Annotated in this window: 58 protein-coding genes (2 of these 58 only partly in view); 29 read left to right on the top strand and 29 right to left on the bottom strand. The window is 68.5% G+C overall.

The annotated features are described in order from the left end of the window. Window positions 1-208 carry the final stretch of a YihY/virulence factor BrkB family protein gene (locus AOM45_RS30575; RefSeq protein ID WP_030466528.1) on the top strand. Its footprint begins 713 nt before the window's first position, so only the last 208 of its 921 coding nucleotides appear in the window; the start codon falls outside the window, past its left edge; the stop codon is at window positions 206-208. On the opposite strand, the gene AOM45_RS30580 is transcribed toward AOM45_RS30575, so the two are convergent. The 3 genes from AOM45_RS30580 to AOM45_RS30590 form a co-directional block, all read right to left on the bottom strand. After that, on the bottom strand, window positions 179-571 hold the full coding sequence (locus AOM45_RS30580; RefSeq protein ID WP_030466529.1) for a hypothetical protein: 393 nt from the start codon (window positions 569-571) through the stop codon (window positions 179-181). The genes AOM45_RS30575 and AOM45_RS30580 overlap by 30 nt on opposite strands. Window positions 572-598: 27 nt before the next feature. Continuing rightward, complete coding sequence (locus AOM45_RS30585) at window positions 599-835, bottom strand: hypothetical protein (protein ID WP_030466530.1); 237 nt, start codon at window positions 833-835, stop codon at window positions 599-601. Window positions 836-1105: 270 nt separating this feature from the next. Further along, a complete protein-coding gene (locus tag AOM45_RS30590) occupies window positions 1106-2404 on the bottom strand; it encodes a helix-turn-helix domain-containing protein (RefSeq protein ID WP_162185624.1) in 1299 nt (432 codons plus the stop codon). Between the two features lie 87 nt (window positions 2405-2491). On the opposite strand from AOM45_RS30590, the gene AOM45_RS30595 reads away from it, so the two are divergent. Then, a complete protein-coding gene (locus AOM45_RS30595; protein ID WP_030466532.1) occupies window positions 2492-3244 on the top strand; it encodes an EI24 domain-containing protein in 753 nt (250 codons plus the stop codon). Here AOM45_RS30595 and AOM45_RS30600 read toward each other — a convergent pair. Both AOM45_RS30600 and AOM45_RS30605 read right to left on the bottom strand, forming a co-directional pair. Further along, window positions 3241-5196: a beta-propeller domain-containing protein gene (locus AOM45_RS30600; protein ID WP_035909632.1), complete on the bottom strand. Its 1956-nt coding sequence runs from the start codon at window positions 5194-5196 to the stop codon at window positions 3241-3243. The two genes, AOM45_RS30595 and AOM45_RS30600, sit on opposite strands and share 4 nt — an antisense overlap. Before the next feature lie 72 nt (window positions 5197-5268). Beyond that, entirely contained in the window at window positions 5269-6081 is an 813-nt protein-coding gene (locus tag AOM45_RS30605; protein WP_030466534.1) for a S1 family peptidase, read from the bottom strand. Window positions 6082-6249: 168 nt separating this feature from the next. Here AOM45_RS30605 and AOM45_RS30610 point away from each other — a divergent pair, with 168 nt between their 5' ends. The 8 genes from AOM45_RS30610 to AOM45_RS30660 all read left to right on the top strand — a co-directional run bounded on the left by AOM45_RS30610 (window position 6250) and on the right by AOM45_RS30660 (window position 15446). Then, window positions 6250-6624 (top strand): FKBP-type peptidyl-prolyl cis-trans isomerase, encoded by a 375-nt coding sequence (locus AOM45_RS30610; RefSeq protein WP_030466535.1) that lies wholly within the window; start codon window positions 6250-6252, stop codon window positions 6622-6624. 142 nt (window positions 6625-6766) lie between these two features. After that, window positions 6767-7294 (top strand): YbaB/EbfC family nucleoid-associated protein, encoded by a 528-nt coding sequence (locus tag AOM45_RS30615; protein WP_030466536.1) that lies wholly within the window; start codon window positions 6767-6769, stop codon window positions 7292-7294. Between the two features lie 37 nt (window positions 7295-7331). Then, window positions 7332-7637 carry a type VII secretion target gene (locus AOM45_RS30620; protein ID WP_030466537.1) on the top strand — a complete coding sequence of 102 codons (306 nt, stop codon included), beginning with the start codon at window positions 7332-7334 and terminating at the stop codon, window positions 7635-7637. After that, a complete protein-coding gene (locus AOM45_RS53585) occupies window positions 7637-12271 on the top strand; it encodes a DUF8616 domain-containing protein (protein WP_156093697.1) in 4635 nt (1544 codons plus the stop codon). Before AOM45_RS30620 ends, AOM45_RS53585 begins: the two co-directional genes overlap by 1 nt. 7 nt (window positions 12272-12278) lie before the next feature. Next, window positions 12279-13139, top strand: a complete 861-nt coding sequence (locus AOM45_RS30645) for an immunity 49 family protein (protein WP_030466539.1) — start codon at window positions 12279-12281, stop codon at window positions 13137-13139. Further along, entirely contained in the window at window positions 13118-13576 is a 459-nt protein-coding gene (locus AOM45_RS51200; RefSeq protein WP_030466540.1) for a DUF8616 domain-containing protein, read from the top strand. Before AOM45_RS30645 ends, AOM45_RS51200 begins: the two co-directional genes overlap by 22 nt. A gap of 19 nt (window positions 13577-13595) precedes the next feature. Next, window positions 13596-14519 (top strand): immunity 49 family protein, encoded by a 924-nt coding sequence (locus tag AOM45_RS30655; RefSeq protein WP_162185625.1) that lies wholly within the window; start codon window positions 13596-13598, stop codon window positions 14517-14519. A gap of 39 nt (window positions 14520-14558) precedes the next feature. Next, the gene (locus AOM45_RS30660) at window positions 14559-15446 is read left to right on the top strand and encodes a hypothetical protein (protein ID WP_030466542.1); all 888 of its coding nucleotides are present in this window, start codon (window positions 14559-14561) and stop codon (window positions 15444-15446) included. Here the strand turns inward: AOM45_RS30660 and AOM45_RS30665 are convergent. Beyond that, window positions 15443-15967, bottom strand: coding sequence for a hypothetical protein (locus tag AOM45_RS30665; protein ID WP_030466543.1), 525 nt, complete (start codon window positions 15965-15967; stop codon window positions 15443-15445). The genes AOM45_RS30660 and AOM45_RS30665 overlap by 4 nt on opposite strands. 17 nt (window positions 15968-15984) lie before the next feature. Between AOM45_RS30665 and AOM45_RS30670 the strand changes: the two genes are divergently transcribed. Next, window positions 15985-16566 carry an HdeD family acid-resistance protein gene (locus AOM45_RS30670; RefSeq protein ID WP_201780093.1) on the top strand — a complete coding sequence of 194 codons (582 nt, stop codon included), beginning with the start codon at window positions 15985-15987 and terminating at the stop codon, window positions 16564-16566. Here AOM45_RS30670 and AOM45_RS30675 read toward each other — a convergent pair. Further along, window positions 16508-17677, bottom strand: a complete 1170-nt coding sequence (locus AOM45_RS30675) for a glycosyltransferase 87 family protein (protein ID WP_051782997.1) — start codon at window positions 17675-17677, stop codon at window positions 16508-16510. The genes AOM45_RS30670 and AOM45_RS30675 overlap by 59 nt on opposite strands. Before the next feature lie 156 nt (window positions 17678-17833). Between AOM45_RS30675 and AOM45_RS30680 the strand changes: the two genes are divergently transcribed. From AOM45_RS30680 to AOM45_RS30695, 4 genes are all read left to right on the top strand, one after another. Next, the gene (locus AOM45_RS30680) at window positions 17834-18418 is read left to right on the top strand and encodes a hypothetical protein (RefSeq protein WP_030466546.1); all 585 of its coding nucleotides are present in this window, start codon (window positions 17834-17836) and stop codon (window positions 18416-18418) included. A 28-nt stretch (window positions 18419-18446) separates the two neighbouring features. After that, entirely contained in the window at window positions 18447-19103 is a 657-nt protein-coding gene (locus AOM45_RS30685) for an RES family NAD+ phosphorylase (RefSeq protein ID WP_030466547.1), read from the top strand. Between the two features lie 65 nt (window positions 19104-19168). After that, the gene (locus AOM45_RS30690; RefSeq protein ID WP_030466548.1) at window positions 19169-20533 is read left to right on the top strand and encodes an FAD-dependent oxidoreductase; all 1365 of its coding nucleotides are present in this window, start codon (window positions 19169-19171) and stop codon (window positions 20531-20533) included. Window positions 20534-20551: 18 nt separating this feature from the next. Continuing rightward, window positions 20552-21592 carry a DUF6236 family protein gene (locus tag AOM45_RS30695; RefSeq protein WP_030466549.1) on the top strand — a complete coding sequence of 347 codons (1041 nt, stop codon included), beginning with the start codon at window positions 20552-20554 and terminating at the stop codon, window positions 21590-21592. On the opposite strand, the gene AOM45_RS30700 is transcribed toward AOM45_RS30695, so the two are convergent. Beyond that, entirely contained in the window at window positions 21577-23442 is a 1866-nt protein-coding gene (locus AOM45_RS30700) for a S9 family peptidase (protein WP_030466550.1), read from the bottom strand. The genes AOM45_RS30695 and AOM45_RS30700 overlap by 16 nt on opposite strands. Before the next feature lie 89 nt (window positions 23443-23531). On the opposite strand from AOM45_RS30700, the gene AOM45_RS30705 reads away from it, so the two are divergent. Then, complete coding sequence (locus tag AOM45_RS30705) at window positions 23532-24740, top strand: metal-dependent hydrolase family protein (RefSeq protein WP_030466551.1); 1209 nt, start codon at window positions 23532-23534, stop codon at window positions 24738-24740. Between the two features lie 69 nt (window positions 24741-24809). Here the strand turns inward: AOM45_RS30705 and AOM45_RS30710 are convergent, their stop codons facing one another. Further along, a complete protein-coding gene (locus AOM45_RS30710) occupies window positions 24810-25808 on the bottom strand; it encodes a TerC family protein (protein ID WP_030466552.1) in 999 nt (332 codons plus the stop codon). 358 nt (window positions 25809-26166) lie between these two features. On the opposite strand from AOM45_RS30710, the gene AOM45_RS30715 reads away from it, so the two are divergent. Together AOM45_RS30715 and AOM45_RS30720 are read left to right on the top strand one after the other, a co-directional pair. Then, window positions 26167-28998, top strand: coding sequence for an alpha/beta fold hydrolase (locus tag AOM45_RS30715; RefSeq protein WP_030466553.1), 2832 nt, complete (start codon window positions 26167-26169; stop codon window positions 28996-28998). A 428-nt stretch (window positions 28999-29426) separates the two neighbouring features. Next, window positions 29427-30353 (top strand): ABC transporter permease, encoded by a 927-nt coding sequence (locus AOM45_RS30720; protein WP_030466554.1) that lies wholly within the window; start codon window positions 29427-29429, stop codon window positions 30351-30353. Here the strand turns inward: AOM45_RS30720 and AOM45_RS30725 are convergent. After that, window positions 30350-30742 (bottom strand): VOC family protein, encoded by a 393-nt coding sequence (locus AOM45_RS30725; RefSeq protein ID WP_030466555.1) that lies wholly within the window; start codon window positions 30740-30742, stop codon window positions 30350-30352. The two genes, AOM45_RS30720 and AOM45_RS30725, sit on opposite strands and share 4 nt — an antisense overlap. A 55-nt stretch (window positions 30743-30797) precedes the next feature. Between AOM45_RS30725 and AOM45_RS30730 the strand changes: the two genes are divergently transcribed. Then, window positions 30798-31178: a VOC family protein gene (locus tag AOM45_RS30730; protein ID WP_030466556.1), complete on the top strand. Its 381-nt coding sequence runs from the start codon at window positions 30798-30800 to the stop codon at window positions 31176-31178. On the opposite strand, the gene AOM45_RS30735 is transcribed toward AOM45_RS30730, so the two are convergent. The 4 genes from AOM45_RS30735 to AOM45_RS30750 all read right to left on the bottom strand — a co-directional run bounded on the left by AOM45_RS30735 (window position 31175) and on the right by AOM45_RS30750 (window position 35679). Continuing rightward, the gene (locus AOM45_RS30735; RefSeq protein WP_030466557.1) at window positions 31175-31522 is read right to left on the bottom strand and encodes an MmcQ/YjbR family DNA-binding protein; all 348 of its coding nucleotides are present in this window, start codon (window positions 31520-31522) and stop codon (window positions 31175-31177) included. The genes AOM45_RS30730 and AOM45_RS30735 overlap by 4 nt on opposite strands. A gap of 7 nt (window positions 31523-31529) precedes the next feature. After that, window positions 31530-31961 carry a MarR family winged helix-turn-helix transcriptional regulator gene (locus AOM45_RS30740; protein WP_308202665.1) on the bottom strand — a complete coding sequence of 144 codons (432 nt, stop codon included), beginning with the start codon at window positions 31959-31961 and terminating at the stop codon, window positions 31530-31532. A 396-nt stretch (window positions 31962-32357) separates the two neighbouring features. Continuing rightward, window positions 32358-34520, bottom strand: coding sequence for an excinuclease ABC subunit UvrB (uvrB, locus tag AOM45_RS30745; protein WP_030466559.1), 2163 nt, complete (start codon window positions 34518-34520; stop codon window positions 32358-32360). A 55-nt stretch (window positions 34521-34575) separates the two neighbouring features. Beyond that, the gene (locus AOM45_RS30750; RefSeq protein WP_030466560.1) at window positions 34576-35679 is read right to left on the bottom strand and encodes a DUF5685 family protein; all 1104 of its coding nucleotides are present in this window, start codon (window positions 35677-35679) and stop codon (window positions 34576-34578) included. Between the two features lie 50 nt (window positions 35680-35729). Between AOM45_RS30750 and AOM45_RS30755 the strand changes: the two genes are divergently transcribed. Continuing rightward, window positions 35730-36239 carry a ribonuclease FAU-1 family protein gene (locus AOM45_RS30755; protein WP_030466561.1) on the top strand — a complete coding sequence of 170 codons (510 nt, stop codon included), beginning with the start codon at window positions 35730-35732 and terminating at the stop codon, window positions 36237-36239. Window positions 36240-36327: 88 nt separating this feature from the next. Beyond that, on the top strand, window positions 36328-36846 hold the full coding sequence (locus AOM45_RS30760; protein WP_030466562.1) for a ribonuclease FAU-1 family protein: 519 nt from the start codon (window positions 36328-36330) through the stop codon (window positions 36844-36846). Here the strand turns inward: AOM45_RS30760 and coaE are convergent. The 3 genes from coaE to rpsA form a co-directional block, all read right to left on the bottom strand. Next, window positions 36822-37970, bottom strand: coding sequence for a dephospho-CoA kinase (gene coaE / locus AOM45_RS30765; protein WP_030466563.1), 1149 nt, complete (start codon window positions 37968-37970; stop codon window positions 36822-36824). The two genes, AOM45_RS30760 and coaE, sit on opposite strands and share 25 nt — an antisense overlap. Window positions 37971-37980: 10 nt before the next feature. Continuing rightward, window positions 37981-38598 carry a hypothetical protein gene (locus AOM45_RS30770; RefSeq protein WP_030466564.1) on the bottom strand — a complete coding sequence of 206 codons (618 nt, stop codon included), beginning with the start codon at window positions 38596-38598 and terminating at the stop codon, window positions 37981-37983. Between the two features lie 525 nt (window positions 38599-39123). Next, on the bottom strand, window positions 39124-40614 hold the full coding sequence (rpsA, locus tag AOM45_RS30775) for a 30S ribosomal protein S1 (RefSeq protein ID WP_030466565.1): 1491 nt from the start codon (window positions 40612-40614) through the stop codon (window positions 39124-39126). Between the two features lie 179 nt (window positions 40615-40793). Here rpsA and AOM45_RS30780 point away from each other — a divergent pair, with 179 nt between their 5' ends. The 5 genes from AOM45_RS30780 (at window position 40794) to AOM45_RS30800 (ending at window position 45761) form a co-directional block, all read left to right on the top strand. Then, window positions 40794-41627, top strand: a complete 834-nt coding sequence (locus AOM45_RS30780; RefSeq protein WP_030466566.1) for a class I SAM-dependent methyltransferase — start codon at window positions 40794-40796, stop codon at window positions 41625-41627. 11 nt (window positions 41628-41638) lie between these two features. After that, on the top strand, window positions 41639-42559 hold the full coding sequence (locus AOM45_RS30785) for a GNAT family N-acetyltransferase (protein WP_030466567.1): 921 nt from the start codon (window positions 41639-41641) through the stop codon (window positions 42557-42559). A gap of 78 nt (window positions 42560-42637) precedes the next feature. Further along, window positions 42638-43267, top strand: coding sequence for an ATP-binding cassette domain-containing protein (locus AOM45_RS30790; RefSeq protein ID WP_030466568.1), 630 nt, complete (start codon window positions 42638-42640; stop codon window positions 43265-43267). After that, window positions 43264-45189, top strand: coding sequence for a YhgE/Pip domain-containing protein (locus AOM45_RS30795; RefSeq protein WP_030466569.1), 1926 nt, complete (start codon window positions 43264-43266; stop codon window positions 45187-45189). The genes AOM45_RS30790 and AOM45_RS30795 overlap by 4 nt, the downstream gene beginning before the upstream one ends. Further along, the gene (locus AOM45_RS30800) at window positions 45186-45761 is read left to right on the top strand and encodes a TetR/AcrR family transcriptional regulator (protein ID WP_030466570.1); all 576 of its coding nucleotides are present in this window, start codon (window positions 45186-45188) and stop codon (window positions 45759-45761) included. The genes AOM45_RS30795 and AOM45_RS30800 overlap by 4 nt, the downstream gene beginning before the upstream one ends. On the opposite strand, the gene AOM45_RS30805 is transcribed toward AOM45_RS30800, so the two are convergent. Both AOM45_RS30805 and AOM45_RS30810 read right to left on the bottom strand, forming a co-directional pair. Further along, the gene (locus AOM45_RS30805) at window positions 45724-46407 is read right to left on the bottom strand and encodes a DUF4328 domain-containing protein (protein ID WP_051782999.1); all 684 of its coding nucleotides are present in this window, start codon (window positions 46405-46407) and stop codon (window positions 45724-45726) included. The genes AOM45_RS30800 and AOM45_RS30805 overlap by 38 nt on opposite strands. Continuing rightward, window positions 46404-46985, bottom strand: coding sequence for a DUF4328 domain-containing protein (locus AOM45_RS30810; RefSeq protein ID WP_162185626.1), 582 nt, complete (start codon window positions 46983-46985; stop codon window positions 46404-46406). Before AOM45_RS30810 ends, AOM45_RS30805 begins: the two co-directional genes overlap by 4 nt. A 123-nt stretch (window positions 46986-47108) precedes the next feature. Between AOM45_RS30810 and AOM45_RS30815 the strand changes: the two genes are divergently transcribed. Then, on the top strand, window positions 47109-47552 hold the full coding sequence (locus AOM45_RS30815; RefSeq protein WP_156093699.1) for a hypothetical protein: 444 nt from the start codon (window positions 47109-47111) through the stop codon (window positions 47550-47552). Window positions 47553-47555: 3 nt separating this feature from the next. On the opposite strand, the gene AOM45_RS30820 is transcribed toward AOM45_RS30815, so the two are convergent. The 10 genes from AOM45_RS30820 to AOM45_RS30865 form a co-directional block, all read right to left on the bottom strand. Further along, window positions 47556-48068, bottom strand: coding sequence for a Rossmann-fold NAD(P)-binding domain-containing protein (locus AOM45_RS30820; RefSeq protein ID WP_051783000.1), 513 nt, complete (start codon window positions 48066-48068; stop codon window positions 47556-47558). Further along, a complete protein-coding gene (locus tag AOM45_RS30825) occupies window positions 48065-48637 on the bottom strand; it encodes a P-loop NTPase family protein (RefSeq protein WP_030466575.1) in 573 nt (190 codons plus the stop codon). The genes AOM45_RS30820 and AOM45_RS30825 overlap by 4 nt, the downstream gene beginning before the upstream one ends. Window positions 48638-48795: 158 nt before the next feature. Next, a complete protein-coding gene (locus tag AOM45_RS30830; protein ID WP_030466576.1) occupies window positions 48796-48999 on the bottom strand; it encodes a cold-shock protein in 204 nt (67 codons plus the stop codon). Between the two features lie 136 nt (window positions 49000-49135). Continuing rightward, complete coding sequence (locus AOM45_RS30835) at window positions 49136-49651, bottom strand: hypothetical protein (protein WP_030466577.1); 516 nt, start codon at window positions 49649-49651, stop codon at window positions 49136-49138. 37 nt (window positions 49652-49688) lie between these two features. Then, a complete protein-coding gene (locus tag AOM45_RS30840) occupies window positions 49689-50735 on the bottom strand; it encodes a Gfo/Idh/MocA family protein (protein ID WP_035909638.1) in 1047 nt (348 codons plus the stop codon). A 5-nt stretch (window positions 50736-50740) separates the two neighbouring features. Beyond that, window positions 50741-51211 (bottom strand): hypothetical protein, encoded by a 471-nt coding sequence (locus AOM45_RS30845; protein ID WP_030466579.1) that lies wholly within the window; start codon window positions 51209-51211, stop codon window positions 50741-50743. After that, window positions 51208-52035, bottom strand: coding sequence for a carbohydrate ABC transporter permease (locus AOM45_RS30850; protein WP_156093700.1), 828 nt, complete (start codon window positions 52033-52035; stop codon window positions 51208-51210). The genes AOM45_RS30845 and AOM45_RS30850 overlap by 4 nt, the downstream gene beginning before the upstream one ends. Further along, on the bottom strand, window positions 52032-52847 hold the full coding sequence (locus AOM45_RS30855; protein WP_063756991.1) for a carbohydrate ABC transporter permease: 816 nt from the start codon (window positions 52845-52847) through the stop codon (window positions 52032-52034). Before AOM45_RS30855 ends, AOM45_RS30850 begins: the two co-directional genes overlap by 4 nt. Beyond that, complete coding sequence (locus AOM45_RS30860; RefSeq protein WP_035909640.1) at window positions 52847-54109, bottom strand: ABC transporter substrate-binding protein; 1263 nt, start codon at window positions 54107-54109, stop codon at window positions 52847-52849. Before AOM45_RS30860 ends, AOM45_RS30855 begins: the two co-directional genes overlap by 1 nt. Before the next feature lie 12 nt (window positions 54110-54121). After that, window positions 54122-55387 carry a Gfo/Idh/MocA family protein gene (locus tag AOM45_RS30865; protein ID WP_030466583.1) on the bottom strand — a complete coding sequence of 422 codons (1266 nt, stop codon included), beginning with the start codon at window positions 55385-55387 and terminating at the stop codon, window positions 54122-54124. Window positions 55388-55500: 113 nt separating this feature from the next. Here AOM45_RS30865 and AOM45_RS30870 point away from each other — a divergent pair, with 113 nt between their 5' ends. Beyond that, on the top strand, window positions 55501-56412 hold the full coding sequence (locus tag AOM45_RS30870) for a nucleoside hydrolase (protein WP_030466584.1): 912 nt from the start codon (window positions 55501-55503) through the stop codon (window positions 56410-56412). A gap of 58 nt (window positions 56413-56470) precedes the next feature. Next, window positions 56471-56647, top strand: partial view of a hypothetical protein gene (locus tag AOM45_RS30875; protein WP_030466585.1) — the 5' portion only. It continues 243 nt past the right edge of the window; only the first 177 of its 420 coding nucleotides appear in the window; the start codon lies at window positions 56471-56473; its stop codon lies off the right edge, out of view.

Consider the following 56647-nt stretch of genomic DNA (forward strand, 5'->3'; position numbering starts at 1 on the left):
CGGCTTCGCGATCTACGTGGCGAACTTCGCGTCCTACAACAAGACCTACGGCTCGCTCGGCGGCGTGATCGTCTTCCTGGTGTGGCTGTGGATCTCCAACATCGCCGTGCTGCTCGGCGCGGAGTTCGACGCGGAACTGGAGCGCGGCAGGCAGCTGGCGCAGGGCGAGAGGGACCCCTCACCCGAGCCGCGTGATCTCCCGGGGTAGCTCGGCCCTGGTCGCCGTCCACACACCGTCCGGCCCCGGCTCGATGCGCTCGCTCGCGTCACCGGGCACGAGCACCCACAGCTGGTCCTGCTCGGACAACCACACCACGCCGATGCCGTCGGCCCGCGAGCTCGCGGCGTACTCGTACGACTTGCGGAAGACGTCGGCGCCGTCGCGGTCGGTCACCCGCACCTCGCTCGCGCTCGCGGCGTGCGCCACGAACTTCCCGCTCGGCGACGACTTGGGCGCGCCGGGCCGGGCGAACCGGTCCTCACGATCGCTGCCGCAGCCGGTGAGGACGAGGAGAAGAGCGGCCAGCGCCGTCAGGATCCTCAGGCCGATGCGCAAATTGCCGTGCGTCATGCCGCCAACGGTAGCCAGTGCGCGGCGTCACCAGTCTCCGGACAGCTCTTCACCGCGCGGTGCGGGAACGCGGAACAGGCAGCCGACGCACGGCATGCCGGACGGCTGGGCGAGCAACTCGGCCTCGCCGCGGTGGATGAGCTCACCGCAGTAGGCGGTCAGAGCAACGGGCGTGCTGTCGTCGTCGGGCACGGGCACGAGGTGGCACGTGCGTTGTGTCTCTCCGACGACACCCGCACGCTTGCGGACCAGCAAGACAGGCATGCGCGCTCCCGTTCGTTGAGTGCTCATGCCTTCACCTCAGCGTCGTCCACCACACACACGACGGCGTGCGGGGTGGCGTAGAACTTGAGCCGGTACGGGCCCGAGTTCCGCTCTGCCACTGCCGCGCAGAACCTTTCGGCAGTGACCTCGTCCGATCGCGGCGTTCGTTCGGCCAGGTCGATCACACCTAGATCGTGCGGGCCGCGACGGGAAATGGGGAGGGTCTCATACGATTTACGGGTCCCGTATGCGGAACTCGCATACGGCGGCTCAGCGCAGGTGGGTGACCTCGGCCGCGAGCTCGGCGATCGCCGGTGTCCGCGCCCACGGGTCGAGCTTGTCCAGCTCGTTCACGATCAGCTGGGAGCCGGTCGCACGCGCCAGCTCCAGCGCCGCGAAGCCCCAGTCGACGGCCTGATCGACATCACCGCTGGCAGCGTACGCATAGGCGAGTTTTGCCGTGTGCACTCCCTGCTCCCACTGGCAGACGGCGCCCCACCGCGGCATGAGGTCGTTGTAGGCGTCGATGGCACGACTGTGGTCGGCGAGGTCGACCATGCTCGCGGCGCGCTGCATCTGCACGTGCAGCTCGGTGAAGCAGTACCCGATGGAGTACTCGTCGGACTGCGTCCGTTCCACGCCCTGCACCAGCGACTGGGCCAGGTCGAACCGCGGCATGCACGCGTCCAGACCTGCGCGCGCAAGGCCACGTGCTTCCTGACGCAACGCCATCGCGCGCACGATCGGACTCACGCCGGTCTCGCGTTGGGCGGCACGCGCCAGGCCGATGACGCGGTCGTCGTCGCCGTCGACCTCCGCGAGCTGGCTCATCCGCACGTAGCAGTACGCGACGACGTCCCTGTCGTCCGCGGCCTGGCCCTGCTCCAGCGCGCGCGACGTCCACACGCCGGCGTTGCGCAGGTCGCCGATCTCCTCGTACAGCCAGCCGTAGAACTCCGCGTACATCGCACCCGTGCCGAGCAACCGCCGACGAACGTCGCCTCGCGCGTTGCGGCGCAACGTGTCGATGAAGTCGTACATGTTGCGAACGGCAGGTATCAGCGCACCGGTGCCACGCCAGTTGTGCGCGTCGTTGACGATGCGCCGCAGCACGAGCAGCTGGCTCACGGCGTTGTCGGTCAGCACGCCGGTGCCGTTCGCCGTGCCGAAGACGGCGGAGGCGCACAACGCCATCAGCGCCTTGCCCTCCATGCCCAGGACCAGGTCTTTCGGCATGTTCTCGAGCCCGTGCACCGGCACCGTCCGGTCGCTGAGCCCGAGCAGGTGCGCGGGGATGCCGAGCAGCCGCTGCAGCGTCCGGAGCACGCGCATGTCGTAGGCGATGTTGCTGCCCGACTCCAGACGGGAGATCGCCGACTGGGAGAAGCCGGCCAGCGTGCCGAGCTCGTCCTGGCGCAGACCGTGCGCTTTGCGCGCGAGGGCGACCACGGCACCGGGTGACTCCGCGGCGACCGCGTCCCGCACCTCCTTCGACTCCCAGATGGCGGGCGGCAGCACCGGCAGCGGCCCGTCCGGGACGACGACGGCGTTCCTAGCTGGGTTGCTCAACCTCAACGCCTCCCGCACTCAGGCTCGCATCATGCCCGTCCCGGCGAAAATGCGCTCCCCCTCATCTCAACTGGGTATCCTGCGCGCGTGATCAAGGACTTCGGTGCCGGTGTCTCCCTCCTGCTGCGCGGGTTCAAGCTGGTCTTCAGCTCGCCCAAGCGCGTGCTCATCGGGGCGTTGCCCGCGGTCATCACCACCGTGCTCATGATCACCGGCTGGACGCTGCTGTTCCTCCACATCGACTCGATCGCCGGGTGGCTGACCGGTTTCGCGGACTCCTGGAACGACACCACGCAGCGCGTCATCGAGGTCGCCGTCGGAATTTCGGTGATCGCGGTCGTCCTCGGCCTGAGCGTGCTGCTGTTCACCGCGATCACGATCATGATCGGCGGCCCGTTCTACGAGTACATCGCCGAGGAGGTCGAGGACGAGCTCGGCGGCGTGCCCGAGGCGGAGCAGGTCGGCTGGTGGCGCGGGTTCCTGGTGGGCCTGCGCAGCACGATCCTGCTGGTCGGGATGTCGATCCTGTTCGCGGTCCCGCTGTTCCTCTGCGGGTTCATCCCGGTCGTCGGGCAGACCGTCGTGCCGGTGCTCGCGGTGTGCGTCAACGGGTACCTGCTCGGCATCGAGCTGACCGGCATCCCGTTCACCCGCCGCGGCAGGACGTTCAAGCAGCGCAGGCAGATCCTCGCGACGCGGCGGGCGATGGTGCTCGGGTTCGCGGTGCCCGCCTACCTGCTGTGCCTGATCCCGCTGGCCGCGATGGTCGTGATCCCGGCGGCGATGGCAGGCGGAACGGTGCTCTCGAACCGCCTGCTCACCGGTGACCGCGCCGCCTAGAACGGCAGCCAGGCCTGCTGCGCCAGGCCGTTGCGGGCGTTGATCTGCACTCCCGCGTTGGAGACGGACCACAGCTGGTCGCCGATCACGATGGTGCGCCTCGCGCCGCCGTAGGAGTTCTGGCTCTGCGGTTCGACGATCTTGCCGGTCTCGCGGAGCTGGTTGCCGTCGACGCGCAACACCAGCGAGGACACCTCGTAGTTCGTCTTGTACGTCGACACAGGGATCACCAGCGTGCCGTCCTGCGGCCAGTAGAGGAACGCATGCGGGTCGAACTGGGCCTCAGAGTTCGAGTTCGGCAGGTGGTACTGCGCGAGTCGTTGTGGTGACGCGGGATTGCTCACGTCGAACAACGACACCTGCGTGCCCGTGGTGCGGCCCTGCTCCGTCGCCTCCTGACCGACACCGATCAGCCGTCCGTCACCCGCGGGGTGCAGGTAGGCGGAGTATCCGGTGATCTTCAGCTCGCCCGTCACCTTGGGCTGCTTCGGATCGCTGAGGTCCAGCGTGTACAGCGGGTCGGTCTGGCGGAACGTGACGACGTAGCCCGTCTTGCCGATGAAGCGGACGCTGTAGATCCGCTCGCCCTTGCCGAGGCCACCGACCTCGCCGACTTTCGCCAGCTTGTTGCCGTCCCTGCGCAAGGTCGTGACGAAGCTTTGCGACGGCGGCTGTTGTTGTTGCTGCGGAACGACGTCCGTTGGCATGCGCCAGCAACAGCGCGTCTCGGTGCCCGTGGTCGTGGCGACGCGGAGGACACCCTCGTGCTCGGACAACGAGTACTGGTTCAGCAGCGTGCCGTTGACGTCACCGGACGCGACGTGCTTGGGCGGTCCCGCCTGGCTGATGTCGAACTGGTGGATCGCCGTGGTGATCGGGCGCTGAACCGGTGGCCTGCCGGGAAGTTCGGGCAGGAGGCGGTGGTCGTCGGCGATGTAGAGGTTGTTCCCCGTGCCGTAGACGGTGTCGCCGTCGGCCACGATCGAGACCGGCTGGCCGGTGCCGAGCTGACCGGAGAGCTGGAACGTCAGGACGGTCAGCATCGACGTCGCGGAGGGCGCGGTGGGGCGGCTGACGTTGGCGCAGTCGACCAGGGTCCCGCTCGACTTCGCGCCGTTCTCGTTGAGCTCGTACCGCGGCAGCCACGACGAGATGGGCTCGCTCTGCAGGATCTCCTTGTTGCGGCGCAACGCTCCCGCTTCGTTGGTCGTCTGGTCCGGGTACACCCACGAGATGCGCGGCTGCGAGCGGACGACGACGCGGGCGGTGCCGCCGATCTGGCGGGCGTCGAGGTAGAAGCCGTCGGTCTTGAGGCTGCTGATCTCCTTCTGCGCCTTGAGGTCCACGAGGACCAGCTCGGTGCCGGACTCCGGCGCGAACGACGGCCGGTCCGGAGGCAGCATCTTCTCCATGATCGGCACGGCGTTCTCGGTGACGACCAGTGCGCGGTCGCCGGAGACCAGCAGCTGGCTCGCCCGGCGCTCGCCGAGGTCGACGACGCCGGTGACGGCCTTGCTCGCGACGTCGATGACGCGCAGCTTGCCGTCGGCGATCGAGAAGACGCGTTTTCCGTCCGTCTTCACGATGTCCGGCTCGTCGACGCCCTGTTCGTGGACGTTCGTCGTCGAGTGGTCCTGCTGCTGCGACGGTTGTGCGGGCGGCGTGGCGTTGTTCGCCTGAGGCGTGTTCTTCGCGACGCCCGCGCTGTCGGTCGCCATCCCTTCGGCGTAGAGGACGTTGCCTCCTCCGAGGCCGTACGCGCTGACGTACGGCGCCAGGGCGCGGCGCAGTTCGGTGACCGCGTTGTCGCACGAGTCGAACGCGACGAGACGCACCGGACCGTAGTCGACGATCGGTGCTGGTGCGGGGGTTTCGTCCCGCACCGCGGAGCTGACACTCACTCCGGCTACGGCCAGCACGGCGGCGCCGGCCAACAGCTTTCTGCCGTTCATGCCACCAGGACGGAAGCAGGACCGGAAAGGGTTGCCCCGCCGTTGCGACAACCCTTCCCGGATTTTTCGGCGTTACGAGTTGATCTGCTGCTGGATCAGCGTCGCGTAGGTGGAGACGCGGGCGTAGACGCCGGGGTAGCCGGCGGCCGCGCAGCCCTCGCCCCACGACGTGATGCCGATCAGCTTGCCGCCCGCCACGAGCGGGCCACCGGAGTCGCCCTGGCAGGTGTCGGTGCCGCCCTGGGTGTAGCCGGCGCACACCATGGCCGTGGCGTTGAAGTCGCTGCCGTACGCGCTGGAACAGGTCGCGCTGCTGGTCAGCGGCACGGTGGCCTTGAGCAGGTAGCGCGAGGCCGAACCGCCGGAGCTCGTCGTTCCCCAGCCGAGGATCGTCGAGCTGGTGCCCGCCGCGTACAGCGCGCTGTCCGCGCTGGTCGCGAACTTGATCGGGGTCTGCGACAGGTTGCGGTCGAGCGTGAGCACCGAGACGTCGTAGCCGCGGGTCACGTCGGTGTAGCTCGGGTGGATCCAGATCTTCGTGACGCGGGCGACGGTGCCCGCGGTGGAGCTCTTGTCGTCGCGGCCCGCCACGACGCGGACCGCGGACGCCGCGTCGCCCACGGTGCAGTGCGCCGCGGTGACGACCTTGTTGGGGGCGACGAGCGTGCCGCCGCAGTACTGGGAACCGCTGCTCGTGGCCAGGTAGACGACCCAGGGATAGGTGGACGTGCTCGCGCGCGTGCCGCCGACGATCTGGGCTCCGAACTCGCCGTCAGGGGTCGGCGCCGGAGCTGCTTCGGCCACGCTGACGCACGCCATCGACAGCGTCGCTGCCGCCAATGCCGCGCCGAGCCATGACCGGAGGCGGTGCAGGGTTGCCGCCATGATCATCTCCTTCTTCTGTTGTGGTCCCCGGATGCAGGGCCGGGGTCAATACAGATCAACACGGTATTTCGAGACGGGGTAGGGCTGGTCTTCGTAGGCCATTCGGCCGTCCTCGCGCGCGCGTGATTGGATCGAGCGCGAACAATCCCGTTCCGAGAGGAAGTTGTCATGGCCCCCACGAAGCCCGAGGTCGACCCGCACGACGGCCCGGCGCCCGCCGACCTGCTGATCGAGGACATCACCGTCGGCGACGGTGCGGAGGCCACGGCCGGCCAGTTCGTGTCCGTGCACTACGTCGGTGTCTCGCACTCGACCGGTGAGCAGTTCGACGCGTCCTGGGACCGGGGCGAGGCGTTCCAGTTCCCGCTCGGTGGCGGCCGCGTCATCGCCGGCTGGGACCAGGGCGTGCAGGGCATGAAGGTCGGCGGCCGCCGCAAGCTGGTCATCCCGCCGCACCTGGGCTACGGCGCGCGCGGCGCCGGTGGCGTGATCAAGCCCAACGAGACGCTGATCTTCGTCGTCGACCTGCTGGGCGTGAACTGAAACACCGACCGTGCGGCGTTCCACTGATCCGATCAGTGGAACGCCGTTGGTCTGTGCGGCCCATTTGATCCCGGGGTGGAACGGGATCGGATGCGACTGCGTCATCCTTTGAGTCCGCTGCCGTTCAGGGAGGGAAACACCGGTGCCCGAGGACATCGCCGGGTCCGAGCAGATGCTCGCGAACTGGAACCAGAACATCCAGGAACGTGCCGCCCGCTACCAGGAGATGGCGACGCGCGTCCAGGGGATGACGATCTCCGAGCGGTCATCGGACGGTTCCGTCGAGCTCACGATCGGATCCAACGGGATCCTGCAGAACCTCGTGATCAACGAGTCGGCCGCGGGCAGGCGCATGTCCGAGATCAGCGGCGAGATCATGAAGCTGCTGCAGCGCGCGCAGTCCCGGATTCCCGAGCTGCTGCAGGAAGCCATGGCCGAGACCATCGGCACGCAGGACGAGACGGCCAACGTGTTGTTCAACGAGGCCAAGAAGAACTTCCCGGCACCGCCTCCCGAGGAGCCGACCCGCACGCCGTACGACCAGAACGAGATCAACTTCCGCGTGGAGGACGACGCGCCGCCCGCCAGGCCGGCGTCACCGCCTCCGCCGCGTCGCCGTCCGCCGTCGGACGATGACGACGACTTCGGCGGGGAATCCGTCCTCAGCTGATCTTCTTCTGTCCGCTGCTCGAACTTGAGGGGGTTCGATGACTTCCGGTGGTTTCCACGTCACGTCGGACGTGCTGGAAGCGCACGCCAAGGCCTTGGAGGGCCTGCACGGGCGATTGCAGGGAGCAGTGGACGCGGCCAACACCGTGTCGATGCCGACCGACGCGTACGGGATCATCTGCCAGCCGTTCCGCATGCTGCTCGACCCCGTTGAGAACTGGGGGCTGAACGCGCTGAAGGGCGTCGCCGAGGCGATGGACGCCACCGCCAAGAAGGTCACCGAGACCGCGAAGCACTACCAGGCCGTCGAGGACCAGATCGCTCAGACCATGAAGGGCTTCTGATGTCGACGCCGAACCCGCTGGTGGCCAAGGCTCCCGCGGAACCCTCAGGTTTCTTCAACGCCGGCACCGGTGACAACGGCTGGGCGACGGGTTTCTCGATCGCCGACTCCGCGGTGGACGCCTACAAGGGCATCTCCGAGGGCAGCTGGATCGAGGGCGGGCTCGGCGTCGTCGGTCTGGTGGCCGACGCGGCGTCGATGGCGATCGACCCGTTCGGCACGCTGCTGTCGTCCGCGGCGTCGTTCCTGATGGAGCACATGCAGCCGTTGAAGGAGGCGCTGGACTGGCTGGCGGGTGACCCGCCGGTGATCCAGTCGTACTCCACGACGTGGAACAACGTCTCGCAGGAGCTCGGGAAGATCGCGGGCGACTACAAGGCCGCCGTCGACGGCACGGCGGAGTGGACGGGCGCGGCGGGCGACGCCTACCGCAAGGCCGCGGGCGAGCAGCTGGACGCGTTGTCCGGCGCGGCGTCCACCGCGGGTTCGGTGGGCACGGTCGTCGGCGTGATGGGCATGGTCGTCGGGTTCGTGCGCGAGATGGTGCGCGACCTGATCGCGGACCTGGTCGCGAAGCTGATCACGTGGGTGCTGGAGGCCGTGTTCACGCTGGGCTTCGGCACGCCGGTGATCGTGGCGCAGGCCGTGACGGCGATCTCGAAGTGGGCCACGCGCATCGGTGAGCTGATTCAGAAGCTCATCAAGACCATCAAGAAGGTCTCGCCGCTGCTGGGCCGTCTGGTCGAGATCTTCACGAAGATCATGAAGGTCGTCGGCAAGCTGGTCGGCAAGGTGACCGGTCTCGACGTGATCTCCACGAAGTCCATCAAGCCCGGCGGCCTGTTCCACCGCACCGACGCTCCTGACCTCTCGCCTTCGGGCGGGCACGGTTCACCTTCGTCGTCTTCGTCCTCTCCGGACAGTTCACCGTCCTCTCCGGACAGCTCGCCTTCTTCCCCATCGTCCTCTCCGGACTCCTCGCCGTCCTCGCCGTCTTCTTCGTCGCCGTCGACGTCGTCCCCTTCGTCGTCCCCGGACGCGCCTTCACCTTCGCGCACCCCGGACAGCTCATCGCCGTCGTCCTCCTCGTCGCCGTCGCGGACTCCCGACAGCTCGCCGACCCCGGATACCCCGTCGCGAACCCCGGACAGCTCGTCCCCCGACACCCCGTCCCGCACGCCGGACAGCTCCTCCCGCACACCGGACAACGGCTCGTCCCCGTCCCGAACCCCGGACAGCTCCCCGTCGCCCGCGCACACGTCCTCCGCCCCCGACACTCCGACCGCGCCCCGCAACACGGGCCAGACGGTCCAGTCGTCCGTGGCACCACCAGAGGCCCCGTCCAGGCCGGACGTCCCAACGGCCCCTTCCCGAACCCCCGACAGCTCCCCGTCCCCCACGCCCACCCAGTCGGGCCCGGTGGGCGGCAGCTCCCCGAACGCGGGCGGCAACGCCCCCTCGTCCCCCGCCGCCCGCCCGACCACCGGCGGCCAGGGCTGGACCGGCACTCCCGGCAGCCGAGGCGACCTGGGCTCCAGCGCCCCACCCCCACGCTCCCCAGACCTCTCGACGTCGGCCTCCCGAGCAGACGCCCCCGCCCGCCCGATGCAATCCCCGTCGCCAACCCCGTCGATGCCGTCCTCGCCGTCGACCGGCATGCCTTCCAGCGGCATGCCCTCTAGCGGAATGCCTTCCGGCGGCGCACCGTCAGGCGGACTGCCGGGCGGCGGGATGCCGTCGGGCGGAGCCCCGCACGCCCCTTCCCCCGGCGCGCCACACGGCCCGTCCACAGGCAGCCCGTCTACAGGCTCCCCGTCGGCCGGCCGCCCAGACGCAACCCCGCCCAGCCGCGCGACCACGCCGTCCGCAGCGGTCCCGCACGCCCCGAACATGCCCCCGGCAGGCGCTCCACACGCCCCGTCGATGGGCGCGCCCTCCACAGGAGCCCCGCACGCCCCGTCATCGGGAGCCCCGTCAGCACCGCGCACCGACGCTCCGATGCGCCCGCAGTCGTCGCCCTCATCGGCTCCGAACGCACCGCACAGCCCCAACACCCCCTCGGCACCGTCGGCCCGCACGGACGCCCCGCAGGCCCCGTCGCGCCCGAACGCCCCGCAGGGCGCCCCTTCCAGCCCAACCGCGCCCTCACGCCCCGACGCGCCCCACGGCGGCCCCAACGGTCCCTCCCGACCGGATGCCCCGCACAACGGTCCCAGCGCGCCCTCGCGACCCGACGCACCGCACGGCGGCCCCAACGGTCCCTCCCGACCGGATGCCCCCGCACGGCCGGACGCACCCCACGGCGGGACCGCACCGTCACGTGCCGACGCGCCCCACGCGCCGAACACACCCTCGCGTCCCGACACACCGCACAGCGGTCCGTCCGCCCCGTCACGGCCTGACGCGCCGAACACCCCACACGGACCCAACACGCCCAACGCGCCGCACGGTGGCCCTAACGCACCGCACGCACCAAACTCGCCGCACGGCGGCCCGAACGCGCCCTCCCGACCCAACGCGCCGCACGGTGGCCCCAACGCGCCGTCCCGCCCGGACGCTCCCCACCGCCCCGACGCACCCCACGGTGGCCCGAACCGTCCCGACGCCCCGAACCGTCCCGACGCGCCCCACCGGCCCGACTCCCCGTCCCGCCCGGACGGCAGCGGCCCAGGCAACCGTCCCGACGGCTCACGGCCCGACAGCTCGCGACCGGACGGCTCCCGTCCGAACAGCCCCACCAGCCCGGACGGCGCCCGCCCCCGCGGCACCGGCACGGCCGAGGCCCCGCACCGAGCCCCGGACACGACCCGCCCGGAGAGCGTGACCCCGCACCGGCCCGACGCACCGCACCGGCCGGACGCACCGCACAGCCCCAATGCGCCCCACAGCCCGGACGCGCCCCACCGCCCCGACGCCGACGCGCCGCACCACGGCCCGGACGCCGACAAGCCGCACGACAACGCGCCCGACAAGTCCCACGACGGCGACAGCCCGAACAACCACGACCAGGACGCTCCTCCCGCGGACCGTCCGTCCCCCGACGAGGCGCACCAGCGTCACGCCGAGACCACCCCGGCCGGCGTGAGCCACCACGGTGGCGACACCGACATGGGCGACCTTCCCCACCGAGTGCCCAACGACCCGCGCTACTTCACCGCGGACGTCCACATCACCCCGGACGGCAGGGCTCGCATCGGCGGGCACGACTACACGCCGGCCGAGTACGCGGACATGTTGCGGCGCGCCGGGTACGACGGCAGCAGGCCGGTTCGCCTGATCGGGTGTGACGCGGCCAGCAACGACTTCGCCAAGCAGCTGTCCAAGCACCTCGACGCACCGGTCCTCGCGCCGACCAAGCCGGCCTGGACCGACGCCAACGGCCGCGTCTTCACGACCGACGCCGACATCCGGCCGGACGGCACCCGCGAGCCGAGGATCCCGCCGAACGGCGAGTGGGAGACCCACCACCCGGACGGCAGCACGACCAAGGCCGGCGACGACGGGTTCGCTCCCGGTACCCACGACAAGGACAAGGATCTCGACCCGAGCGACGCCAAGGACCGCGGCAGCGGCCGTCACATCGATCCCGAGCCCGTGGACATCGAGACGCGACAGCCCAAGGCGTCGATGGAGGAGAAGGTCAACGATCCGCAGTACCGCGACAAGTACTACGACAAGCCGGACTCGGAAGGGCGGGTCAAGCGCAAGGACCAGGACATCACGGACGCCAACGGCGATCCGGTCCCGCCCGTGCGCAAGCAGGGCGACCAGTACGTGCTGTCCGAGGACCAGACGCCGATCCCGCCGGACTACCACAAGGGCAAGGTCGACAGCTCCCGCGGCGACGACGTCGACCCGGAGCTGAAGCGGGAGAACCAGGACCTCGTCGACGAACGCCGGTCGGAGAACCAGAAGCAGAAGGACGCCGACGAGGGTTCGCCGGAGGAGAAGGCCGCCCAGGCGCGTCTCACCAAGCTCGGCGAGGAGCTCGGCGACCGGGCGGGCATGCACTCGACGCCCGAGATCTACCCCGGTCCTCCGCCGCCCACCCGCCTCGACCCGGGCCTGCCCGGCAGCGGCCGGTTCGACCAGGTGTGGGAGACCTCCGACGGCAGGCTCGTCGTGGTCGAGGCGAAGGGCCCGAGCGCCGGCCTGGGCAACGCGCTCAACGGCGACAACGTCCTCGTCAAGCAGGGTCACGACACCTACTTCGACAAGATCGCCAAGGAGATGGAGAACCGCGAGCTCACTCCCAAGGCCGAGAAGAAGATGCGCGCCGAGCTCGAGGCACAGGGCATGAGCAAGACGGACGTGGACAAGGCCGTCGACGACCTCAAGGCCGCGTACCTGAAGGAGAACGAGCTGGGTGAGCGCCTGCGCCTCGCCGCCAACGACCCGAACCACCCCGGCGTCGAGTACGTTGTGACGCAGGCCAAGGTCAAGGAGATGGGCGTCGATGACTACCTGCAGACCTACCACGCGGACGACGTCAAGAACCTGACGCCCGAGCAGCTCGACGCGTACAAGCGCGAGCACGGGTACGCCGACAAGTACCCGGACGGACGTGTGGACGTCTACGACGGCTACGAGACGAAGCACTTCAAGATGAAGTGGCAGTCGAAACCCGAGGAGTGAGCACCAAGTGGTCGAGATCAGCCGACACGAGGTCGATCCGGACTGGTCAGCCCGGTCACTGGCGAAGATCGAACGGCGGATCGAGGAGACGGTCGACGCTCTTCCGAACAGCCGGACCACGGCGCTGAGCGGGTTGATGATGGACGCGCTCAGCCACTTCGGCCACCGGTGTGCGATCGATCCGAAGGGCAGCAACGGCGACACCTGGGACAGCCTGTGCTTCGCCGCGGACGTCGGCGCCGCGATCTTCGCCGTGGCCGCGGCCGAAGAGGGCACGACTGTCGAGATCACGTTGCAGGGCAAGCAGATCCCGCTCACCGCGACCGGTCCCGTGTACTTCGCGTCCGGTGGTACCTGGCTCACCGCGAACTACCTGGCGGCCGTCGCCAGGGACGTCGCGAAGACGCAGCTGCTCAGCGAGGTGCCGCTGGACGTCCTGCGCGCGTCCGGCAGCGAGGAGCCCGAGTACGTCTTCCTCATGGTCGACATGTTCCAGAAGTTCAACCTCCAGCAGCACGGCGTGCACGAGGCCCTGAACGCCGCGCTCAAGGCGACCGCCCCGGACGAGGTCGACCCTGTGCACCGCGAGCACGTGCGTGTCGTCGCGTTCCCGCAGCTGAACATGTTCCACAACATCATCAACGCCGGCCGCGAGGAGCAGTTCAACCAGTCGCTCGCGGAAGCGCTGGAGCTGTACAAGGAGTTCTGGTCCACAGAGGACAACGAGGAGTCCCCGAACGGGTACGTCGCGATCGGCCCGCTCGGGCTGACGAGCGTGGCGCACGACGCCGGCATCCCGATCGAGGTCAGCTCGGAGTACCTGCCCCAGTACCTGTACAACGGCTCGTGGACTCGCGAAGGACTCTGACGGCACCCCGAACCGCGCGACCGGCCCGCGCCGGCGGCGGACGCCCGACAAGATCAGCGAGGTTTGCACGGGGAGAGGGGCGTCGCGCGGGCTACGACGGCAGCAAGCCCGTCCGGCTGATCGGGTGCGACGCCGCCGGCAACGACTTCGCCAAGCAGCTGTCCAAGCACCTCGACGCCGCGGTCCTCGCCCCCACCAAGCCGGCCTGGACCGACGCCAACGGACGCGTCTTCACCAGCGACCCCGAAATCCGGCCCGACGGCGAGTGGGAGACGCACCAACTTCTCGCCGAGGAACTGCGAAAGGCGAAGAAGGACGGCCGGCTCAACTATGTCGAAATGCGCGCGCAAACGAACGAAAAGGGCGCTCAGCACGAGCTCACCGGCTGGAATTACCGTCCGCACGAGGGCACGATTACAAGCCGCGTCTGCCACTGAGGTGAGGATCAACAACGCGATGGAGACCGTTCCCAGGCACGCAGCCGACGTGGACTTCGCCCGCAAGCAGGTGGACGCCCTCCAGCTGCTGATCGAGTCGGCGATGGAGGACGTCGTCGCCGACGGTGACGAAGACGCCCTCAGCTCGGTGCGCGGCAGCGCGATCATGCGCTTCCAGTACCTGACGGTGCTCGACCCCACCGCGGGCCGGGAGGAGACGTGGCGCGCCGCCGTGTTCGCCTCGCAGGTGGCGAACTCGGTGTTCGCCCGCACCTCCAAGCGCGACGAGACGGTCGAGTACCAGCTCGGCGAGCAGACCGTGACGCTGCCGGTGGTCGGTCCCAACTGGCACGCGACCCCGGTCGACTGGATGACCGCGGCCTGGCTCGCCGTGATCACCCGCAGCGAGGAGCGGATCCAGGAACTGTGCTCCACCGGCAAGTACACGTTGCGCGGCAGCGGAGCGAAGGTGGAGGACTACCTCCACCCGTGGATCGAGACGCTGCAACGGTTTCTGAGCGGTGAACCGGTCTCGCCGGCGCTGCTCGAATCGGTGATCGACCTGAGCGATCCGGAAAACGCGATTTACGCGAGCCGCGAATACATGCTGCTGGCCGCGTACCCGCCGGTGAACATGCTGTACCGCATTCTTCGCGGAACGGCAGCGCAGTTCACCGAGGCGTTGACGCAGGCGACCACCGCCCACCGCGATTACTGGAGTCAGGCGGAGCTCGCCGACGACCCCGCCGGCTTCGTCGCGCTGCCGGTTCTCGCCATGGCGATCCGCGGTCGCGACAACGGTTTTCCGATCGAGGTCGAGTCCCACTACCTGCCCGAAGATCTGGTGAACGCCACCTGGTCGAACCGCTGGCGACACTCCTCGGGGTGTTGCGAACGGCACGGGATGTGTGACTGTCCCGCGCGCGTGGCGGTGGCCCGATAAGATCAGCGGGCTTTCACGGGGAAGAGGGGCGAGGACCACATGAGCCAGCCGGCGACACCGCTGAGCGAGCAGGATCAGCAGCAGCTGGTGCGGCAGATCGGCCGTGCCATGCTGCCGGCCGTACCGCAGGGCTGGCAGCGCATCCGGGCCGAGTACCGCGCGGCGGGACGGCACATCGAGGTCGATCTCGCGTTCGCCGGCCCGGACGGGCAGCTGCGTCCGGTGCGGCCGCCGATGGACGTCGTGCAGATGTTCGGTCAGTTGCGTGCGGGCATGTACCACCCGGACCGCGGCACGTGGCTGAACGCGCTGTACGAGATCGAGGCGCCGGCCGCGTTCACCGTCGACTTCAACGCCGAGGACGAGCCGCGCTGGCGCAACCAGCCGCCGCCCATCGGTTTCCGCGATGAGCTGCAGACGTTCCCCCGGCCGGACAGGCTGATCCCGGACTGGTGGCGTCAGCGCGTCGGCCTGCCGCCGCTACCGGCGCCGGAGCCCGAACCGCAGCAGGAGTACCAGGTCCCGCCGCAGGACCAGCAGGCCCAGCAGCAGCCGGGTGAGCTGCGGACGGCGCGGGTGTACGACGGCAAGAACGACGACGGCCGCATCATCGTCAACCGTCAGCCGATCGACCCGCAGCTGGTCGACAACCTGCTCGCGTACCTCGAGTCGGCGCCGGTGGTGCTGGCAGCGCGCAGCTACGACCTCGACGAGTTCTCGCAGAGCGGCGAGCAGGACGTGCCGCTCAACTTCCGCACCGACGGCACCTGGATCTGGGCCGGCGCCGTGCCGCACTACCTGCGCAAGTACGGCCTCCCGCCGGAGCCCGAGCTCGTGGCGCACGCGGCCGCGCGCGGTTTCCAGGTCGGCGAGGTCACCGAGCAGACGCAGGACCGCGCGGTGTCGATCATCACTGGCCAGGGTTAGTCACCGAGAGAACGCAGGTACGCCTCTCCCCGCGGGGAGAGGCGATACCCCACCCGCAGCGACTCGGTGAGCCCTTTCGCCTTGAGCCTGCGGACACTCGCCTTGAACGACGCCTTCTCGCGACCCACGCTCGAGGCGAGGTCCTGCGCCCTCACACCGGGGTTCGCCGCGATCAACCGCAGCATCGCCACCGCCATCCCTCCCAGCTCCAGTCCGTCCACATCGGACGACGAGCGCAGCTCGGCACGCGGATCCTCACCGGCGAAGTGCAGGCTGATGCGGTGCAGCGCACCCTCACGTCCGTCCAATGAGGACATGAGTGCCTTGACGGTCGGATATCCCGCCGCGTTCGCCTCCGCCCGCGTCACCCTCGAGACGATGTCCACGGCGTCGATCGCCAGCACGCCCTGCGACGTCCGCAAGGTCCCGCCGGCCCGCACCGTCGGCCGCTTCCACCGCCGGTACTGCAGCGTGATCTTTCCGGCACGAATCCGCTCCCAGTCAGCCACTCGGATCAGCACCGGACGAGGGTCTCAGGTTGCCGACCGCACCAACAGTGGAGAACATCCTCGACATGCAACGGTGGTGGCTCTTCACGGTGCGCGGAGTGTTCGCTGTCCTGTTCGGCCTGGCCGCTCTGATCTGGCCCGGCCTCACCCTGCTGGCGCTGATCATCCTCTGGGGTGCCTACGCGTTCTTCGACGGCGCGATGATGCTGTACCTGACCCTCACCCACAAGGAGTGGCCCGCACGCTGGGCACTCGGCCTGATCGGCGTGCTGGGCCTGGTCACAGGCTTGATCGCACTGTTCTGGCCGGGCATCACGGCGACCGCGCTGCTGCTCCTCATCGCCGCGTGGGCACTCGTCACGGGTGCGCTGCAGATCGTCGACGCCATCCGCCTGCGCAAGGTGATGACCAACGAGTGGTTCTACGTCGTCACCGGAGCGCTGACGGTGCTGCTCGGCATCATCCTCGTGGTCAACCCGGCCGCGGGCGCGATGGCGTTCGTGATCACCATCGGCGTCTTCGCGATCCTGTGGGGAGTGGTGCTGGTGCTGTTCAGCCTGCGGTTGAAGCAGCTCGGCGGCGTTCTCGCACCACGCGTACCGCAAGCGTGACCAGCACGGCGACCCCGACGAACACGTAGAGGTTGCCGATCACCTGCTGCCACCACTGCCAGTGCTGCTCGACGTCGTTGTCGCGCGGGAACAGCCAGTGCGGGCCGATCGCGAACACCGCCACGACCACCCACGGCGCCCAGTGACGGCGCAACGCGGGCCGTGACAGCAACACGAGCGCAGGCGCGATCCACACCCAGTGGTGCCCCCACGACACGGGTGAGATCAACAGACCGCCGACCGCCACGACGAAGAAGGCCTCGACCTCGCCCAGACGCGACGCCAACCACCACACCGTCGCCACGACCAGAAGCGCCAGCACGACCCACACGGCGACCTGCGGCCCGTTCTCCAGGCCGAAGCGCGCCAACGTGCCGCGAATGGCCTGGTTCGAGGCGTAGGTCAGGCGTCCGACCCTGCTTGGGTCCAACAGCGCGTGCGTCCAGTACTCGCGAGCGTCGCCGAACGAGATGAGGAACCCCAACAGCACGAAGAAGAAGAACGAGCCGATGGACACGAACACGGGCTTCCACTGCCGACGCGCCACGAAGAACAACGCGAAGAACGCCGGCGTCAGCTTGATCGCGGCGGCCAGTCCGATCAGCGCGCCGCGCGGCCACCAGCGGGTGCGTTCGAGCAGGCAGTCGGCCATCACCAGCACACCGAGCAGCAGGTTGATCTGGCCGAACCACAACGTCTCGCGCAGCGGGTCGAAGATCGACGACACCGCGGCCGCGCCCAGGCCCCACTTCACGGCCTCGGGCCCCCAGCCCAGCACGCGCGACGCCGCGATCAGGCACAACGTCGTCAAGGCGGCGAGGTTAGCCGCCGCCACCACGAGGATCGCGACGACCAGCGGCACCAGCGCCAGCACGCTGAAGATCACCGCGGCGATCGGCGGGTAGGTGAAGGGCAGGTCGGGACCGCCGAGCGGTTTGGCGAAGCCCTCGACGTAGAGGGGCAGGTCCCGCAGGAACGCCGCACCGCCGTTGCGGTAGACGCGCAGGTCGAGCGACCACCCCGGCGGGCGGAGCATCACGTAGGCCAGCGTGGCGACCATGACGGCGGCCCACGCCACCACGACCCGCTTGGCGGAGCGGTCCAGCTGCATCGGGGAATGGTATCGATGTGCCAGATGAGGCCCAATTCACCGGCCTGAACCAGCGGATCTCACGTAGCGTCGTCGCGTGGACGCACACCGTCGAACATTCCCTCTTAAGCCGTTCGTAGGGCGCACAGATGCGCACGCACGGGATATTCTGTGCGCATGAGTCCCGCGCTGGAAACAGTGCTGGCCAAGGCCGGCCTGCAGGTGAGCCCCGACGAGTTCCTCGACCTCGTGTCCGACGCGGCACGCAGGCTCGCCCCGCCACACCCGGAGCCGGCCACCTACTTCACCCCCGACCAGCAGGCGGCGCTCGCCGACGTGGGTCTCGACCTGTCCCCGGCGGGCCCCGGCGACGCCCGTCCACGCACCCGCACGGTCGTGGCGCACGCCGTGCTGCGCGACTCGGCGCTGACCGTCGCCGAGGCCGCGCGTCAGTTGCAGGTCGACACGAGCCGCATCCGGCACCGGCTCGGCGTCGGCAGGCTCGTGGGCTGGAAGGACAGGGGCAGCTGGCGGCTGCCCGCGTGGCAGTTCGCGGGCAGCGGCGTGCTGCCGGGCCTGGAAACCGTGCTGGCGGAGATCCCGTCAGACCAACCGGCGCTGGTCGTCGCCGCGTTCATGACCACTCTCCAGGAGGACCTCCGCGTCGACGGCGAGCCCGCGACGCCGCGCGACTGGCTCCTCGCAGGAGGAGACCCGCGCCGCGTCGCCGACCTGGCCTCCGTGCTCGGCACCCCCGCCTGAGCGCTTCCGAACACCCGACAGGACCCGAATGTCACGGCTTCCGCAGCCGCCTGCCCCTGCCGTGCTCCAGGCACACCTGCGCCGCACCGAGGACGTGGTGGCGGTGCACCGGGCCACCCGCCTGGTGCGCGTGTTCACGGCGAAGGGCTCCCACCCGCAGCGCTGGAACACGTTCCGCTACACCGGCCCGCTCCCCCACGCCCGCTTCGACGCGCAACAACCCGCCGACGACGGCAGCCCGGTGCAGGACCACGAGAACGGCGTCCTCTACTTCGGACTGTCCGTGCGCACGTCCATCGCCGAGGTCTTCCAGGCCACGTCGATCGTCGACCGCCGCACCCGCAGCCCGTTCCTCGTGGTGCTGCGCCCCCGCCGGACGCTGCGCCTGCTGGACCTGGGCGGCCTGTGGCCCACCCGAGTCGGCGCCTCGCAGGAGATCTCCACGGGCCCCAAGCTGGTGACGCAGGCGTGGTCACGGGCGATCCGGGCGGCTTATCCGGAGCTGGACGGCCTCTGGTACCGCTCGTCCATGGACTCCGGCGACCCGGCCATCTGCCTGTGGGACCCGCCGGGCGCCTCGGGTCTCCCGGCCGCTCCGGACGTGCTGTTGCCGCTCGATCACCCCGGGTTGGACCTGCCGCTGGCGCGGGTGTGCGAGGAGCTCAACTACACGCTGCTCGGGTGACGTCGCCGGTCCACTCGGGACTGATGGCCCTGTGCGCCGAACGGACGCGTGCCTAGCCTGAACGGATGCGGTTCGCGATCGCCGGGGGTGGTGTCGCCGGGCTGGCCGCCGGCCTGGCGGTGGCGCGTGCCGGGCACTCCGCGGTCGTGGTCGAGCGCGACCACGTCACGGCGCAGGGCCAGCCGGCGGACGCGTTCGACGTGGTGCGCAAGGGCATCCCGCACTTCCAGCAGCCGCACACCTTCCTGCCGCGCGGCCGCAAGGTGCTGCGCGAGCTCGCACCGGACGTCATCGCCACGCTGCTCGACGCCGGCGCGGAGGAACAGGACGTGGCCGCCAAGCTGTCGGGGCCGCGGGAACCGGGCGACGAGGACCTGGTCTACCTCTGGGTGCGCCGTCCGGTGATCGAGTGGGCGCTGCGGCGCGCGGCCGCAGCCGAACCCGGCGTGCGACTGGTCTCCGGCAGGCAGATCGCCTGCCTGGTCCCCGGCGCGAGCGGGTTCCACCTCGACAACGGCGAGGAGATCTGCGCGGACGTCGTGGTCGACGCGCTCGGCCGGTACCGCTGCCCGCCCGGCTGGCCGCGTGCCTCGGCTCTGCCCAGCGAGTGCGGCGCCATCTACTACTGCCGCTACTTCGCGCTCGTCCCCGGCGCCGAACACGTGACGGGCCCGTGGCTGCTCAACCCGCGCGGCGACCTCGGGTACATGGGGTTCAACACGTTCCGCGGCGACAACCGGACCTTCGCGGTGATCATGCTGGTGCCGTCCGCGGACCACGACCTGCGGATCCTGCGGGACAACCGCGCGTGGATGGCGGCGGCCAGAACCATCACGCCTCTCGACGTGATGACCTCACCGGACCACGCCGTGCCCATCACCGACGTCATGCCGATGGGCGGTCTGTCCAACATCGACCGCACCACCGGACCAGGCGTGCCAGGACTCGTGCCGGTGGGCGACGCGTTGTGCCACACCGATCCCGCGTTCGCCTACGGACTGTCGTTCTCCCTGGTGCACGCCCAGGCCCTGGGCCGCGCCAGCGCCGCGCACACGTCACCGGCGGACCTCACGGAGGCCTACCTCGCCGACGTGGGCCCGGAAGCCCGCGAACGCCACACGTTCGCCCTGGAGACCGACGCGGCGCGCACACTCGCGTGGAGCGGCGCGCCGGTCGACATCGGCCACCGCGACGGCTGCTACCCGCTGTTCGCCTTCGGGGCGGCGCTGGCCGCGGCGCCGCACGACGACCACGTGCTGCGCCGGACCGTTGGCCGCGTCGGGCTGCTCGACCGGGTGCCGGTCTTCGACACCGACAGCGACCTGCACGACCGCATCGAACGGATCTGGGCGGGGCTGACCCGCACGCCGTGCGGTCCGCCGCGGGAGGAGCTGCTGCGGACCGTCAACGCCGAGCTGGTCAGCTCCTAATGCCTGCACAATGCTGACGTGACGTCGCACAACGAGATCAACGGCACCGTGCTGGGCAACGTCGTGCAGGGCCACAACGTGGTTCTGAACGACCTGCGGACACGAACTTCGTCGATCGCGCTGTACTACCCGTACATCCACATCCGCGACGACACGTGGTTGAAGTACGCGTCGTTGTACTGGCCCGCGATCACCCGCGTGGTGCCTGCGGGATTTCAGACCGCTGATTCCCCGGTCGCCGCAGCCTTCGTCCGCGCCGGTGTGCTCACCGATCTGGAACCGCACCACACCGCTCACAGACACCGGCGATTCTTCGCGATGGTCGAGTCTCGAGCGGAGGAACTCCGTGACCGTTTCGGCATCGAGCACCGCGACCAGTGGCCCCTCCAGAACGGCACACCGGCAGCAGGTCGAAGCAGCGACGCGCGGCTCACCTACCTCCACTACGAGAAGCTAAGCACGCCCGTGATCAGCGCGATCGTGGACAGCGGCCTCGGCCTGCGCCACAAGAGCGAGAACGGCAGCTGGGTCGGGATGCACCCGCAACTCGCAAACGTCTACATGTGCCACCTGGTGAACCACCTGGCACATCGCGAATCGCTGCATCCCGTGACCGACCAGGAACAGCCCCACAACGCGATGTTGGAGTGGGACATCGACCGCATCGCGGACGCGCTGCTCGGCACACCGCCACGCCCTGAGCGTCGCGACGCCACACACCGGTTCATGACCGCCGCGGTGCGGACCGTGGTGCCCGAAGGACTTGCCGACGTACCCGTCGAGCAGCTCCTGGAGCTTCGCGAGACCTTCTTCAGCGACTTCCGCCGCTTCCGCGCCCACGTCGGTCACCGCTTCACGGAACTGAGGGCCGAGGCGACCGCAGACCTGCACATCAGCGTCGCGCTGAACGAGCTGGTGCGCAGCGAGCTCGCCGACCTCGAGGACAAGCTCCGCTCAGTCAAGTTGATGCCGCGCCGCGTCCGCGTTCAGTTGAAGGCGGACGCGGTGCGCGAGTCACCGGTTGGCTGGCTGTTCCGAGCTGGTCAGCTCTTGAGGTAGCGGCCCCACCACTCCAGTACCGCGTCGAAGCGCTGCCTGCGGTGCCTCGGCTGCCCCGACCTGGTCAGCTCGTGCCCCTCGCCGGGGAAGATCAGCATCTCCGCCTCGACGCCGCGCCGCTTGAGCGCCACGAACATGCGCTGGGCCTGTTCGAGCGGGCAGCGCCAGTCCTGCTCCGAGTGCACGACCGCGAACGGCAGGTTGATCTTCTCGGCGTAGGTCAGCGGCGACATCGCCCGCTGCGCCTCGGGGTCGGTGCCGCAGTAGGCGTCGGCGAAGAAGTAGCCGATGTCCGACGAGCCGGTGAAGGAGTCCCACGTGTTCACCGCGCGCTCGCTCCACGCCGCCTTGAAGCGCTCGCCGTGGTGCGCGGACAGCCACGACGTCATGAAGCCGCCGTAGGAGCCGCCCATCACGCCGACGCGTTCGGCGTCGCAGTCCGGGCGGGCCAGCGCGACGTCCAAGAGGGACAGCACGTCGTCCACGTCCACGGAGCCGAACTTGCCGATCACCGCCTGGCCGTGGGACTGGCCGTAGCCCGCGGAACCACGCGGGTTCGGCAGCACGACGGCGTAGCCCGCGGTGGCGTAGACCTGGGCCTCGTCGAAGAAACCCCAGCTGTGGTACATGAACGGGCCGCCGTGCACCGCCAGGACGACCGGGTGCGGGCCGTCGCCGTCCGGCAGCACCAGCCAGCCGTGCACCGGGTAGCCGTCCGAGGCCGAGCCCGTGATCTCCACGACCCGGCGCGCCGACGGCACCGACGCGAAGGCCGTGCGCACACCGGTTCCGACGAACTCGACCTGGCCGGGGCTGTCCGGAGTGGACACCACGGCGACGAGCGTCGAACCGTCCGTGGCGAAGGAGCGCACCGCCGCCTCGGCACCCGCGAGCACCTCGCCGGGGCCTCCGTCGAACGGGATCCGCTGCAGCTCCAGCGCGCCGCGGTTGCGCACGACGAGCAGCACGCCCTCGGCGTCGGCCACGGGCTGGCCGGAAAGTCGTTCCACGTCAACGGTTTCTTCATCCGTGAGCCGCACGGGCTCCGCGGAACCGTCGAGCGGCGCCTTCCACAGGCCCTGGTTGCGCGCCACCGCGTCGATGCCGGTGAACTCCGTGCCCAGCCAGTACAGCGAGGAGCCGGCGACGAACGGCATCGAGATCTCGCCGGCACCGCGCACGCGCAGCGAGACCTCGCCGCCGGCGAGCGGCACCTCGTACAGGTCGCAGTGCAGCGTCTCGACCACGCCGAGATCGCGCGGCGCCACGAACACCAGCGTCGAGTCGTCGATCCACGCCGGGTCGGAGACGTCGTGCGAGCCGTCGGTCAGCTCGGAGACCTCACCGTCCAGGTCCACGACGTGCAGACGCGGGCGGCGGTCGGAGAGGAAGCCGACGTCGTCGACGCGGTAGTCGAGGCGCGTGATGCGGCGCGGCGCCTCGGCCTCGGGGCCGTCGTCGGTCGTGCCGTAGCGGCCGTGCTCGGGCACTCGGGCCACGAAGGCGATCCGGGACGAGTCCGGCGACCACACCGGCGCACCCGCGCCGAGCGGGAGGTCGGTCAGCTTGCGGGGCTCGCCACCGTCCACCGGAACGACGAAGAGCTGCGGCTTCGACTTTCCGCTCACACGCAGAAACGCGACCAGCCGGCCGTCGGGAGAAATGCGTTGCGCATTGTCACGATCACCGTGTGTCCACGGCGTTGTCGTGCCGTCCGGGAACACCCGGTGCAGGCCGCCCCGGTACGTGTTCGCTTCGAGATCAGGCGTGGTGATGCTGACCAGCACCAGGTCTCCGGTCACGGCGACGGTGCCGGGCGTGGTGAGCAGCTGCAGGTCTTCTGGGCGCACGGGCAGGACGCTAACAGAACTTGTTAGCAAAGCTCAGAGTCGTTTGTTGACCGATCACAAAAATTGACTCACGGCATAGATTTCCGCGTATGACGCGCATCGTGTTCTCTGGGGGCAGGGTCTTCACCGGCAGGGCGACCGAGCCCGGCGACGTGGTGGTCGAGGGCGACCGCATCGTCGACGTGGGCATCGGACTCGACGGCGACACCGTCATCGACGCGACCGGCCACACGATCCTGCCGGGACTGTTCGACTGCCACGTGCACTTCATGTTCAGCGGCGCCGACCTGGTGCGGTCGCTGAACACGCCGTTCTCGCTGCCGTTCTACGAGGCCATCGGGAACATGAAAGCGACCCTGCAGTGCGGCATCACCACGGTCCGCGACGCGCTCGGCGCCGACCTCGGTGTCGCGGAGGCGGTCCGGCGCGGCCTGATCCAGGGCCCGCGCATGCAGATCGCGGTCAACATGGTGTCGCAGACCGGCGGCCACAACGACGACTGGATGCAGTGCGGCGCCCACATCTCACCGCCGCTGCACCCCGGCCTGCCCAACACCGTCGCCGACGGTCCCGAGGAACTGCGCAAGGTCATCCGCACGCTGGTCCGCCACGGCGCCGACATCATCAAGATCGCGTCCAGCGGCGGTGTGATGTCCCCGCGCAGCAACCCCCGGCACGCGCACTTCCGCGACGAGGAGATCGCGATGATCGTGCAGGAGGCGAACGCGGCAGGCATCGCGGTCATGTCGCACGCGATGAGCGGCGACGGCATCCTCACGGCCGTGCGCAACGGTGTTCGTTCGATCGAGCACGGCGTCTTCCTCACCGACGAGGGCGTCGAGGAGATGCTCAAGAACGGCACCTGGCTCGTGCCGACGCTGATGGCGCCGCGCATGGTGCTCGACCAGGCCGCGGCCGGCGTGGCGATCTCCGACGTGATCCTGGACAAGGCGAAAGCCGTTGTCTCGCAGCACTTCCAGGCGTTCCAGAAGGCCCACCAGGCCGGCGTGAAGATCGCGATGGGCACCGACTCCGGGGTCGGGCCGCACGGCGACAACCTGAACGAGCTCACGCTCATGGTCGAGTACGGCATGTCGCCCGCCGAGGCGATCTACGCGACCACCACGTCGGCGGCGGAGCTGATGCGCCTCGGAAACGAACTCGGCGAGCTCGCCCCGGGCAAGCTCGCCGATCTCGTTCTCGTGGAGGGTGACGCCGAGCAGCACGTGAAGGCAGGCACCCTCAAGCAGTCCATTCGCGCCGTATACCAGAACGGCACCCAACAAGTCCACACTTAAAGTTCACGCGGGGACCCTACGTACTCTCCTGCCGCACGAAAGGGCCCCGCGTGACTCAAAAATCACCCGCTAGTGGTTGGCGCCCACGTGCTTCGCGGCCTCGGGGTCGCGCTTCACCTTGAGGAGGCTGGCGATCGTCGTGATCGCCAGCACGCCGACGATCACCGACAGCGAGACCTCGATGCCGATCGTCGGCACGTGGAACGGCTCGCCGCCGTTGAGGAACGGCAGGTTGTTGGTGTGCAACGCTTCCAGGATCAGCTTGACGCCGATGAAGCCGAGGATCACCGACAGGCCGATCGACAGGTAGACGAGCTTCGCGAGCAGGCCGCCGAGCAGGAAGTACAGCTGGCGCAGGCCCATCAGCGCGAACGCGTTGGCCGTGAACACCAGGAACGGCTCCTTGGTGAGGCCGAAGATCGCGGGGATCGAGTCGAGCGCGAAGAGCAGGTCGGTGGAGCCGATCGCGACCATCACGATGAACATCGGGGTCACGTAGCGCTTGCCGTCGATCTTGATGAACGACTTGGAGTCGTGGAAGTCGTCGGTGACCGGGAAAACCTTGCGCACCATGCGCAGCATCAGGTTCTCCTTGTACTCCTCTTCCTCGTCGTGGTTCTCCCGCGCCAGCTGCCAGCCGGTGTAGATGAGGAACGCGCCGAAGATGAAGAAGACCCAGCTGAACTGGCTGATGAGCGCCGCGCCGGCCGCGATGAAGATGCCGCGCATGACGAGCGCGAGCAGGATGCCGATCAGCAGCACCTTGTGCTGGTGGATCGCCGGCACCTTGAACGTCGTCATGATGATCAAGAAGATGAACAGGTTGTCGACGCTCAGCGAGTACTCCGTGATGTACCCGGCGAAGAACTCCGTCGCGTACTGACCACCGGAGAAGTACCAGATGCCGAGCCCGAAGAGGGCGGCCACGGCCACGTAGAAGACCACCCAGCGGGCGGCTTCACCGATCGTCACCTCATGGGGTTTTCGATCGACGATGACGAGGTCGACAGCGAGCAGAACGAGCAGACCACCGATCGTCGCGATCCACATCCATGCGGGGACGTTCACAACCCAACCTCCGGGATTCTCGGGCGCACGCCAAATAACCCGGAGGTCTCCTCCGCCGCCGAGATGATCTCTCGAACGACCGACGGCACCGGAAGCTCCACGCCGAGCTCCGTACTGACGACACCGCCGCTTAGGGAGTACTCCCCTCCATGCTGCGTGAACATTGTGCTCCACGAAGTCCGGTTAGCGCCACACAGGGTGAGCAGACCCACGCAACCAGGTGCAACGGGAATACGCAGCGTGTCGTTCGGGTTTCAACAGTCCGCTACCTGAAGGCCGGCTGAAGATCGACTCTTGCTGAGACCGGCAGCGGATCCCGGCAGGTCGTTCTCAGCAAAACTCGCATATCGTCATCAGCGTGTCCCGCCTCTCCCGCATTCGCGGCAGGTGGTCAATCCCCGCAGCGGTCGTCGTGCTCGCCCTCGTCGCAGGTGGCGTGTACTTCACCCGATCCTCGGATGACCCCGCGCCCGTGACGTTCAGAGAAGCGATCATCGATGCACCCGAGGCGCCTGACAGCACCCAGACGGTGAACATCGAGACGCGGCTCTACCTCCCCCAGCAGACACCCGCGCCCGCGATCATGCTCGCGCACGGCTTCGGCGGCAGCCTCCGCAGTGTGCACACCCAGGCCGAGGAGTTCGCCCGGCGCGGTTTCGTCGTCCTGACGTGGTCCGCGCGCGGTTTCGGCCGCAGCACCGGCCAGATCGCGCTGAACTCGATCGACCGCGAGGTCCGCGACGCCCAGAAACTCCTCGACTTCCTCGGCACCCGTGACGAGGTGCAGAAGGACGGCGCCGGCGACCCGCGCGTGGGCGTGACAGGCGCTTCGTACGGCGGTGCGTTGTCGCTGCTGCTCGCGGGCGTCGACAAGCGTGTCGACACGCTCGTCCCCGTCATCACCTACAACGACCTCGCGCAGGCGCTGCTGCCGAACTCGGCACTGGCGACCCCGCGCACGGACACCACCCCTGCCGCCACCGCGTTCAGCGAGGACGGCGTCTTCAAGCGCTCGTGGGCGGGCATCTTCTTCTCCGCCGGCCTGACGTCGATCGACCTGTCGTCGCCCACGGGCGATGCCCCCGAGATCGGCCAGACCGAGGCGAACCAGACCGCCGTGCAGCAGCCGGGCGGGAACTCGGGGGCAGCGGGTCAGCCACCCACGCCTTCCCTGGGCGCGTGCGGACGCTTCACTCCCGCGGTGTGCGCCGCCTACACGGAGGTCGCCACGACGGGCCGCGCCTCTCAGCAGACGCTGGAGTTGCTGCGCAAGTCGTCACCGGTCGCCGTGACCGACCAGATCAAGCAGCCGACGATGCTGGTGCAGGGCGAGCAGGACACGCTGTTCGGCCTCGACCAGTCCGACGCGACCGCGCGCCAGATCGCCGCGGCCGGCGGCAAGGTGAAGATGGTCTGGTACGCTGGCGGCCACGACGGCGGCAACCCCGGCACGGCCCTGCGCGGCGAGATCGCCGACTGGATGGCGTTCCACCTGCAGGGCAAGGGAACCGACCCCGGCACCGGCTTCGAGTACTCGGTGCAGGGCGCGTTCCGCTCGTCCGGCGCGCCTTCGCTGCGCACGGTCGTCGCGCCTTCCTACCCCGGGCTCTCCGCGGGTTCCTCGTCGGAGCGCAAGACGCTGAAGCTGAGCGGCCGCGAGCAGGTCGCGGTGAACCCGGCCGGCGGCAACCCGGCCGCGATCAGCAACCTGCCGGGCCTGGGCTCCGCGCTGTCCCGGTCGTCGGCGATCTCGTCCCGGCTGTCGATCGACCTGCCGGGCCAGGCCGCGGTGTTCACCTCGGACGCCCTGGACTCCCAGCTGCTGCTGACCGGTTCGTCGACGGTCCGGTTGCGCGTCGCCCGCGGTGACCAGTCGTCCGGCGAAGCGATCCTGTTCGCGAAGCTCTACGACGTCTCGGCCGACGGCACGCGAGTGCTGCCGGGCTCGGCGGTGGCCCCGTTCCGCGTGGCGCTGCCTCCGGACGGCTCGGCCGCCGAGGTGACCGTGACGCTGCCTCCCACCGTGCGCCCGGTCGAGAGCGCGCACAAGCTGGCTCTGGTCGTGTCGACGACGGACCAGGCGTTCGCGAACGCCGAGCAGCCGGCCGCGTACCGCATCTCGCTGGCCTCCGACGAGCTCTCGGTGCCGGTCGTGCCCGGCCGCAACGTGACGACCGGCTTCCCGGTCAGCGCCCTGTGGGGCATCGTGATCGCGCTGCTGGTGCTGATCGCCGCCGGCATCATCGCGATGTTCCGCCGCCGCATGGCACACGACTCAGACCCAGAACTGTCCGAGGTGCCGCTGGTCATCTCCGGCCTGACCAAGTCCTACCCCGGCGGCCTGACCGCGGTGAAGGACCTGTCGTTCCGCGTGGAGCACGGCCAGGTCCTCGGCCTGCTGGGCCCCAACGGCGCCGGCAAGACCACGACCCTGCGCATGGTGATGGGCCTGATCCACCCGTCCGAGGGCCACATCAGGGTCTTCGGCCACAAGGTGACGCCAGGCGCACCCGTGCTGTCGCGCATCGGCTCGTTCGTCGAGGGTTCGGGCTTCCTGCCGCACCTGTCCGGCGCGGCGAACTTGCGCCTGTACTGGGCCGCGACGGGCAGGCCGTTGGAAGAGGCCCACGTCGAGGAGGCCCTGGAGATCGCGGGCCTGGGCGACGCGGTGCACCGCCGCGTGCGCACGTACAGCCAGGGCATGCGCCAGCGCCTGGCGATCGCCCAGGCCATGCTGGGCCTCCCGGACCTGCTGATCCTCGACGAACCGACCAACGGACTGGACCCGCCCCAGATCCACCAGATGCGCGAGGTCCTGCGCCGCTACGCCGCGGCGGGCCGCACGGTGCTGGTGTCGTCGCACCTGCTGGCCGAGGTGGAGCAGACCTGCTCGCACGTGGTCGTGATGCACAAGGGCCAACTCGTCGCAGCCGGCGAGGTGGCGGACATCGCGGCAGGCGGCGGCGAGGCGACGTTCCGCGTCGACTCCCCGTCGAAGGCAGCCGACGTCCTGCGAGGCCTCGAAGGCGTGCACGACGTGCACGAGGACGAGGGAGCAGTGCACGCCTCGATGAACGGCGTCCCGCGCGCCGCCGCCCTCTCGGCGCTGGTCGCCGCGGGCGTGGCGGTGGACCAGGCGGGCCCGCGACGCAGGCTGGAAGACGCGTTCTTGGAGCTGGTCGGTGAATGACTTCCTGATGGCAGCGGCGTCCGCGACGGCGGGCGTCCAAGCCGAGGCAGAGGTCCCCTCGTCGAGCGAGCAGGCGTTGCTCGCCGGCGAAGGGGGTCCCCTTGACTCAATTATCCCAGTCGGCACCGACAATTTCGGAGCGGAGGTGAACCGGTGAACGAGCACACTGCCGCCCCCGAGCACACTGCCGACTCCGAGCACACTGCCGACTCCGCGCACGCTCCCGCAGGCGTCCCCTCCGCGCCGGCGCACACGCCGCCCACCGCGCAAGGGGGACCCCTGATTCCATTCTCCCAGCCCACACCGACAATTTCGGGCCAGGCGCGTGGTGAACGGACCGTTCACGACGACGTTTCGCGCACGGTGAAAACCGTCCTCACCGCGAACCCCAACCGCACGAAGGCACCCATCCGGCAGGAGGTGAACCGGTGAACGAGCACGACGTCCACACCGACCCCGGCGCGATCACCGAGCTCACCGACGCCGCCGCCCACCAGCGCACCGAGGTGGCACCCGACGGCTCGGCGGTCGGGTACAAGGCGCGTCGCACCCTCCGCATCCGGGTGGAGATCCAACGGCAGATCCGGCGCCGCAGGACCCAGCTCGTGCTGGGCTTCCTGGTGCTGCTGCCGTTCATCCTCGCGCTGAGCTTCGAGATCGGGCAGGCGAGCCCGAACCGCCGCTCCGGCGGTTTCGTGGACCTCGCCACCGCCAGCGGCATCAACTTCGTGGTGCTGACGCTGTTCGTGAGCGGCAGCTTCCTGCTGCCGATGATCGTCGCGTTGTTCTTCGGCGACACGATCGCGTCCGAGGCGTCCTGGTCGAGCCTCAAGTACCTGCTGGCGGCGCCGGTTCCACGCCACCGTCTGCTGCGGCAGAAGGCCATCGCGTCCGGCCTGCTCAGCCTCTTCGCCCTCGCCCTGCTTCCCGCGGTGGCGCTGGCGGTCGGCGTCGTCTGGTACGGCGCGGGCGAGGTCGTGAGCCCGACCGGCGAGGCGGCGCCGTTCGCGGACGGCGTGCTCGGCGTCGCGCTGGCGGTCTGCTACATCGCGATCAACCTGTTCTGGGTCGCGGGCCTGGCGCTGTTCCTGTCCGTGTCCACCGACGCGCCGCTCGGCGCGGTCGGTGGCGCGGTGCTCGTGTCGATCCTGTCGCAGATCCTCGACCAGATTCAGCCGCTCGAGGATCTGCGCAACTACCTGCCGACGCACTACGCGATGGCCTGGGTCGACCTGCTCTCGACCGATGTGGACTGGTCGGAAATGACGCGCGGAACGTTCTCCGCGCTCGTCTACGGCGGCATCTTCACGTTGCTCGCGGCACGCAGGTTCAAGACCAAGGACATCACGAGCTAGCTGACGCAGAACTCGTTGCCCTCGGGGTCGAGCATCACGACCCAGTGGCCCGTCTGGTCGTTGTGCTCACGCACCCGCGTGGCGCCCAGCGAAACCAGGCGGTCCACCGAGTCGAGGCCCGCCCGGATGTCGAGGTGCATCCGGTTCTTCGCGGTCTTGCCCTCCGGCACGCGCTGGAACAGGAACCGAGGCCCCTTGCCCTCCGGGTCGATGAGCGCCGCGTAGTCGTCCACCGAGTCGAACGGGATGTTGTTCTTGACGGCGAACTCCTCCCAGGTGGCGAAGCCGGGAGGCGGCGGCTGCGTCACGTAGCCGAGCGCCTGCGCCCAGAAGTCGGCGAGCTTCGGAGGGTTGTTCGCGTCGAAGGAGACCTGGAATTCGATTGCCATGAGAGCACCGTAGGAGCCAATGCGGACAACCACTGTCCGGAGTAGCGTCCCGCTCATGTCACGTCCTGTGCACTTCGAGATCCACGCCGCAGATCCCGATCGCGCGCGGCGCTTCTACACGTCGGTCTTCGGCTGGAAGATCGAACAGTGGGGCGACATCCCCTACTGGGTCATCACCACCGGCGACGACGACCAGCCCGGCGTGAACGGCGGCCTGCTGCCACGCCGCGGCCCGGACCCCGCACCGGACGCCCCGGTGCACGGTTTCGTCATGACGATCAGCGTGCCCGACATCGACGCCACCATCGCGGCCATCGACGTCAACGGCGGCACAGTGGCCCTGCCCAAGGACAAGATGCCCGGCGTGGGCCTTCTCGCCTACTACAAGGACACCGAAGGCAACATCTTCGGCATCCTGCAACCCGAAGAGGGTTAAACCGGCCTCTTCCGCTTCGGCAACCGCGCGACGACGGCCTCGTAGGAGCCGTCAACGAGCTCCAACAGGTCGTCGTCGGGCACCGATCCCTTGAGCGCGATGGTGTTCCACCCATAACGCCCGACATACCCGCTAATGGTGATGTCACCGGGAAACCGCTCCCGCCAAGGCGCGGCAGCCTCAGCATCCACCCCGCACTTGAGCCCAACGGTGTGCGCGTTCAACCCGATGAACGCAAACGCCTTGCCGCCGACCTTGCACACCAGCTCGGCGTCGCCCCACGGATACGTCTCCTCCGCGCCAGGCTTGCCCGCGCAGTAGGCGATCAACTCGTCCAGTGTCACAACAGGATTATCGCGCGCCGAAGACAGCAACAAAACGACCAAGCAACTGCGCGAACACAACCCGCTCCTCATCAGTCCAGTCCGCCATGGCGGCAGCACAAGCAGCCTGCCGAGCCCGGTGCAGCTCAGCCGAAGTGGCGCGCCCCCGAGGAGTGCGAATGAGCAACACCCGCCGCCCATCCGCCTTGTCGGCGACCCGAGCGACCAACCCGGAATCAACAGCACTGGTGACGAGCTTGCTGGCACGCGGCTGATCAACGTGCAAAGCCGACGCCACACTGGAAACCGTAGCCTGCACCCCGGCCCGCTCAGCCGCCTCGACAACGTCCAGCACGTCAAAAGCCGGCACAGCCAGCTCCGCGAGCGCACGACGCGACTGACTGCGTCGCATGGCGATCAGCGCCTGCTCCACCGCTTGTAGGTGGGAGTCCACATCCACCCGTGAGATCATGGTCGTCCTGCGCCGTGACGAAAGGTGTCAGCCGACATCTCACCCCAGAGAGCGATTTACGCGGCAAACACAAATCGTTATCAGCCCAAGAGATTACCGGCCGCACACCCCGATTTCACGTTGAGCAACAGGCACACCAGCCTCCACAGTGGACGTCGTGATCAAGCGACGGTGAAGACGACCGGCTCAACACTCATTAGCCGAGCAGTACGACCATGGGGAGCGGTGGCTCCCCCGTCTAGCGCGACACAGCACTTGCCGCGCTAGACAGGCGTCAGGTCAAGCACGCAACACCCGCACGCACCCCGACCAACCTACGGGCACGAAATCGCAAGCCGCCGACGAACCAGGGACACAACTTAAGCAACCGGCGCGACTCGAAACTCACTTAACCCCGGCCGCATCCATCCCGCGCAACTCCTTCTTCAAGTCCTGAATCTCATCCCTCAACCGGGCCGCCAACTCGAACTGCAGATCCCGAGCCGCGTTCATCATCTGATCCGTCAACGACTGCACCAGATCCGCCAGCTCCGACCGAGCCATCCCCGCCCGCTCATGCGACGCGACAACCCCGGAAGACCGTCCACCCTCCCCGGTAGCCCTCTTCCCTCGAGACTGGTTCCGCCCAGACCCTCCAACCGGAACCTCGTCCTCGATCTCGGAGTACACGGCCTCCAAAATGTCGGTGATCTTCTTCCGCAACGGCTGCGGATCGATCCCCCGCTCCGTGTTGTACGCGATCTGCTTGGCGCGCCGCCGGTTCGTCTCGTCGATCGCGTGCTGCATCGAATCCGTGATCTTGTCCGCGTACATGTGGACCTCACCGGACACGTTGCGAGCAGCACGACCAATCGTCTGCACGAGAGAAGTTCCCGACCGCAGGAACCCTTCCTTGTCCGCGTCGAGGATCGCCACCAGCGACACCTCGGGCAGGTCGAGACCCTCCCGCAGCAGGTTGATGCCGATCAGCACGTCGAACTCGCCGAGCCGCAGCTGCCGCAGCAGCTCCACACGGCGCAGCGTGTCGACCTCGGAGTGCAGGTACCGGACCCGGATGCCCAGTTCCAGCAGGTAGTCCGTGAGGTCCTCGGCCATCTTCTTCGTCAGCGTCGTGACCAGGACCCGCTCGTCCCGCTCGGCGCGTTCCCGGATCGAGTGCACCAGGTCGTCGATCTGGCCCTCGGTCGGCTTCACCACGACCTCGGGGTCGACCAGACCGGTCGGGCGGATGACCTGCTCGACGAACTCGCCGCCGGCCTGGCCCATCTCGTACGGGCCGGGAGTCGCCGACAGGTACACGACCTGACCGATCCGGTCCGCGAACTCCTCCCACGTCAGCGGGCGGTTGTCGAGCGCCGACGGCAGGCGGAAGCCGTGCTCCACCAGGTTGCGCTTGCGGGAAGCGTCGCCCTCGTACATGCCGCCGATCTGCGGAACGGTCACGTGCGACTCGTCGATGACCATCAGGAAGTCGTCGGGGAAGTAGTCGAGCAGTGTCGCCGGCGCCGTGCCGGCGCCGCGGCCGTCGATGTGGCGTGAGTAGTTCTCGATGCCGTTGCAGAAGCCGACCTGGCGCATCATCTCGATGTCGTACTGGGTGCGCATGCGCAGGCGCTGGGCCTCCAGCAGCTTGCCCTGACGCTCCATCTGGGCGAGCGTCGCCTCCAGCTCGGCCTCGATGTCGCGGATGGCGCGCTCCATGCGCTCCGGGCCCGCGACGTAGTGCGTGGCGGGGAAGATCCGGAGGTCGTTGACCTCCTTCACCACGTCACCGGTCAGCGGGTGGAGGTAGTACAGCTTGTCGATCTCGTCGCCGAAGAACTCGACGCGGACGGCGAGCTCCTCGTAGGACGGGATGATCTCGACCGTGTCGCCACGCACGCGGAAGGTGCCGCGGGTGAACGACATGTCGTTGCGGGTGTACTGGACGTCGACCAGCAGGCGCAGGAACGCGTCGCGGTCGACCTCCACGCCGACCTCGAGCGGGATCGAGCGGTCGAGGTACGACTGAGGCGTGCCCAGGCCGTAGATGCACGACACCGAGGCGACCACGATGACGTCGCGCCGGGTCAGCAGCGACATGGTGGCGGAGTGGCGCAGTCGCTCGACGTCCTCGTTGATCGAGGAGTCCTTCTCGATGTACGTGTCCGTCTGCGGGATGTACGCCTCGGGCTGGTAGTAGTCGTAGTAGCTGACGAAGTACTCGACCGCGTTGTGCGGGAAGAGCTCCTTCAGCTCGTTCGCCAGCTGGGCGGCCAGCGTCTTGTTCGGCGCCATCACCAGGGTGGGGCGTTGCAGCCGTTCGACGAGCCAGGCCGTGGTGGCCGACTTGCCGGTACCAGTGGCGCCGAGCAGCACCACGTCGCGCTCACCGGTGCGCACGCGGCGTTCGAGCTCGTCGATGGCGGCCGGCTGGTCGCCCGCCGGCTGGTACTCGCTGACGACGCGGAACTGCCCGTCGGTGCGGACGATCTCGCCGACGGGGCGGTGCTCGGAGTGCGCCCTGACGGTGCTCTCCTCTGGCGGAAGCTCGGTTGCGAATGCCACGGGAAGCACGTTACGCCGGGGGTCTGACAATTTCAGATCGGGCCTGGTCAGAGGCCTAATCGCACGGGCAGCAGCAGTCGCACTTGCAGCAGTCGCCGCAGTCTCCGCAGTTCCCGCAGTCCGGGTCGCAGCCGTCCCGCCGCTTGTCGCTCCACGGGCCCGGGAACGGGTCGCGGCAGCAGAACTGGCAGGTCCCGCACATGTACAGGAACGCACCGCACCCGGCGAAGCACCCGCGCGGCTGCGGCTGCCAGTTCAGCCTCGGGTACGCCCACAAGCCGCTGCCCGGATCCGACCAGGTCGGCTTGTCCCGGTGCCCGCGCCTGCCGAACACTCGGATGATCGACTCCTCCAGCTCGTGCACCAGCAGCTTGTGCACCAGCCGCGCGTCGGTGAACTCCACCTCGTCCAGCGCCAGCCTGATGCCCGTCACCGCGTCCAGGCACAGCCGATGCGCGTCCTCCACGGACGTTCCGGTGGCGAGCAACGGGTTCCACGCGCCCGACGCGCGGTCCTCCTCCAGGTCCTCCGCCCCGTCGATCAGGTGCGCGACCCGCCCGAACAGCCGGCCGACCTCGCGCAACGGCTCCACGTTCCGGGGCTTCCCGGCGATGATCGCGGTCTGGGCGACGGCGAACCCGGTCGCGGTCTCCGTCGGCTCGGTCACCACCAGCACCGAACTGCCCAGCCCCGCCGCCGCCTCGATCTCGGGCTGCCTGCGCACCGCGTCGACCATCACCGAGGCGTCGAACCCCAGGTCCGACGCCGTCCCGAGCCCCTTGGCGGCCCACCGCCGTGCCACCGCGCGCCCCGCCCAGCCGACCTTCCCTGCGAGCCCGTCCCCGTCGTCCACGTGATCGTCGATCTTCAACGACGCCAGCACCAGCGACACCGACGCCGCCAGCCGCGCCCCGGACCCGATGGCGACGTCCGCGGACTTCATGCCGCGCAACGCACACGGTCCCGCGGACCGGCGCGAGACGCCGCTCTGGGCCTCGACCATCGCCGAGATCAGCAGCCCGTCGTAGTTGGTGACGACACGAGCGAGGTGACCGTGCTCGTCGCGCAACGACAGGCACATCCCGCACAGGTGGGCGAGCCACGCGGACCGCAGCTCAGCGCCCATTCTGTTGCGGCAGGGGCGGATGATCCCGAACATGCGCGGCATCCTAAGTGGCCGGACGCCTCAACGATGGCAGTATCGCTGACGTGGCACACATCCATCCGCCGAAGATCGAGTACTTCGACCTGGACGCCAAGAGCAACACCGATCCCAAGGGGCAGCTGAGGAGCGTCGACGAGTACCGCCTCACCCCGACAGGCCTCTACATGTTCCGGCCGCTCGCGGGCCATCCGAAGATCAGCCACTTCGAGAGCTGGTTCCTGCCGAAGCTCAACATCCGGGTCACGCGCCAGTCCTGGCACCCCGGCCACCAGCTCGACTTCGACTTCTACGTCGACGTCGTGGAGATCAACGCCATCGGCAGCGTCTGGAAGACCACCGACCTGTACCTCGACCTGATCGTCCGGACGGGTCACAGCGTCACCGTTCTGGACACCGACGAGCTGATCGCCGCGGTTCAGCACAACCTGATCACCGCGGAACGCGCGCAATGGGCGTTGGAAACCACCTACTCGGCGGTGTCCGGCATTTCAGCGCACGGTCACGATGTCGTCAGGTGGCTTGCCGCATCCGGGTGCCCGACTGCCTGGCGGTAGTACACAGAGTGTGGTCGTCATCTGACCGTGACGTAACGAATCGACCCGGCGTGTAACTGGGCGCACTTATTTGACTACCCTCGGCGTCGTGGGAGCGGTCACTACACCTCAGCTGGTCGATGTCGTCGACACCATTTCGGGCGTACGAACTTATTCGTCCGGTGGCACACGCACCCTCAGTTCGTGCTACGTGGAACGCTGGGGTCTGCGCATCGAACATCCCACCCCGGAAGACCCGTTCTCCGACGCCGAGGTCACCTGGCTGCTGCCCGATCTGGGTCTGCGCCTCACGACCTACCGCCCGCGCTCCCGGCACGCCCGCAGCGGCCCGAGCGTGCTGTCCGCGGTCCGCGTCGAACGCGACCACCGGCACTGGCAGACCACGGACCTGTTGCTGGGCCTGGCAGTTCCCGGCGGCACCACGGCCCGCATCGTGCGCAGCGAGGAGTTCGCCGCCGCCGTCGCGGGCCGCGTCCTGCGACCGGGTGACGCCGACCAGGCCCTGCGCACGGTCCACCGCACCCTCGAAGAGCTCAGCAACGTCAACCACAACCTCACCTCGTGGCTGACGTGGCACGGCATCTACGACTCCTGGCCTCCCCTGTAGGCCCGCACCCTCTCGACGGCCGCCTCCATCCACGGTTCCTTCGCCTCCCCGTAGGCGAAGGCGCCGGTGTCGGCGGCAAACCTCTGGGACAGCTCGAGCTTGAGGTTCGCGTACTCCTCCCGGGCCTGCGCGTCGTGCCGCAACCAGTCGCGGAAGTCGACCGCCCACCGCCAGTTCGGCGCCCCCTCGACGCGCAGGTGCAGGTTCACCCGCCGCCCGGGATCAGCCCCGGCGTGCAACCGCTTGCTCCAGTCGCCCTCACCACGAGGCGTGTCCTCGTACGGCCCCACGTACGGAAAGCCCGCCTGCGCCAACGCCTCCCGCAACGAGTCCGCGGTCTCCATGTCCTCGACAGCGAGCTGGAAGTCCAGCACGTCCTTGGCCGCGAGCCCAGGAACAGCAGTCGACCCGATGTGCTCGACGTGCCGCCCACCAGCCGCCAGACTGATCCGCCGCGCAACCCGTCGTGCCTGCGCGGGCCACCTCTCGTCGTACGGCACCACGATCGGCGACCCGGACGCGTACGACTGCGTCCGCACGTTCTTCTCGAACCCGACGAGCCGATCCCACAACACCGTGACGTCAGGAACCTCACCGCTGTTGTCGAGCCACACGTCGGCAACGGCCCGACGCTGCTCATCGGTGGCCTGAGCGGCAATCCGGTTCTCGGCGTCCTGCCGATCCATGCCCCGGCTGCTCACCAACCGCTGAAGACGAGTCTCGGCATCCGCGTACACCACGATCACGAGGTGGTACGCCGCCGCCATGTCCCGCTCCACCAACAACGGGATGTCGTGCACGACGATCGCGTCATCAGGCGCCTCGGCCATCCGCTGCCCGGTGAGCGCCCCGATCCGCGGATGCGTGATCCCGTTGAGCGTCTGCCGAGCCTCCTCGGTGGCGAACGCCTTGGCAGCCAACGCAGCCCGGTTCAACGTGCCGTCACCGTTCAGCACGTCGTCCCCGAACGCCTTGACGACTTCCTTGAGCCCGTCAGTACCAGGCTCCAACACCTCACGAGCGAGCTGGTCCGCGTCGATGACAACGGCCCCCCGCTCGGCCAGCAGCCGCGCAACCGTCGACTTGCCGGACCCGATCCCCCCGGTCAACCCCACCCTGAGCATGCCGATCAGGTTAGACGGGAGGCGTCATCGCCTGCTGAGCGAGCACCGGCAAAATCGCCACGAGCTTGGCCTGGGGAATGAAGCCGTTCCGGTTCCGCACGACAAAGGTCGACTTCCCGAGGGACCCGATCAGCAACTGCTCGTCCTTCCCCTCGACCAGCGTCCCCTTCTGCTTCCCGACGTCAACCTCGGTGATCTTCGCCCCGTCGGCCCGCTCAGCCTCGACGCTCTCGGTGACCCGCGTCCGAGCCGTCAAGTCGTCCGTGTAGGTCGAAAGCCCGATGACGATCTTCGCGGCTCCCAGGTCCTGCTTGGGAGGAATGCCGTAGTAACAGTCGATCTTCCCGGTCCGCCCGATCCCCGGCTCCTTGATGCCGATGATGATCCGAGGCTCACCGGGCAACTCCTGCCCGAGCGTCGCGTTCATGACCTCAACGGGCACCACGAGCTCGCAGTCGTCCGGCAGGGCCCGGTCAACCATCACCGGAACCCGCGAGGGCGTGGTCTGCGGCGTGATCTTCGGAATCTGCGGCGGCGGCGCCTGAGTCTGCGGAGCCACAGAAGAGCAGGCCCCGGAAACCGCCAGCGCACCCGCGCTCAGCGCCACGAAGAACTTGTTCCCACGCATAGGTTTGTCAACCTACACAACGGACTCAGCCCTCCACCACAGAGTGAACGGGTGGCGCCACAAGGCCGATGCCGAAGGCGAGGCGAGGCGATGGCGCAGCCGAGCCAGCTCTTCGCGTGGGGTTCCGGTGGGTTGGTCCCGTCACGAGTCGTGCCACAGCTCTTGTCACGCCCGAGGGGAGAGGTCAAGTCGCACGCTTTTCGCGACTTGACCTCTCCCCTCGGGTGTGACTCGCTCTGGCTCGACTTGGGACGGGACCAACCCACCCGAACCCCACGCCCTACGCAACGCGCAGCCGCCCAACGCACCAGGCGTGCCATCAACCCACGCATGGCGCTGGCCGGTCTTTGATCAGATTGGCGGGGTAAGGGCAGAGCCCTCAGCTTGAAACAGGAACCCGACACGGCGACGCAACCGACCTACGGACCTGACACGACACAGCCGAACACCCCGCCCAAAGAGCCCCAACCAACACCAAAGGCCCCCGCACCGAAGTGCGGGGGCCTTCAACGACTAGCTACAGGCTCACATACCGCCCGACAGCTTCTCCCGAAGCGCGGCCAGTTGCTCGTCCGACGCGAGCGTGCCACCCGACTGGGCCGGCGCGCCGACGGAAGCGGAAGGAGCGTCGCCACCCGAGGTGTAGTTGCCCGCACCCTCGGCCGAAGCCTCTTCCTCGGCCTCGGCGGCCTTGCGGATCTGCTTCATGTGGGCCTCGTAACGAGTGTGCGCCTCGGCGTACTGGCGCTCCCACTCCTCACGCTGCTTGTCGAAGCCGTCCTGCCACTCCTGGGTCTCCGGGTCGAAGCCCTCGGGGTAGATGTAGTTGCCCTGGTCGTCGTACTCGGCGGCCATGCCGTACTGGGTCGGGTCGAACTCGGTGTCGACCGTGAAGCCCTCGTTGGCCTGCTTGAGCGACAGCGAGATGCGGCGACGGTCGAGGTCGATGTCGATGACCTTGACCATGACGTCGTCGCCGACCTGGACGACCTGCTCCGGGATCTCGACGTGGCGCTCGGCCAGCTCGGAGATGTGGACCAGGCCCTCGATGCCCTCGTCCACGCGGACGAACGCACCGAACGGAACCAGCTTGGTGACCTTGCCCGGCACGATCTGGCCGATCGCGTGGGTGCGGGCGAACTGGCGCCACGGGTCTTCCTGGGTCGCCTTCAGCGACAGGGAGACGCGCTCGCGCTCCATGTCGACGTCGAGGACCTCGACGGTGACTTCCTGGCCGACCTCGACAACCTCGGACGGGTGGTCGATGTGCTTCCAGGACAGCTCCGAGACGTGGACGAGACCGTCGACGCCACCCAGGTCCACGAAGGCACCGAAGTTGACGATCGAGGACACGACGCCCTTGCGGACCTGGCCCTTCTGCAGCTGGTTGAGGAACTCGCTGCGGACCTCGGACTGGGTCTGCTCGAGCCACGCGCGGCGGGACAGGACCACGTTGTTGCGGTTCTTGTCCAGCTCGATGATCTTCGCCTCGAGCTCGCGGCCGACGTACGGCTGCAGGTCGCGGACGCGACGCATCTCGACGAGCGAGGCGGGGAGGAAGCCGCGGAGGCCGATGTCGAGGATGAGACCACCCTTGACGACCTCGATGACCGTGCCCTTGACGGGCTCGTCCTTCTCCTTGAGGGCCTCGATGGTGCCCCAGGCGCGCTCGTACTGGGCGCGCTTCTTCGACAGGATCAGGCGGCCTTCCTTGTCCTCCTTCTGGAGAACAAGGGCCTCGACCTCGTCACCGACGCTGACAACCTCGGCGGGATCGACGTCGTGCTTGATCGACAGTTCACGCGAGGGGATGACGCCCTCGGTCTTGTAGCCGATGTCGAGCAGGACCTCGTCCCGGTCGACCTTGACGATGGTGCCCTCAACGATGTCGCCGTCGTTGAAGTACTTGATCGTCTTGTCGATAGCTGCGAGGAAGTCCTCCTCCGTCCCGATGTCGTTGATCGCGACCTGCTTGGGCGCAGCGGCAACGGGGGCGGTGGTGGTGTCGGTGGACATTAGGTAGGTGGCTCCGGTACGGATTGGCATCGATTGTCTGGTAGTGGTGCGCGCGCAGCGTCGCAGCGACCTGGAATCCGGCGGAACTGGATCATGGGCAGCACTAACCCACTACGCACGCGATATCGTACGCGGCCGCGAGACGCGCAAGCAAACCAGCCCCCATGTGAAGGAGCAGTGTGTCCAACCAGCACGCGAGTGCCGAACAGGCGCTCGGCACGGCCGGCATCGTCAAGCGCGGGGCGGACGCCGCCGAGTCACGCCTGGCGAACCGCATCTGGTGGGACGCGGACGCGGACGACTACCACGACACGCACGGCGACTTCCTGGGTGCGGCGGACTTCGTCTGGTGCCCGGAGGGCCTGCGCGAGGAGGAGGTCGCGTTCCTCGGTGACGTCGCAGGTCAGAGCGTTCTCGAGGTCGGCTGCGGCAGTGCCCCGTGCGCGCGCTGGCTCAAGGCCAACGGCGCCGTGGTCACGGCTCTCGACATCTCCGCGGGCATGCTGCGGCACGCGCGCGAGAACAACGAGAAGACCGGCATCCACGTCCCGCTCGTGCAGGCCAGCGCCGACCAGCTGCCGTTCGGGACGGGCACCTTCGACGCCGCCTGCTCGGCGTTCGGCGCCGTCCCGTTCGTGGCGGACGTCCAGGAGGTCTTCGCCGAGGTCGCCCGCGTGCTCAAGCCCGGCGCGAGGTGGGTGTTCGCGGTCAACCACCCGATGCGGTGGATCTTCCCGGACGACCCGGGCCCGCTCGGCCTCACGGTCACCCAGTCGTACTTCGACCGGACTCCTTACGTGGAGGTCGACGAGGAGGGCCGCGCCACCTACGTCGAGCACCACCGCACGCTCGGCGACTACGTCAGGGCGCTCACGAACACCGGTTTCGTCGTCGAGGACCTGGTCGAGCCCGAGTGGCCGGAGGGGCACACCCGCATCTGGGGCCAGTGGAGTCCGCTGCGCGGCAAGCTCTTCCCCGGCACCGCGATCTTCCGCACGCGCCTGACGTCGTAGTCTTCCCGTTCATGACCTCGGCACGCGGGCTGGTGGCGGCCCAGTCAGCGCGTTTCGCGTCGCTGGACCCGTTGCTCCCGCCCGCCGCCGATCCACCGGCGGACGGCCACGTCATCACGGCCGCGCTCGCGGACGGCACGCGCGTGGCCGGCGTCGTCAGCCACCAGTGCTTCGAACCCCACTCGACGGCGAGGCTGTGGTCGGCGGCCGAGGTGTGGGAGTTGATGCCTCTCGTGGGCACCGCTCAAGGCATGGACGCGCTCCTCACGCGGTGGCGTCAGCTTCTCGACACACAAGAGATAGGTGAGGACACGGCGTGCGTCGTGCACTGGCCGAGCCGTGACACGAGGGCCGCACGCGCGTTTCTCGACCACGGCCTGGTGCCGCTGTCCGTGCTCGGCATCAGGCTGCGCACGCCACAACAACAACTCCCCCGCACGCTCACGATCCGCCGTGCGACCCCGCACGACCTGGAGTCGGTGCTGGAGCTGTCGCTGGCGGAGCTGGAGTACTCGTCGTTCGTCGGCTCCACGATCGTGCGCCCGGAGGCTGCGGCCCTCAAACGACGTGCACTCGCCGACCGCCTGGCCAAGGCGAGCCCGATCTGGCTCGCCGAACGCGACGGCATCGCGGTGGCACTGGCCGAGTGCGCCATCGTGTCGTCGGAACCGGGCACGAGCGCGGCGGCGAGGCTGCCGCGCGGCCGCTGGGGCTATGTGAACTGCGTCTCCGTGCTGCCCGGAGCCCGCGGCACGGGCATCGGTCAGCAGCTCGTCGCCCACGCCCACCAGGAACTCCACCGGATGGGCACGGTCGGCACGTACCTCTACTACAACCCGCCGAACCCGCTGAGCTCGGTGTTCTGGCCCCGTCAGGGCTACCGGCCGTTGTGGACCGTGTGGGAAGTACGCCCCGCCTCCGCCCTTAGGTGACCTATGTCCGAGTTGCCAGCGAACCAAGACTGCGCGAGAATTTGTACTGACCGGTCAGTTTAAACGGAAGGTAAAGCCGTGGAGATCCGCGCAGAACGCGCAGGCGTCAACGGGGCACATGGTCCTCTGCTCCGGCCGACCTCGCTGGTCGTGAAGCCGGGCGAGCTGACGCTGGTCGCGGGCGAGCCCGGCACCGGTCACACGGCGCTCGGCCTGCTGCTCTCCGGCCGCATGAAGCCCTCCACGGGCTCGGTGTCACCGGACGCGAAGACGCTGCGAAAGCAGGTCGTGCTCGTCGACGCCCCCGAGGTGAACGAGCCGGAGTACGCGCTCAGCCTGGCCGCCGTCGTCGGTGAGGAACTCGCGATGAACGGCAAGTCCTCCGGCAAGAAGGCGGTGCACGACTGGTTGGTGGAGCACGCCGCCGATGAGCACGCCTCCAAGCGTTTCGAGCACGTGCCGCCGCAGACGCGTTGTGCCGTGATGCTCGAACTGGCCTCCGCACGTCCCGGCGTCACGACGCTCGTCCTCGACTGCCCGGACCGCTACCACCCCAACCCGCGCGAGTGGTTCGCCCTGGCGAACGACTACGTGACCCCCGAACGGTCCGTGGTCGTCCTGTGCTCGAACTCCTCCGCTCACATCCTCGACATCCCGCACGCGCGCCTTGGTGAGGACAACAACACCAAGATGGAGATCACCGCATGAGCGCCCTTCGCATGGCCTTCAACGAACTTCGCCGGATCACCTCCGGCACGCTGCCCAAGCTCGCCGTCGTGGCGCTGGCGCTCGTACCCCTGCTGTACGCGTCGCTCTACCTGTACGCGAACAAGGACCCGTACGCGAACCTCAACCAGGTGCCCGCCGCGCTGGTCGTGAAGGACAAGGGCGCCAAGGACCTCAACGCCGGCAAGGAGGTCGCGGACGAGCTGCTCAACGGCAAGAAGTTCAACTGGCACGTCGTGGACAACCCCGCCGACGCCGACGAGGGCGTCCGCAAGGGCACGTACATCTTCGCGCTGACGCTGCCGGAGGACTTCTCCGAAGCGCTCACGTCCGCGGAGCAGAACAAGCCGCGCCAGGGCGTGCTGACGCTGACGACCAACGACGCCAACAACTACCTGGGCAGCACGATCGCGAACCAGGTCGTCTCCGAGGTGCGCCGCGCGGTCACCGCGAAGGTCTCCGCCGGGGCCGCCGACAAGCTGCTGCTCGGCTTCTCCACGATCCGCCAGGAGACGACCAAGGCCGCCGACGGCGCCACGCAGCTCGCGGACGGCAACGCCCAGCTGCGCGACAAGCTGGGCGAGCTCGACAAGGGCGTCCAGGAGCTCTACACCGGGTCGGTGACGGCCGCGAACGGCGCCGCGCAGCTGCGTGACGGCCTGCACGAGCTGCGTTCGCAGACCGCGCCGCTGCCCGACGGCGCGAAGAAGATCGCCGACGGCGCCCGCCAGGTCGCGAACGGCAACGAGACCGCCGCGCGCCAGGCGGAGGAGTACGCGCAGAAGGCCCAGGCCCTCGTCGGTGTGCTCGACCAGGCCAACGGCGACATCGCCACCCGCCTGCGCACGCTTGGCTTCACCGAGGACCAGGTGCAGCGCGTGATGTCCACGATCGGCCAGGTCCGCAAGCCCGTCGACGACGCCAACGGCAAGGTCCAGGGCGCCGCGGGTGACCTGCGCAAGCTCGCGAACGGCGCGGACCAGGTGGCCGACGGCGCCGAGCAGCTGTCGTCGAAGATGCCCGGCATGGTCGCCGGCATCGGCAAGCTCGACGACGGCGCGACGAAGCTCGCCGACGGCAACGCCCAGCTCCGCGACGGTCTGAAGAAGGCCTCGGACGGCACGCCCCAGCTCCGCGACGGCGCGGCCAAGCTCGCCGACGGCTCCGCGCAGCTGCGCGACGGCCTGACCGGTGGCGTGAACAAGATCCCGAACGCGGACGACCCGACGCGCGCCGCGATCGCGCAGGCCATCGGCGACCCCGTGGCGGTGAAGGGCCTGTCCCAGACGAAGGCCGCCACGTACGGCGCCGGCCTGGCCCCGTTCTTCCTCGGCCTGGCGACGTGGATCGGCGCGTTCGTGCTCTTCCTGCTGCTGCGCCCGCTCTCACGCCGTGCGCTGGCCGCTGGTCAGTCGGCGTTGCGTGTCGCGTTGGGCGGCTGGCTGCCGGGTGCGCTGCTCGGCATCGTGCAGGTGCTCGTGATGTTCTCGGTCGTACGGTTCGTGGTCGACATCGTGCCGTCGAACCCCTTCGGCACGTTCGCGTTCCTCGTGCTGATGTCACTGACGTTCGTGGCGATCCTGCACGCGCTGAACGCCGCCTTCGGTGCCGTCGGCAAGTTCCTCGGCCTGATCCTGCTGATCCTTCAGCTGGTCAGCGCGGGTGGCACGTTCCCGTGGCAGACGATCCCCGTGCCGCTGTACCCGCTGCACTACGGCCTGCCGATGGGCTATGCGGTCGACGGCCTGCGCCACCTCATGTACGGAGGGGACCTGGGCAGCGTGGGTCACGACGCTTTGATCCTTCTCGCCTGGCTGGTCGGAGCCCTAGCCTTGTCGTCCGTGACGGCCTACAGGCAGCGGGTGTGGACGGCGTCGAAGCTGAAGCCGGAGCTCGTGCTGTGAGCGCGAGAACGACGGCGACCAAGCAGAAGCTCTTCGACGCGGCGTTGAAGCTGGTCGGCGAACGGGGCGCGGCCTCGGTGACGGTCGACGAGATCGCCGCGGAGGCCGGGGTCGCCAAGGGCACGATCTACTACAACTTCGCCTCGAAGGACGCGCTGGTCGAGGCCCTGCTGCGGCACGGGGTGGAGATCCTCGCGGGCCGGCTGCGGTCCGCGGAGGGTTCGGAGGACTCGCTGGAGGCGCTGGTCGACGAGATGCTCGGCTTCTGGGCCGAGTACCCGGCGTTCGGCCAGCTCCTGGTTTCCGAGCTGTGGCGCACCCCCGGCCAGTGGCACGGCACTCTCTCGTTGCTGCGCGACGACATCGTGTCGATCGTGCGCGGTCACATGAAGCGCCTGTCCGACGCGGGCCGCCTCCCGGAAGGGGTGGAGGTCGGCACCGCGTCGGCGGCGTTGTTCGGCACGCTGCTCGTGATCGCGCTGGACTGGCAGGTGTTCCAGCCGGAGCGGTCACGCGCGGAGGTGCGCGATTCGGTCATGCACCTGGTACGTGGACTTGGACCGGCCCGCTGAACTCCTGCGGCCTGGTCACGTCCTGGAGGTCGGTCAGCCTCTTGATCAGCACGACGGCCAGTGCGGCGGCGACGATCGTGACGACCGCCGTCACCCACGTCCAGGCGGCGACGGTGGCCATGTCCGTGTCGCGCAGCCAGAGCCGGGTGACCGCCCTGTCGCCCCACGACATCAGCAGGAAAGCGGTCCACCAGACGGCGAGGAAGCCGTTCTTGTCGCGTGCCTGGAGCGGCCGGTCCTGCTGGGCGGGGTCGAAGGAGCGCCAGACGTCCTGCACGATCTGGAACGGGAACCAGAGCGCGACGATCGGCGTGATCCACGACCCGATGGCCCAGCCACGGCCGCGCCGGTGCTCCGAGGCGTAGGTGACGCGCTCGGCGTTGCGGCGTGACCGGTAGATCCACACGATGAACGTCACGCCCGCAGCGATCGTCACGAGCACGCCCGGGATGCTGACCGCCAGGTTGAGGTTGTTGGCGGCTTCCAGGTCGTCCATCGTGCCGATGCCGTCGATCTGGTCCTGCACGACTTTCACGAACTTCTGCGTGGTGATCGCGTCCGCGACGGCGTGGACGGCGGTGAGTCCGATGAGGACGGAAGCGGCGATGCCGATGCCGCGCACCGGTCTGAACGGTTCGGTGATCATGATTCCCCCACGGGCACGAGTTCCTGCATCTCAACGACCTGCTTGATCATCCGGGCGGCGAGCACACCGGCACCGGCCAGTCCCAGAGCGGACACCGTGTACAGCAACGCCATGTCGTCCACGGCGCTGCGGCCCGCCCCCACGCCGAGCGCGTTCGAGCCGATGAAGGTGATCCACCAGGCGGTGACCAGGCGGCTCTGCGGTCGCTTCTGGAGGCCGACCATCGGCTGCGTGCGGTCCGACCCCCGCCAGATGTCCTGCATCACCGCGTACGGGATGAACAGGTTCGCGAAGGGGACGATCCATCCCACCACCACCCACATGTTCGTGTAGCGGTGCTGATGCTTGGACGTGATGGCGTCGGCGTTGAGGCGGGCCTGGCGCATCCAGGCGATGAACAGCACCCCCGCCACGACCTGCACGGCCAGCGCGACCAGGTCTGCGGCCAGGCTCGACGCCACGTCCACGGACGTCCACAGCAGCCCGGCCGTGAAGACCCGCGTCGCCGCCGCGAACGCGATCGTCACCGTCGCCGCCGTGCCGATTCCGCGCACGGGTCTGACAACCTCTGAACTCAAGAGAATTCCCCCAGGTGAAAGCGCACGTCCCCCGACGTCGGCGCGGAGCGTACATGCTCAACGCCCGATCGAGCGATGTGTTTGGTCGTGCGGGGCGAAAACACCGCCGGTACGAACGAAGACATGCCGAAACCGCTCAGCATCCTCGTCGCTCTGCTCGCCTGCACCGCGCTCACGGCGCCTCCGGCCCTGGCCGAGCCCGTGACCGCCACCGCCGACTTCCAGGAGGGCCTGTTCTCCCCCGTCGACGGCGTCCTCGACTTCGCGGAGACGACCGACGGCATCAAGGTCACCGGCAAGTTCCAGAAGGGCTTCTCCTCCGACCGGCCTGCCGACTACCAGCTCCAGGTCCTCGACAACGCGGTCGTGATCGTGGACTTCAGCAAGGACTTCCAGGAGGTCGCCGAGATCAAGACCTCGGAGGTCGCGGCGTTCGAGTTCACCACCAAGACCAAGCAGAAGATCGCCGACATCCGCAACGAGGACGTCGTGGTCCGCCAGCTCGTCGACGTGGCGGCCGGCATCAAGGTCCAGGCGGAGATCGGCCGGGCGAAGATCGTCAAATGACGCTCAGCGGGCGTCCTCGTGGTGCAGCGAGGGCGCCCGCCCGTTCAACGCCCGTTCCACGGCGTCCAGCACCGCACGGCTCGTGCGCTGCATCGCGTCGTGTGCGAAGTGACCGAGCAACACTTGCTGCGTCGGGTTCGGCAGGACCGGGTCCGGTACCGGCGCGCACGTGTGCACCTCCACCACCGGTGCACCTTCTGCCAGAAGGTGCTGAACGGCCCGAAGCACTCCCACGCGGTAACTGCTGTGCACCCACGCCACCAGCAGGTTCACCTCACGGCCCTGCAGCTCGTCCTGGACCTCCGCCGCGAGCTCGTGCGGCTTCGTCCAGTCGGCTCTGATCCACGTCGGCCGGTGCCCGTGCGAGATCGACGCGCGCGCGGCACGTCCAGGACCGTCGTCGGCCATCAGCGGTTGGGTCCGCGACGGCAGCACGACCTGCCACCCGCGTTCCACGAGCTGCCGCGCACATCCGGCCAGCATTCCGGTCCCGCCGAGCACCAGTGCCGTTCTCACCGCGCACGCTCCTGTCCGACCGAGGCCAGCGGGCCTGCCAGCCACCGCTCCACCTGCCCCTGCCCGCACAGCCGCACGACCACGACCTCGTCGACCAGGGCGAGCACCCTGGCCCGGTTGCGCCGGTAGGTCTTCCAGCCCCATCGCAGGATGTGCTCGGAGTCCGTGAACACCGACCACAGCGACGGTTCCTGGTTACCGTTCCACAACTCCACCCCGCGTGCCCGGCGCCGGACGGTGCGGCCGACCAGCCGGCCCATCACCGTGGGGAACGGATGATCGAGCCACACGACCGTGTCCGCCCGCGCCAGCAACGCGCGCCGCACCTCGTTGTACTGCCACTCGGTGACCCACCCGTCCTGCCGCGCGAAGGCCGCGACCTCCTCGCGGAACTCCGGCCGGGGCGTCCACCGCGGACCCCAGTAGAGGCTGTCGAGCTCGACCCGCCGCAGGTCGCATTGCTGGGCGATGCGCAGGCAGAGCGTCGACTTGCCGGATCCGGTGTTGCCGGCGACGAGGATGCGCCGGGGCACGTGCGGCAGCGGATCAGCTGGTCCGAGCAACGGCATCGGCCCAGGCTAGTGGCTTGGCGCGGAACGTCGCCGGGCGAATTCGCGGCCCCTGCTGAGCGTGAATCACCCAGCCGACGTTCCGGGTCGAAACCAAAAGACCACCAAACGACCGCAGGGCCCCCGGAACACCGGAGGCCCTGCGGTTCGGAACAACGTCAGAGAGCGGTGACGTTCGTCGCCTGCGGGCCCTTCTGGCCCTGCGTGATGTCGAACGAGACGCGCTGGTTCTCCTCGAGGCTGCGGTAGCCGCCGCCGTTGAGGGCCGAGTAGTGGACGAAGACGTCAGCGCCGCCGTCCTCGGGGGCGATGAAGCCGAAGCCCTTTTCGGCGTTGAACCACTTGACGGTGCCGTTAGCCATGTACTGCTCCTTCAATGCTGAAGAGCGGACCGCACTGTGCGGACGCTCCAGTGGTTGGTCTTGAGCAGGCAACCCAACCGTGAAGAAGGAGAAGCGAACACAGAACTGCAACCAATGGCGCAGTCTACCCCACGGCTCACCGGTACTTGCGCTGCGGCGCCGCGAACCGCTGTTGCATGAGCGACACCCGGAAGACCAGGAAGCACGCGAGCCCGGCCGCCACGATCGCGCACACCGTCGACAGTGTCGAAAACACCACGTAGGCGGGGGTGTCGAGCAGCAACGACTCGAGCACGTCGCACGCCACCATCGCGAGGAACGCGTACTGCCACGGCTTGATCAACGGGCTGGCCACGCGCTGCTCGAACGGCACCTCGCGCTGCGCCGGGTCGCTCGCCTTCCACACCTGCGACATCATCCGCACGCCGTGCAGCGCGATCGCCTCGGCGTTGTGGGTGGCGAAGCGGAACCACAGCAGGAACGCCACGGCCGCGGGCGCGATCAGCACGATGGCGAGGAAGCTCCACGACGACGACCCGCCCCGCCAGTCGTTGACCGTGCCCCAGACGGACTCGGCGGCGACCAGGGCGATCAGGCCCATGCTCACGTAGCCGGTCAGCCGGACGTCCCTCAGGTCGATGTAGGTGTCCAACGCAACAACCCCCGAACACAGCGGACTCGGCGGGAGACTACCGCCCGAAACCGCAGCCCAGCTCGCTGAACGTCGCCATCTTCTCCGCCGCACGCACGACGACCTCGTCGACGCCGTCGAGCACCACCCTGTCGCCGACGCGGCGGGCGGGCAGCAGCGGCACGGCCGTCTTGCCGCACTGCTGGACGACTGACGTGAACGCTCGTGCGGCGGCCAGCGGTGCCACGAGGGGCTCGCCGGTCTGCCGGTGCCGGATCAGGTTTTCCAGGAGGTCGACGGACGGTGGCACGGCCATGGTGTGGTCGTTGACCTTCAGACGGTCGTCGTCGTACCACCACACGGCCTGCCCCAACGATCCATGGACCAGGACGATCGGTGGCAACGATGTCGTCGCACAGAGCGTCGTCGCGACTACGACCGGTGGCGCGCCTTCAGCCGTGACACGCACACAGGCCGTGTCGTCCGCACTGATCGTGTCGCGGCATCGGAACAGCTCCAGCTCGACGCCGATGTCCGATCGTTCTTCCACGTCAGCGAGCAAGAGTGCGTTCTGCAGAGCATGCGCGAACGGATTGACGAGCGTTCCGTCCTCCCCCTGCCGTCCAGCCCATTCCGCGCGTTCGTAGTACGAGTCCGTGCGCACCCAACGGCCAGCGGCGCCGATACCCGAGATGTCACCCAACGCGCCGGAGCCGATCAACGAGCAGAGGCGCCGGTACGACCCCTTCCCCTGCGACTGAAACCCGACCTGGCAGACCAGCCCGCGCTTCTCCGCCGCGGCGGAGATCTCCTCGAAGTCGGCCGTCGACAGCAGCGCCGGCTTCTCGACCAGCACGTCACAGCCCAGGTCGAACGCGCCGAGCACGAGCTCCCGGTGCGTCGAGGGCGGTGAGGAGATCACCACGACCTCCGGGTGCAGCTCGGCGGCCAGCGACGGCAGGTCGGGGTACGACGGCACCGGCACGTCGACGTCCGCCACGTCGACCACGCCGACGAAGGTCGCCACACCGTCGTGGCCGAGCCGGAGCAGGTTGTCCACGTGCCGCGCCCCATGCCCGCGAGCCCCGACCAGCGCAACACGCATCGTCCTCACCCTTCTCGGGTGCCCTCCGCCGCCAGCGCCAGCGGTCCGGCGATCACCAGCACCAGCGGAGGCAGGGCCCACACCAGCACAGCGGCGACCACCAACGCGGCCATCAGCATCGGCCGAGGTGCTTCGAATTTCAATGCGCCACGCGAAGTGCGACCTGGTTGCGCCAGCATCGAGGCACCGATTGCCGCCGAAGCGGTCAGTACCGCCACCCGAACGGGCAACGGCGCCGGGAGCACCGTCACGACCACTACGACATCGATCACCAACGCGACCCACGCCAGCCCGAAAACCACTCCCGGCACCCACCGCACGCGCAGCACCGACCAGAACCGCCCCACCGGGAGCTCGCACCGCACCACCTCGCGCGCCGCGCCGAACGCCGAGAACGCGGTCACCACCGGCAGTGAGGCCACGAACACGAACAACCCGAGCAGCAAGGTGTCGGCCAGCACCTCGACCCGGCTCATCCCTTCAGCCCCGTCGTGGCCACCCCGGCGACCAGGAACCGCTGGAACGCCAGGAAGAACAGTCCGATCGGCACCAGCGACAGCACCGACATCGCGAACATGGGCCCGTACGAGGACGACGACGTCTGGTCGATGAACAGCCGCAGCCCCATCGGGATCGTGTAGTTCTCCGTCGAGGACAGGTAGATGAGCTGCGAGAAGAAGTCGTTCCAGGTCCAGATGAACGTGAAGATCGCGGTCGTCACCATCGCCGGTCGCGACAGGGGCAGCACCACGTACCAGTAGTTGCGCACCGGTCCACAGCCATCGATCTTCGCGGCGTCGTCCAGCTCGTGCGGGATACCGCGCATGAACTGCACCATGAGGAACACGAAGAACGCGTCGGTGGCCAGCAGCTTCGGCAGGATCAACGGCACGAACGTGTCGACCATCCCCAGCTGCTGGAACACGACGTACTGCGGGATGAGCGTGACGTGCGCGGGGAGCATGATCGTGACCAGCGCGAACGCGAACAGGGGGCCGCTGAGCCGGAACCGCAGCCGTGCGAACGCGTACGCCGCCAACGAGCACGACACGACGTTGCCGACCACCGCACCGGTCGCGACGATCGTCGAGTTGCCCAGGAACGTCCAGAACGACTCACCGCCAGCGCCCTCCAACGCGCGCGCATAGCCGTCAGTCGTCACACGGCCTGGGAACAGCGCACGCAGGTTCGACACCAGATCCTCGACCGGCGTCAGCGAGGCCGAGACCAGCCAGACGATCGGGTACAGCACCAACGCCAGTGCGGCCAGGCACAGCACGAAAACCGCGGCGCGCTTCACCGCCCGTCTCCGTAGAACACCCAGTACCGGGAGGTGCGGAACAGCACCGCGGTGATCAGCGCGATCGCCACCAGCAGCACCCAGGCCATGGCGGAGGCGTAACCCATGCGGAACTCCGTGAACCCGCGTTCGTACAGGTAGAGCGTGTAGAACAACGTCGAGTCGGCCGGCCCGCCCCGCCCTCCGCTCACCACGAACGCCTGCGTGAACGCCTGGAACGCGTGGATCGTCTCCAGCACCACGTTGAAGAACAACACCGGCGACAACATCGGCAACGTGATCGACCACAACCGGCGCCACCACCCCGCGCCGTCGACCGCGGCCGCGTCGAGCAGGTCGCGCGGGATCTGCTGCAACCCGGCCAGGAAGATCACCATCGGGGCGCCGAACTGCCACGCGGCCAACAGCACGATGGTGACCAGCGCGTGGTCCGGCGTGTCGACCCAGGTGTCGAAGATCGCCCGCCACGCCAGCGCCAGCCCGACCGACGCCCCCAGCAGCGAGGGCGCGTAGAAGGCCGAGCGGAAGAACGCCTGTCCCTTGCCGCGCAACGAGTTCAGCAGCAACGCGACGGCGAGGGCCAGCACCAGCTTCAACGGCACCGACCACGCGACGTACCTCAGCGTCACGCCGACCGAGTGCAGGTAGCGAGGGTCGTCACCGAACAGCCTGGCGTAGTTGTCGAGGCCGACCCACTTCGGTTCGTTGAACAGGTCGTAGTCGGTGAACGACAGGTAGAGCGAGACGACCATCGGCGCGACGGTGAGACCGATGGCGCCGAGCAACCACGGTCCCAAGAACAGGTACGGCACTACTTCAGCGCTTCTTCCGCGTCACGCCAGAACTCGTCCAACGCCTGGTCAATCGTCTTCTTCCCGAAGACGACCTCTTCGTGCTTGCGCTGCATCAGCTTGTAGATGGCGCCGTCGCCCTTCGGCGGTGCGGCCGGTGCGTCACCCAGCTTCGCGTCGACCGACTTCTCGTACTCGAAGACGACCTTGTTGGCGCCGCTGAGGTTCTGCGCCACGGCCTCGCGGATCTTCAGGTTCGCGGGCAGGCCGCGGTTCGCGCCGAGGATCTTGCCCGCGTCCGGGTCGTTGAGCAGGAAGTCGATGAGCTTGACCGCCGCGTACTTGTTCTTGGTGCGGGCGGACGCGCTGATGAGCTGCGACGGTTTGCGGTACGAGCCCAGCGTTTCCTTGTTGTCGCTGGGGTACGGCCCGAGCTTGAGCTCGTCCGGCCGCACCGCGTTGTAGCCGCTGTAAAGGCTGTCGTAGCTGTGTTCGGACGCGGAGAGCTTCTTGCCCAGCGGGGTCTGCTCGGCGCCGGCGTTCAGCGTGGTCACCAGTTCGGCGGGCGTGGTGGCGCCCGCGTCGCGGAAGTCCTTGGACAGCTGCCAGAACGCCTTGAGGTCGTCCTTGGTGTAGCCGAGCTTCCCGTTGTCGTAGAGGGCTTTGCCGCGCTGCCGCAGCCAGGTCTCGAAGACGTCCTCGGTGCCGCCGAAGTCCGTCGAGCCCGCGATCTTGCCACCGGTGCTCGCCTGGATCTTCCCCGCGATCTCCCGGTAGTCCGCCCAGGTCCAGCCGATCTTCGGTTCCGCGACACCGGCGGCGGCGAAGAGCTTCGGGTCGTAGACGATGGTGGTGGCGTTCTGCGCCAACGGCAACGCGACCTGCTTGCCGTTGAGCTTGCCGCTGCCGACGAAGCCCTGGTTCCAGTCCGCGGTGCGGATCTGCTTGCCGACGTACGGGGTGAGGTCGAGCAGCACGTTGCGGCCCGCGTACTCGTTGAGGTACCGGTAGTCCATCTGGATCACGTCCGGCGCGTTGCCGCCCGCGATCTCGGTGGAGAGCTTCTCGAAGTAGTTCTGGAAGTTCTGGAACGACGTCGAGACCTTCACGTCCGGGTTGCGGCTCTCGAACAGCCGCACGGCCTCGTTGGTCACCTTGGCGCGGTCGTCGTTGCCCCACCAGATGAAGCGGATCTCGGCCCGGTCGCTACCGCTTCCCGAACCGCACGCGCTCGCCGCCAGCACCGTGCACAGCATGAAGCCCACAGTCTTGTGCGCTTTCACGGACTTCCTCTCTCATCGCAGATCGATCACGTCGACGACGTGGACCGGTTCCCCGGTCTCGAAGCTGCGGTTGGCGGCGAAACCGGTCAGCAGCGAAAGGGTGCCGTCGTAGTGCGTTGCCTTGCGTCCCAACGGGTCTTCCTGCCCGGGCGGTCCGTACAGCGCGTCGACCATGCGAAGGTCAGCGCCGCCGTGGCCGTCCCGGTCGTACTCCAGCGGGATGTCCTCCCGTTCCTCGAACAGCCGGTGCACGGAGAGCTTCGCCCACCCCTGCTCGGGGTTGGCGCTGACGCCGTGCACGGCCGGGTTCTGGCTCGACACCCAGGAGTTCTCGACGACTTCGAGTTCGAGGCGTCCCTTGCTGCCGTTGACCATCAGCCGGTAGCCCTCCCACGGCGAGTAGGCCGTGAGGTGGTACGTCAGGTTCGCGCCGCTGGCGTAGCGGACGAGGACCGACATGTCGTCCTCAATGGACACGCCGGGTTCGAACGGATTCTGGTCGCGGCGGTAGCCGTCCTCGTGCCGTGCGTCGAGGTACAGCTTCTTCAGCCAGTCGTTCTGCTTCAGGTCGATGGCGAACCTGTCGTCGTGCGTGTACCCGTGACGTTCGCCGTTTTCGTCTCCGTAGAAGAACAACCGGCCGTGCGCGTACACCGTCTCGGGAACGCTGCCCACCCACCAGTTGAGCAGGTCGAAGTGGTGCGTCGCCTTGTGCACCATGAGTCCGCCGGAGTTGGCCTTGTCGCGGTGCCAGCGCCGGAAGTAGTCGGCGCCGTGCCTGGTGTCGAGCAACCACTCGAAGTGCACGGACCCGATCTCACCGACAGCGCCTTCCGCAAGCAGCGCGCGCACCTTCTCGTGGATCGGGTTGTAGCGGTAGTTGAACGTCACGGTGACGTTGCCGTCGTTGCGGTGCACGGCATCCAGGATCTTGCGCGCCGACGGCACGTCAGTGGTCATCGGCTTCTCGGTCACGACGTCACGTCCGGCGTCCAACGCCTCGACGATGTACGTGTCGTGATACCGGTCGACGGTGGTCACGACGACGACGTCGACCCGTTGCTCGTCGAGCATCTTGAGGAAGTCCGCCGCGTCGTACGCGGGGACCGGCTCGACCCCCAGATCGGCGAGCCGGTCGTTGTGGACGTTCATCCGGGTGCGGTTCACGTCGGCGAACGCGACGAGCTCACAGGTGGCCGCGTGCTCGACGGCGATCGCGTGGACGTGCCGCTCGGCCCGCGCCCCCGTGCCGACCACCGCGTAGCGCCTGCGAGCCATCCGCGCCTCCCTGCAAACGTTTTCTCCACGCTAGCCGCAGCGGCCCTGACCTCGTCAAGAGGTGAAGAAAACCTTTTCGAGCGTTTCATGGACGTGAACGGCAGGATGGCTCCATGCCGACTCCGACCCCTGTGGTGCTCGACTGCGACCCCGGCCACGACGACGCGATCGCCATCCTGCTCGCGGCCGGGTCACCGGAGATCGACCTGCGCGCGATCACCACCGTCGCCGCGAACCAGACGCTCGACAAGGTCACCCTGAACGCCCGGCGGATCTGCTCGGCCGCCGGAATTCCGGTGCCGATCGCCCGCGGTTGCGCACAGCCGTTGGTGCGCCCGTTGTACGTGGCGGAGGACATCCACGGTGCGTCCGGAATGGACGGTCCGTCGTTCGGCTCGATCTCCGTCGACGTGGTGGAAGATCACGCGATCGACGTGATGCACGCGAACATGCCGTGCACGTTGGTCGCGACGGGCGCGCTGACGAACGTGGCGATGTACCTGCAGCGCTACGGAACCACCGCGGTGCGCGAGATCGTGCTGATGGGCGGGTCGACCGAGCGCGGCAACACCACGCCGTACGCGGAGTTCAACATCTACGTCGACCCGGAGGCCGCCGCGATCGTCTTCGCCAGCGGCGTGCCGGTCACGATGATCGGACTCAACGTCACGCACCGGGCGCTGGTGACACCCGCTGTCGTGGCGCGCCTGAACGCGCTGGGCCCGCTCGGCCGGACGTGCGGGGAACTGATGACGTTCTTCGCGGCCACCTACCGCGAGGTGTTCGGGTTCGATGCACCGCCGTTGCACGACCCGGTGGCGGTCGCTCGGGTGATCGACCCGTCGCTGGTGACGTGCGTCGAGGCGTTCGTGGGGATCGAGACGACCGGGACGTTCACACGCGGCGCGACGGTGGTGGATCTGCAAGGGCGGCTGGGCCGGACGCCGAACGCGCGGGTGGCGGTGGATCTGGACGTGGACGGGTTCTTCGACCTGGTGATCGATGCTGTGGCCCGGCTCACGTAACGCCGTCGACCGGGTGGCGATGACAGACCCGAGAGAGTAGCCACTTGGGGGAACCACCATGACCGACGTTGCCGAGCCTCAGCCTGCCCAGATTCAGCCTGCGGGCGAGATCACCACGCCTGAGGCCGTGACGCCGAAGCCGAAGAAGACCGCTGTTGTCCTGCTCGCGGTGCTCGTCGTGCTGCTGCTGGGCGCGGCCGGCGCGTTCGGCGCGCTCTACGTCTCGGAGAGGAAC

Source organism: Lentzea aerocolonigenes (assembly GCF_000974445.1).
In the GTDB taxonomy this organism is placed as follows: domain Bacteria; phylum Actinomycetota; class Actinomycetes; order Mycobacteriales; family Pseudonocardiaceae; genus Lentzea; species Lentzea aerocolonigenes.

Bases quoted from the DNA above. Each gene is read 5' to 3' on its own strand.
- AOM45_RS30580 (WP_030466529.1), bottom strand. From the start codon at position 571: ATGACGCACGGCAATTTGCGCATCGGCCTGAGGATCCTGACGGCGCTG.
- AOM45_RS30585 (WP_030466530.1), bottom strand. From the start codon at position 835: ATGCCTGTCTTGCTGGTCCGCAAGCGTGCGGGTGTCGTCGGAGAGACA.
- AOM45_RS30600 (WP_035909632.1), bottom strand. From the start codon at position 5,196: ATGAACGGCAGAAAGCTGTTGGCCGGCGCCGCCGTGCTGGCCGTAGCC.
- AOM45_RS30605 (WP_030466534.1), bottom strand. From the start codon at position 6,081: ATGGCGGCAACCCTGCACCGCCTCCGGTCATGGCTCGGCGCGGCATTG.
- AOM45_RS30610 (WP_030466535.1), top strand. From the start codon at position 6,250: ATGGCCCCCACGAAGCCCGAGGTCGACCCGCACGACGGCCCGGCGCCC.
- AOM45_RS30620 (WP_030466537.1), top strand. From the start codon at position 7,332: ATGACTTCCGGTGGTTTCCACGTCACGTCGGACGTGCTGGAAGCGCAC.
- AOM45_RS53585 (WP_156093697.1), top strand. From the start codon at position 7,637: ATGTCGACGCCGAACCCGCTGGTGGCCAAGGCTCCCGCGGAACCCTCA.
- AOM45_RS30655 (WP_162185625.1), top strand. From the start codon at position 13,596: ATGGAGACCGTTCCCAGGCACGCAGCCGACGTGGACTTCGCCCGCAAG.
- AOM45_RS30660 (WP_030466542.1), top strand. From the start codon at position 14,559: ATGAGCCAGCCGGCGACACCGCTGAGCGAGCAGGATCAGCAGCAGCTG.
- AOM45_RS30675 (WP_051782997.1), bottom strand. From the start codon at position 17,677: ATGCAGCTGGACCGCTCCGCCAAGCGGGTCGTGGTGGCGTGGGCCGCC.
- AOM45_RS30680 (WP_030466546.1), top strand. From the start codon at position 17,834: ATGAGTCCCGCGCTGGAAACAGTGCTGGCCAAGGCCGGCCTGCAGGTG.
- AOM45_RS30685 (WP_030466547.1), top strand. From the start codon at position 18,447: ATGTCACGGCTTCCGCAGCCGCCTGCCCCTGCCGTGCTCCAGGCACAC.
- AOM45_RS30690 (WP_030466548.1), top strand. From the start codon at position 19,169: ATGCGGTTCGCGATCGCCGGGGGTGGTGTCGCCGGGCTGGCCGCCGGC.
- AOM45_RS30705 (WP_030466551.1), top strand. From the start codon at position 23,532: ATGACGCGCATCGTGTTCTCTGGGGGCAGGGTCTTCACCGGCAGGGCG.
- AOM45_RS30725 (WP_030466555.1), bottom strand. From the start codon at position 30,742: ATGGCAATCGAATTCCAGGTCTCCTTCGACGCGAACAACCCTCCGAAG.
- AOM45_RS30730 (WP_030466556.1), top strand. From the start codon at position 30,798: ATGTCACGTCCTGTGCACTTCGAGATCCACGCCGCAGATCCCGATCGC.
- AOM45_RS30750 (WP_030466560.1), bottom strand. From the start codon at position 35,679: ATGTTCGGGATCATCCGCCCCTGCCGCAACAGAATGGGCGCTGAGCTG.
- coaE (WP_030466563.1), bottom strand. From the start codon at position 37,970: ATGCTCAGGGTGGGGTTGACCGGGGGGATCGGGTCCGGCAAGTCGACG.
- AOM45_RS30770 (WP_030466564.1), bottom strand. From the start codon at position 38,598: ATGCGTGGGAACAAGTTCTTCGTGGCGCTGAGCGCGGGTGCGCTGGCG.
- rpsA (WP_030466565.1), bottom strand. From the start codon at position 40,614: ATGTCCACCGACACCACCACCGCCCCCGTTGCCGCTGCGCCCAAGCAG.
- AOM45_RS30785 (WP_030466567.1), top strand. From the start codon at position 41,639: ATGACCTCGGCACGCGGGCTGGTGGCGGCCCAGTCAGCGCGTTTCGCG.
- AOM45_RS30795 (WP_030466569.1), top strand. From the start codon at position 43,264: ATGAGCGCCCTTCGCATGGCCTTCAACGAACTTCGCCGGATCACCTCC.
- AOM45_RS30805 (WP_051782999.1), bottom strand. From the start codon at position 46,407: ATGATCACCGAACCGTTCAGACCGGTGCGCGGCATCGGCATCGCCGCT.
- AOM45_RS30815 (WP_156093699.1), top strand. From the start codon at position 47,109: ATGCCGAAACCGCTCAGCATCCTCGTCGCTCTGCTCGCCTGCACCGCG.
- AOM45_RS30825 (WP_030466575.1), bottom strand. From the start codon at position 48,637: ATGCCGTTGCTCGGACCAGCTGATCCGCTGCCGCACGTGCCCCGGCGC.
- AOM45_RS30830 (WP_030466576.1), bottom strand. From the start codon at position 48,999: ATGGCTAACGGCACCGTCAAGTGGTTCAACGCCGAAAAGGGCTTCGGC.
- AOM45_RS30840 (WP_035909638.1), bottom strand. From the start codon at position 50,735: ATGCGTGTTGCGCTGGTCGGGGCTCGCGGGCATGGGGCGCGGCACGTG.
- AOM45_RS30845 (WP_030466579.1), bottom strand. From the start codon at position 51,211: ATGAGCCGGGTCGAGGTGCTGGCCGACACCTTGCTGCTCGGGTTGTTC.
- AOM45_RS30865 (WP_030466583.1), bottom strand. From the start codon at position 55,387: ATGGCTCGCAGGCGCTACGCGGTGGTCGGCACGGGGGCGCGGGCCGAG.
- AOM45_RS30870 (WP_030466584.1), top strand. From the start codon at position 55,501: ATGCCGACTCCGACCCCTGTGGTGCTCGACTGCGACCCCGGCCACGAC.